Genomic DNA, 57,671 nt, shown 5'->3' with positions numbered 1-57,671 from the left:
GCCAATCCCATCGTTACAAAGGGGTTTGCAGTTGGACTCTTCCAAAACGTCACATTGTCTCCAGTGACGATCTTCGTGACGAGTCCGATTTGGTTTGCTACAAAAATAAATAAGAACAACGTAAATGAGAACAAACTAAAATTTCTGACTTCTTTACGAGGCATGTTGTCACCAACAATGTTCGTTGTAAAATCAATGACCCACTCAATTGCGTTTTGCTTTCCTTTGGGTTTCAATGATAGGTTGCGTGTAAATGCATAGACAAGGAAAAAGACAATTACGCATGTCACAATGATCATTGTCGTTACCGTACCATCAAACCATATGGGACCAATATGGAAAAACCAAGATTTTTCATCCAATCCAGTTCACCTCTCTTCCCAGCGACTCGCGTCAGCTAGTGCCTGCTTAGCGCTGCTCCTCAAAATACTATCGTATGTTACCACCAGAGAAAGAAAATTTCAAAGAATTTTCCTAAAAATTTCCGAATAAGTCGAGGTTAATTTCTCTCACGTTATTTTATTTCTCTTTTTCCTTCTCCAATAGCTGATTTAGCCCACAAAAAGGCTAGTATAGATTGTACCTAATCGTATCAAAATCCATTGTGAAGTAAAGAAATTCTCCCTAAATATGCGAAAAAGAATATTTTGCTAGCGCGAATAGTTTTTCAACGTTCGACTGATTTGACGATCCACGTCTTTACGCTTCAAACTTTCTCGTTTATCATATTGATGTTTTCCCTTGGCAACACCAATCAGAACCTTAGCGTAGCCATCTTTCAAGTACACTTTTAAGGGGACTAGTGTGATACCTGTCGTCTTAAGTTCGCCAGCTAAACGAGCGATTTGTTTTTTATGCATGAGCAGCTTGCGAGTTCGCAAAGGGTCGTGGTTAAAAATATTCCCCTGTTCATATGGACTAATATGAACATTGTATAAGAAAGCTTCCCCATTTCGAATGCGCGCAAAGCCATCTTTTAAATTGATTCGACTATTGCGAATGGCTTTTATTTCAGTTCCTTGTAGAACGATCCCGGCCTCGATCGTATCAATGATCGTATAATCGTGGCGTGCTTTTTTATTTTGTGCGACTAATTTCCCATCACCTTTTGGCATGTTATCCCTTCTTTCTGCCCGGTTTTTTCTTTTTGGCTACAGATTTGTAAAATGGTTTTTTCCCTTTTTTCTTTTTCTTGCCTTTTTCGTTGTTTTTATTCTCAACATTTTTACTATTTTTACTATAGTGCTTTTCGCTAGTTTTATGATTGTTGCGGCCGCCGGTTGGCTTGCGTCGCTTATCACGACGGTTGTTGCTAGGAACCTCTAAAGAAGGAATCTCTTCTGCTTCTAAAAGTTCAAAATCGATCTCTCGTGTTTCTGGATCAGACTTCGTCACCTTTATTCGGACTTTTTGACCGATTTTAAAGGTTTGACGTGTACGCTCACCGACTAACGCCAATTGGTTTTCAATAAAATGGAAGTAATCCTGTTTCAATTCGTTTAGATGGATCATTCCCTCTACCGTATTTGGAAGCTCAATGAAGATACCAAATTTGGTGACTGAACTGATAAGTCCATCAAATTCTTCCCCAACTTTTTCTGCCATATATTCGGCTTTTTTCATGCTGTCGACTTCTCGTTCAGCGTCTACTGCACGTCGTTCCATCTTCGAACTATGATTAGCGATGTCTGGTAATTTTTCTGCCCATTTTTCTTGAGTTGTTTCACTTTGATCTTGGCTATACGTCCGAATCAAGCGATGGACGATCAAATCGGGGTAACGTCGGATCGGCGACGTGAAATGCGTGTAGTATTCCGCTGCCAATCCGTAATGCCCATAATTATCCTCGGAGTAACGTGCTTGCTGCATACTACGCAACAACATCGTATTAATAACTGCTGCTTCCGGTTTATCTCCCACGTCATGGATTACTTGTTGAAGACCCTTCGGGGTGATCGTATTTTTTGTTCCTTTGACTAAAATACCCAGTGCTGCAGCAAAATCAAAGAAACGCTGCATTTTTTCTTCTTTTGGTTGTTCATGAATTCGATAGATGAATGGTACCTTCAATCGATTGAAATGCTCAGCAACGGTTTCATTCGCCGCCAACATGAACGATTCAATCAAGCGTTCGCCAACACCTCGATCTCGCAATTCAATATCCAGCGGGCGTCCTTCAGGATCAACAAGAATTTTAGCTTCTCTGTCCTCAAAGTTAATTGCCCCACGGCGACTACGACGTTCTTCAAGAATTAGATGCAGTTCTTTCATCAAATGAAACATCGGAACTAGGTCACGGTAGCGTTCAGTCGTTTCTGCATCGTCTTCTTCTAAAATTTCATTTACCGCGGAATACGTCATTCGTTCGGTCGTTTGGATCACACTTTGAAAAATCTCATGATGAACAATCGTCCCACTTGGATCAATCTCCATCTCACAGCTCATAGTCAAGCGTGGTACTTGAGGATTCAAGGAGCATATACCATTTGATAAACGTTGCGGGATCATGGGGATTACTCGGTCCGTCAAGTAGACACTCGTTCCACGTTCGAACGCTTCTTTATCCAAGATGCTGTCTTCCGTCACATAGTAGGAAACATCCGCGATGTGTACCCCTAAAAAGTAATTTCCATTATCTAGTTTACGGACCGTCACAGCGTCATCCAAATCTTTTGCATCCGCTCCATCAATCGTTACGATCTGTTGATCCCGTAAATCACGGCGGCCTACTAAATCAGATGCAGCGATTTTATCAGGGACTTCTTCAGAAGCTGATTGAACCTCTTCTGGAAATTGGGTTGGGATTCCTTGAGCAATCACGATCGATAATATATCCATGCCTGGATCATTTTTATGACCAATTACCTTTGTGATCATCCCCTCAAGACTTGTTGCATATCCCTTCTCAGGATAATGAGTGATCTCAACGATCACGACACTGCCATCCACTGGTTGAATGCCTTCCGCCGCAATAAAAACCTTAAATTGCGCACTTTTTTTATCCTTCGGTGTTACATAACCGAATAGATCAGATTCCGCAATTTCATCCACATCAAAAGCTGTAAACTCACCAACAAGTTGCTGAATCTTCCGTTCTTTAATAGAAACAACACGGCCTTCCGCGCCACGATCTGAAAACAGATCCGCCGTTTTTTGGATGTCGATCATGACAATGTCACCATCCATCGCAAAATTAGTCGCTTCTTTCGGGACAAAAATATCCGGTTCCTCTGGATCAATCGTCACGAAACCAAAGCCTCGTTCATTGCGACGAAAAATCCCTTCCACTTCGATTGGCTGAAAAGGCAACTTGATGTGCCCTTTTTTGTTAAATTCTAGTGCTTTCTCTCTTTCAAGCTGCGCCACTGTTTGGACTAATCGCTTATAATCCTCGCTTTTACGCATATCTAAAACTTCTGCTAATTCTTCCATTGAAAGACTTTTTTTGTTGGCTGCCTTCAAGCCAGCTAGTATTTCTGATTTAATTGTTTTTCTCTCCATTATCTTCTCTCCAACCAAGACTGGCTAAAAAATTTACCACGTCTTGTTCTAATTGTCTTCTTTCTGGGCCCACGGTGATCACGTGACTGCTCTCAGGATACCAATTCAAGCTGAATGATGTCTGACGCAATTGGCTTGCTGTTTGAAATACCCCTTCCGCTTCAATCATTTCATCTTGTCCTGCCTGTGCCATAAAGAAAGGCCGAGTGATTGCAGCTAAGTTTTCATAAGCAATTAACGCTTGATCTTCAATGGCCTTTAACTGATCTTCTACCAATGGGCGATAACTGTCAATTTTCTCTCTTGTCGCTTCCTTGCCTGATCGATCCAATACTTGCTTCGCATATAATAGAAAACTTTCAGTCACATTCGTTTTAACTGGGGCAATAGGGGAACAAAAAAAGCCGCCGCCAAGAAAGTTTTCTGGCATCTTACTTAATAAGCGAGTCGCGAAAATCCCTCCCATTGAAAGTCCAAAAACAGCGATTTCCTGATATCCTTTTGACTTCAAGTACGCTACCCCGTTTTGAGTGTCTTCCCACCATTGTTCGGCAGACTTCTCAAGAATATCTAATGGGTCCATAGTTCCGTGTCCACTATATAAGGGTGCATAAACTGTATAATTCCATTTTTCCAAATAACGTGCCATCATACGCACGTCATTTGGACTGCCAGAATACGCGTGCAACAGTAGGACCGCTCGTTTTCCATTCGGCAAAAACAACGACTTTGGCGGTTGAATCATCTTTTTTCACTCTCCACTCATTCAATTTCATACGCAGACACCTCACTATCCGTATTAGGTCCTTTCGCCAGAAAATAATCCGTTGACCCTTGATTGTAAGTGCCGTCTGCCTTTCTCTCTTATCTTAAAGTGTACTTGATTTAATACAAATACAAAATAAAAAAGACCTCTCACGCGAGAGGCCGGTTTTATTTGCTTGATAAAAACATTAATACGAAGAGCAAAACCATCCAGATCACACCTAGAATCGCTGTTGATCGTTGCATCACAGCTTCAAAGCCGCGCGCTTTTTGCTTTCCGAATAATTGATCTGCACCGCCAGTAAAAGCACTCGCAGCACTATTTTGTTTGCTAGGTTGCATCATAATCGTAATAACGATGATTACTGATAAAACTAAGATAACACCCAAAATAAAATTATACAAAAGATGACCCTCCTTATTTCCAAACTACCTCGATTTTACTTTAGCACAATTGAGGTCATTTGACTAGGGACGTGAGATACTTATTTTCTTAAAACATCTGCATATTCTGGTTTTTCATCAAACTCTTTTTTTGCGAATGGGCATAATGGGATGATTTTTTTATCATCTTTCCGTGCTTTTTCAACACCGGCAGCAACTAATTTTTCTGCCAAGCCTTGTCCGCGATATGTTGGATCGACAAATGTATGATCAATGATCATAATTTCTGGACCAGCATTTGACCATGTCATTTCTCCTGCCTCTTCATTTTGATCGTTCAATAAGACAAAGCGTTCTTTTTCTTCTTTGATTTCCATAATGATTCGATTCTCCTTACTCTACTTTATTTGTTTCCCTTACTTCTTCACAACATATTTCAAGGCGCCGCTTGGGCAAGTATCCACGACATAACTAGCATTTTCAACACTGCCATTGTCTGGAATAATCCATGGTCTGCGTCCCACCTCAAAAATTTCTGGATTGCCTCTTACACAGTTCCCAATGTGCGCGCAAATATCCTTGTTATAATAAATATCAATGCCCTCACCATGATACCTGCGATAGCCCTTGGCCAATAAGTCTTCTTCATTGACCGGCTCATGATCAAATTTACTTCCGTCCATTTTTTATCACTTCCTTTAAGTAAGATTATAATGGGAATTAAGAAAAATTTATACTAACTCGTCTTATTAAACCAAAAGTTCAATCAGTGTCTGCATCGCGTGATACGCATCCGTTTGATCGGGAAACGCTAAAATAAAGTGCCGTCCTCCAACTGTTTCAACGATCAGTTCGAATATTCCCTCGTGCTGACGAATAGAAAATGGCTTCAAGCTATCCGTTGTATAATAAATATTTCGCGGCTCTTTTGTTAAATCGTCTTCTTCCAGTACATACAATCCACGACTAGAAAAAATCAGGAAATGGGCTTTCTGATCTTCGTAAATAGCTAATTGATTTAGACCTTCATCAGGAAACAACGCCCGCAACTGTGCCTGCAACAGTAAGAAGCTAGTCTCCTTCATGAACAGCTCCTCTTACTTGGAATGGCGGTATCTCGTTGTTCAAGTATTTTTCTCCTAATTCGTAATAATGCTCCGCATTTTTGCGGTTGCTACTGATTTCTTCCGGTGTCAATTGACGAATCACGCGTGCTGGTGATCCAAATGCTAGCGAGTTCGGCGGAATCACTGTTCCTTCTGTTACTAATGACCCCGCACCGATCAGACTATTTTCGCCAATTTCTGCATGATTCAAAATCGTTGACCCCATCCCGATCAACGCCCCGCTATGGATCGTACACCCGTGAATAATACACGCGTGTCCAATTGTGACATATTCTCCGATCGAAGTAGGAGCATCATGATCCACATGTACAATCGTTCCATCCTGCACATTGCTCATTTCTCCAATAGCGATCGTGTTGCTATCTCCTCTTAAAACGCTTTGAAACCAAATCGTTGCGCCCTTTTCTATGGTTACATCGCCATAAACATCCGCGCTGGATGCGATAAAATTAGCCATTCCTTTTCCTCCAATTCTCTTTCTGCTATCCTTGATCCTTCTCTTATCTAAACTTTTGTTGTCCAAATAAGTATAGCATTTATCCATTGACTCTTCCTTACCTAAGAAGTGTATGAATAAAAGGAAAAAGCCAGATTCTTCTGCATTCTCATCGTTGATGGAAGCAGAAGCACCTGGCTCTCTAGTTCTCTATTGAAATATTCTAGTATCTTTTAAATGAGCCTTCCTTTTATTCCGCTTCTTCCATGAACTGGCTATTGTATAGCTGTTCATAGAATCCCCCTTGGGCCAGAAGTTCATTGTGGGTACCATGCTCAATGATTTGACCATCCTTCATAACTAAAATATGGTCTGCATCACGAATCGTTGATAACCGATGGGCAATTACAAAACTCGTGCGCCCTTGCATGACACGATCCATTGCTTTTTGGATCAATCCTTCTAAACGAGTATCCACCGAGCTTGTTGCTTCATCCAGAATAAGAATCTTAGGATCAGAGATAACTGCTCTAGCAATGGTCAATAATTGTTTTTGTCCAAGAGAGACATTGTCTCCCTCTGAATTGATTTCCATATCATACCCATCAGGCATCGTTCGAATAAAATGATCCACATTTGCTGTTTTAGCCGCATCGACTACTTCATAATCCGTAGCCTCTAAGCGTCCAAAGCGAATATTGTCTCCGATCGTTCCTTCGTATAACCAAGCATCTTGCAATACCATACCAAATAAGGAACGAACATCCGAACGATTCATTTCTTGTGTGTTTACACCATCAATCAAGATGCGTCCACTATTGATATCGTAAAACCGCATCAGCAAATTGATCAACGTCGTCTTACCTGCACCTGTCGGACCAACGATAGCGACTGTTTCCCCTGCTTTGACCTCGAAGCTTAAATCCTCGATCAACGGCTTCTTCGGATCGTAACTGAATCTTACATGATCAAAAACAACATTTCCTTGTACTGGTTCTGGTAAAGGCAGATCCTGCTCGTTTAATTCTTCCTCTGGTTCATCTAATATTTCAAAAACTCGTTTAGCTGAAGCCGATGCACTTTGGATCATTGAAGACAGTTGGGTGATTTCCCCCATCGGCTGACTAACTTGCCAAATGTATTGAATAAAGGCTTGGAGCTGCCCTACTAAAATCACACCGTGAATAACATTCCAACTTCCCAAAATAGCCATCGCGATGTACGTTGCATAAGCGGTCAACTGAACCAACGGCTGCATCAAGCTTGAAACAAAGGCCGCGCGGAAACCATAGCGTCGAAGCTCATGATTGACTTCGCTAAAGCCAGCCAAGGTTTCTTTTTCACGTCCATACAATTTTAAAACGCTAAAGCCAGTCATATTTTCCTGTACATAGCCGTTCAATTCACCCAATGAATTTTGCATTCCTTGGAAATCCTTCTGTGACACTTGAACGATTTTTCGAGAAACAACAATGGATAACGGAATCATGATCAATGATAAGACCGCCATCATGGGATTGATGTAAAACATCATCGCAACTGCTAACAAAATACCTAAGACAGCATTGATAGATTTGATGATGGCTTGCTGCATCGCATTACTCACAGCATCCACATCGTTCGTTACACGTGAGAGAATGTTTCCTTGTTGGTTTCGATCAAAATAGGAAACTGGCAACCGATTAATCTTGGCTTCAATATCTTCACGCAAATCACGCATTGCAGATTGTACAACGTTTGCCATCAGCCAGCCTGTTCCTAATTGCGTACAACTATAGGCAATCCCCACAATCACGATCACGACTAACCATTTAAAGACATAGTCAAAATTTACAGCCTCGCCCTGCATGATGTTTTTACTAACTTCAGTTGTAGGCAGACCTGTCAAATAAGGCATCCAGGTTCCTAGAATCAAGGTTCCAATAGCCAGTATCAAGACCAAAATAAATGATTTTTTGTAAGGATTAATATAGTGCATCAACCGCTTTAAAGAAGAAGTGTATTTTCTCATGCTAATTCCTCCTTCGTCAATTGAGAAGCAGCAATATCATAATAAATTGGACAATTATCTAATAGCTCACGATGAGTACCTATTCCTACAACATCGCCCTCGTTCAACACAACGATCTTATCCGCGTGCATAATCGTACCTACGCGTTGCGCAACTATTAATACCGCGCATTCTGTCGTTTCCTTTTTCAATCGAGCACGCAGTTTTGCATCGGTTTGATAATCCAACGCTGAGAAGCTATCATCAAAAATATAAATCTCCGGTTTGCGGATCACCGCGCGGGCAATCGCTAAACGCTGCTTCTGACCACCAGAGAAATTATTTCCACCCTCCGATAATTCTTCTTGGTAGCCCTCAGGTTTCTGAGCGATGAACTCTGAGGCTTGCGCAATCTCTGCAGCCTGTTCCATCTCGGCTTGTGTCGCATCTTCTTTCCCGTAACGAAGATTATCCGCGATCGTTCCAGTAAATAATTGTGCTTTTTGCGGGATATAACCAATCTTGTTACGTAGATCCTTCAATTGATACTCTCTTACATCCATTCCATCGACTAACACTTGTCCTTCTGTCACATCGTAAAATCGAGGGATCAATTGAATCAAGGTTGATTTCCCAGATCCAGTACTACCGATAAAAGCAACTGTCTCACCTGGATTGGCTGTAAAGCTGACATTTCGAATCACCGGACTTTCTGCATGTCCCGGATATGCAAATGTCACATCACGAAATTCCAAAGAGCTTTTTTCTGTTGGTTCCGCTGTTTTTTCAGGATTATCTTTGATTAATGGGTCCATATCAAAGGCTTCTTGAATACGCAATGCGGATACATTGGCCCGCGGATACATCATGAAGACTGTCGCAAACAGCATGAAAGAAAACAGCGCATGGAAAATGTACTCGATAAAAGCGATCAACGTTCCGACTTCTAAAGAACCCTGGTTGATCTGAACGGTCCCGTTCCAAATAATCAAAACCATGACAATATTAAATAGAAAGAAAAATCCAGGCTGTGCCACTGCCATTAAATGAAATAGACTCTTCGAACTATTCGTGTAGGCATCATTGACGAATTTGAAACGCATTTCTTCAAATTTTTCATTCACAAAAGCGCGTATTACCCGTAAGCCAGAAAGATTCTCACGTAAAATTCCGTTAATATTATCTAAATTATTCTGCTGTTTTGTAGATAAGGGCTCTGAATACTTCGCAATTAAAATAACTGCTAATAACAAGATAGGCAGCGCCAACAAAACATAAATACCCAAACCAGGACTCGTCCGCATGATCAAATACAAGCTCATTCCGAACATCATTGGAGTCATGAAGCCGGTCGTCAGGATATTTTGCATGAAGAGCATGATCTGATACGCGTCATTTGTTGTTCTAGTAATTAACGAAGGAACACCAATCTGCTCATATTCCGAGTGGGAGAAGGTCTGAACTTTCTCAAAAAGGTCGTCCCGAATATCAGCCACCATTCTAGATGTAATCTGAGAACTGAAGTAACGTAATGAAATACTCATGATGATCCCGATCACTGTTATCACAATCATCACGATCCCCATCTTACGTACATAGTCAAAATCGTTATTTCCAATTCCTTTATCAATCATCATGGCTAATATCGTCGGCAACCCCAACTCGATCAAAATAAATCCAAAAACACTGATGAAATCTAACAATAATAGCTTTTTGTAGCGCAAGGTATACCGCAACATCAACTTCATTTTTATTCGCCTCTCTCTATAACGTAATGACTCCAATATAGCATAAAAATATTGCTTCTGCCTGCTCAGTAATACGTTCTTTTTATTTTTATTTTTAAACTTTCTGAAAATTTCTTAGGATTCGTCATTTCAATTCTTAGTTTCTATACTTCTTATATATTCTGTGATAAACTACAAGTAATTGTTGTAAGAACAACCCAAAGAACGGTGAAATTGTTTTTTCAAGCAAGAAGCAAAGACGAGGCTTCTTCTCAACACTTTAGTTCTAGCTAAATTGCTGAGCATAAAAAAATAGGTGGCAACCGCCCCTCATTTTGTCGTGGAAAAAATTGCTATAATGCAAATAAAGGAGATAGATTCATGATTTACAAAGTTTATTATCAAGAAACCAAAGAACGCAACCCAAAACGCGAGCAAACACAATCATTGTATGTGGAAGCGGACAATGAAGAAATGGTACACAATTTATTACGTGATAACACCCCATATAACGTTGAATACATCCAACTTTTAGAAGGCAATCATTTAGAGTATGAAAAAGAAAATGCCGACTTCAAGTTAACGGAGTTCTAATCTATGAAACTCTCGCTAAAAAACAACGAAACTGGTGTCTTTGCCATTGGTGGATTGGGCGAAATCGGAAAAAATATGTATGGGGTTCAATTTCAAGATGAGATCATCATTATAGATGCCGGGATAAAATTTCCTGAAGACGATCTATTAGGAATTGATTATGTCATTCCCGATTTTAGTTACGTTGTCCAAAACATCAATAAGGTTAAAGCATTAGTGATCACCCACGGACATGAAGATCATATCGGTGGTGTTCCCTACCTATTAAAACAAGCAAATATTCCGATCTACGCGGGGGCTCTTGCTCTGGCTCTGATCAAAAACAAATTGGATGAGCATGGATTATTGCGTGACGCAGAATTGCACGAAATCGATGAAGATTCAGTCATTCGTTTCCGCAAAACATCTGTGAGCTTTTTCCGAACGACGCATAGTATTCCAGATCCTCTAGGTGTGGTCGTTAAAACACCTTCTGGGAATATCGTGGAAACTGGTGACTTCAAATTTGACTTCACACCTGTCGGTCAACCAGCCAACTTGCATCGCATGGCTAAGCTCGGTGAGGAAGGCGTGTTGTGTCTTTTATCTGACAGTACGAATGCTGAGGTTCCTACATTTACAAAATCTGAGCAAACTATTGGGCAGTCCATCTTGCGTATTATGGAAAAAATCGAAGGTCGGATCATTTTCGCTACCTTCGCTTCTAATATTTCTCGTTTGCAACAAGCCGCTACTGCTGCTGTTGCTACAGGTAGGAAGATCGCCGTCTTCGGTCGAAGCATGGAGAACGCGATCGTCAATGGACAAAAATTAGGCTATATCACTGTTCCTGATGGTACATTTGTTGATGCTCATGAAATTAATAATTTGCCTGCTAACGAATTAATGATTTTATGTACGGGTTCTCAAGGGGAACCTATGGCAGCTTTGTCTCGTATCGCGAACGGTACACACCGTCAAATCCAGATTCAACCGGACGATACCGTCATTTTCTCAAGTTCACCTATCCCTGGGAATACGACAAGTGTGAATCATTTGATCAACCTGCTTTCTGAAGCAGGTGCAGAAGTGATTCATGGGAAAGTCAATAACATCCACACTTCTGGTCATGGTAGTCAACAAGAACAAAAATTGATGCTTCGCTTAATGAAACCAAAATATTTTGTTCCGATCCACGGCGAATTCAGAATGTTGAAGATCCATACAGGATTAGCTCAAGATACGGGTGTTCCTGAAGAAAATTGTTTCATTATGGAAAATGGCGATATGTTGGCCTTGACTGCGGATAGCGCTAGACGCGCTGGTCATTTTAATGCCAGTGATGTGTACGTGGATGGCAGCGGGATCGGAGATATCGGTAATGTCGTTCTGCGAGATCGCCGTATTCTTTCTGAAGAAGGCTTGGTTCTTGCTGTCGCAACGGTTGATATTGCTAAGAAGGAAATCTTAGCTGGTCCAGATATTTTATCTCGAGGATTTGTGTACATGCGTGAATCCGGCGAGATGATCAATGAAGGGCAACGAATTTTATTCCACGCATTGCGGGAAGCTTTAAACGAAGCAGGATGCACTGAAGCAAAACTGAAAAATGCGATGGTCGCAGCACTGCAACCATTCTTATTTGATCAAACAGAACGTCACCCAATGATTTTACCAATGATTATGACGCCTGATAACTAATTAAACATCTATCTGATTTTCAGATAGATGTTTTTTTAATTTTAGGTCTTTTCAACGAATATTCAAATAACTAGCGCTTTTTTTGCAAAAAAAAATATTATTTTTCTGAAAACACCAAAAAACCAATTGACAAATAACTCTTTTATTTGCACAATGAAGACTAGTTAGAAAGATACAATAACTGCATTTAGTTATTTTATAGTTTCTTGAAATCAGAATAAAGGAAGATTAATTATGGTTAGAACACAACGCATAAAAAGAAGTCACATCATTGATGGTGCGTATCAGTTGATTCTCAATGAAGGCTTCAATAAATTCCATGCCCGTAACATTGCCCAACACATCTCTTGCTCGACTCAACCGATCTATCGCGAGTTTGCCAACTTAGCTGAGCTGAAGTCGGTTTTGACCAATCGTATATTGGTCAAATATACAGATTTTCTAGAAGATCAGGAACCAAAATCTTTGCAAGCATTATCTGCAGCTATCACCAACTATGCTACTGACTATCCAGAGGAATTTTATCGTTTCTTCCTACAAGACTCCGATACGATCCAACTAGTCAAGCAAGCGACCAAAGATATCTTTGCCACGATCAAGCTAGAAAAAAGCAATCCCCTCTTTTTTGAATTTTTCTGGCAATACTGTATTGGCAAGTCCGCACTTGCGACTAATAATTCCAATCATACAGATGGCTTAGAAGAAGACCGCTTTTTCCAATTTTAAATGGAGAGCTAATCCTTTTTTCTTAGCATACAAAAAAAGCCTTAGAGAACATTCTCTAAGGCTTTGTTGTATTATTGCTTATTCACGTTAGCTGCTTGAGGTCCGCGATCGCTTTCTTCAACATCGAAAGTTACTGCTTGTCCTTCTTCTAATGTTTTGAAGCCGTCGCCTTGGATAGCTGAGAAATGTACGAATACATCGCTGCCATCTTCACGAGTGATGAAGCCAAAACCTTTTTCTGCGTTAAACCATTTTACTGTTCCGTTTTCCATGAATAAAATTCCTCCTCGTGCCTAAGCACTTATTGATTGTAACATTGCTGCACTACGAAAAGGAAACATCTGTATACCAGCTCGCAACTCAAACAAAGCTACATTAATAGTTTAACATTCTACTTATTCTTAGCGCAAGGGTTTTCAATCGCTACTTTAAGTACTTTTCTTCACGTAAACTGAAATATTTGGTTTCTCCAACAATAATATGATCTAAAAGCTCGATTCCCATCATTTCACCACACTCTTGCACGCGTTTTGTAAAGTCCAAATCATTGGATGACGGTGTTGGATTTCCTGACGGGTGATTATGGCCTAAAACAACGCGTGCCGCACTGATACGCACCGCTTCCCGAAATATTTCTCGTGGATGCGCGATGGATTGATTCAGTGATCCGATAAAAATAGTTTTCTGTAAAATAATTTCATTTTTTGTATTTAAAAAGAAGGCGACCAAATGCTCTTGTTGATAGTCCTTTAATTCCGTGATCAAAAGCTGACCTAAAGAAAGACTTGATTGGACCCTTCCCATCTTCGGCTGCAGCGCACGATTGATTCGATAGCCAAATTCCATCATGGCTTTTAATTCAATGGCTCGTGTCTCGCCGATTCCTTTAAATTTCTGCAACTCATGCAACGTTGTGTGCTTTAAATTATAAAGGTCCGGGTATTCCCGCAAGATCGTTCCGGCTAATTCCATCACATTTTGCTGACGCGAACCGTTTCGCAAAATGATCGCCAACAGCTCCTGATCCGACAAATGCTTTTCGCCTTCCCGCAACAAACGCTCACGTGGCCATGAACTCTCAGGCAATTCTTGCAACAACAAACTTTTTTCCATAAAAAAACTCCTTTACGCACTTTTCAATAAGGTACGCAAAGGAGCCTGTGTTAAGCTTCTAAAAAGTTGATGACGTCATGCAGTGTTGGTAAAACGGCTGCTGTTTTTTCTTCGAGTTCCGCAGTTGGAGGGATAATATCTGGAACCATGACCACAGGGACACCCGCCCCTTCGGCAGCTAAGATGCCGTTTTTAGAATCCTCCAAAACCAATCCTTCTTCTCGAGCGATCCCTAAACGATCCACCGCGATCTCAAAAATCTCAGGATCAGGTTTCGCATACTTTACATCATCAGCAGAAACAATGTCCGAAAACTTGTCTCGAATGCCTGCATGCTCTAATAGAATTTCAATGACAGGACGTACATTGCTTGATGCAAGAACACGAGGAATGTTTTTTTCTTCTAAATAAGCCAGCAACTCGTGAACTCCCGGCTTCAAATCAACTTCCCCCGTCTTGAACCGATCGTGGGCCATTCCCCAACTTTCGTCAATGAATTTTTGGACCGTTTCTTTTCCGTGATCTGCATACATCTCGTGCAAGGCTTCCCACACTTCTTCATCAGAGATCCCGATAAAACGGTTATACACATCCTTCGTGAAGGGCAGGTCGTACTTTTCAGCTACCACCAAATTTGCTTCACAATAAATTGATTCTGTATCAAACAATAAGCCATCCATGTCGAAAATGATTCCCTTAACTTTTTTCATTCTTACCTCCTAAGTTTAATAATAATTGACGCACTTCAGAAACGAAGTACAGTGATCCAGTAATTAATAGTAGATCGTCAGCTCCCATATCTTCTAGCAATTCGCCTAAGCCAAATTGCCAGAGTGAGACAACGTCAAAACGGCTGTCTGACTTATCGAAGCGGCTAAGATCCAACGCCTTTGGGTACTCAAACGTCGTTAAATAAATATGTGCATTAGGAATTTCTGAAAGCAGCGACAACATTTGGTCCACATCCTTTGTCTCCAATGCAGAGAACAGAATTCGGATAGTGTACCCTCGAAATTCTCGCTTCATATTTTCTGCCAGTCGTTTGATGGCATGTCCATTATGCGCGCCATCCATCACGATCAAGGGTTCGTCACTGATTTTTTCCATACGAGCAGGCCATTGCGCGTTTGCCAATCCTTTTTGTATCGTTCTTTCTTCAAAAGGCAAACCTTGCCCTTCACAATACAGATGATACAACATGATCGCCACCCCCGCATTTTCAACTTGATGACGGCCCAACAGCGGAACTTTCAACGACGTTAGCTTTCCTGCTGAATCTGTAAAACTAAACAACTCGCCCCAGTTCGGATCAGGTCGCAAATAATCTACCTGATATTCTTCCCCGTAACGATAGATCTTTGCTGTTTCAGCGACCGCTTTTTCCACGATTTCAATCAAAGGCCCTTTGGTGATGTTTCCAGTAACGACAGGGACATTTTTTTTGATGATCCCTGCCTTCTGCTGAGCAATCTCATTTAAGGTATCTCCCAAAATCTCCATATGATCATAACTAATCGTCGTAATCGCAGTCAAAATAGGCGACACGACATTCGTGGAATCTAACAAACCGCCCAACCCAACTTCAACGATCGCGACATCTACTGCTTCCTCTGCAAAATAATCCAGCATGATCGCAGTTAAAATCTCGAATTCCGTGATTCCACCAATAGCCGGCTGAACATCCAGGTCAGCAACAATAGGCTGGTATTTTTCTACGTAATGAATCAGGGCAGAATCAGGAATCGGCTGCGCGTCGATCGCGATTCGTTCGTTGAACTCTTCAATATAAGGGGAGGTAAAACTCCCGACCGTCACTCCTGCCTCTATGAAGATACTGCGTAAATAGGCAACTGTAGAACCTTTCCCGTTCGTCCCAGCGATATGAATGACAGGAACTTTTTTTTCTGGGTTCTCTACTTTATCTAGTAAGGCTTGGATACGGTCTAAACCTGGACGTGATCCAAATTTTTTTCGACTGTGAATCCAAGCAATCGCTTCATCTATCGTCAAATTACTCGCCTCATTTTTATCTTTTTTTACATGCTTCTAGTATAGCAAAGATTTTCAAAGAAAGATTGCCAAGCGCTGGTGATTTTTTTTAAAGACTCCTTTCATAGCTGAATTCCTCAATTTCCACTTCAGGTGAATAAAAAAATGAGTACAGCTTTGATTTAGCCGTACTCACTTTTTATTTTTCTTTTTAAGAAATCGTTCGTAAGCTTTCGATCCGATCTTGAACCGCTGCTTGTTTTTCCAAATAATCTTTTTCTTTTTCACGTTCCTCTGCAACGACACTTTCAGGAGCATTTGCCACAAAGCGTTCATTGGCTAATTTTCCTTGCACGCGTTTCACTTCGCCGTTCCATTTGTCTAATTCTTTTTCTAAGCGTTTGATTTCTTCTTCAATATTGATCAATCCAGCTAACGGAAGATAAATCTCAGCACCCGTCAAGACTGCGGACATCGCTAAATCCGGTGCGGTAATGTCGCTTGAGATCACCAATTCCTCTGGATTACAGAAACGTTCGATATAGCTCGTATTTTCAATTAAGAATTCATCCACTTTTGCATCACTGGTTTTGATCAGCAAAGTGATCGGCTTAGAAAGTGGTGTATTTACTTCAGCACGAATATTCCGAACAGAGCGAATCAATTCCTTCAGAACTTCCATTCCTTTTGCTGCAGTTTCGTCATTGTTTTCAGGGTGAACCACTGGATACTCCGCAACAACTAAGGACTCTCCGGTATGAGGGATTTTCGCCCAAATTTCTTCTGTCACGAACGGCATGATTGGGTGTAACAGACGCAATGTTTGATCCAGAACATATACTAAGATACTCTTGGTTGTTTGTTTGGCTTCTTCATCTTCCCCGTAAAGAATTTCTTTACTCATCTCGATATACCAGTCACAGAAGTCATCCCACATGAAGTTGTACAATTGACGACCCGCTTCACCGAATTCAAATTGGTCAAATAAGCTCGTTACTTTTTCGATGGTCTCATTTAAACGCGTCAAGATCCAACGGTCCGCAACGGTTTTTTCACCAGAGAAATCAATGTCTGCCGGTGTGAAGCCTTCAACATTCATAATCACAAAACGAGACGCATTCCAAATCTTGTTGATGAAGTTCCATGCAGCATCCATCTTTTCATAGCTGAAACGTACATCTTGACCCGGCGCTGAGCCAGTAGATAGAAACCAGCGTAAAGCATCGGCACCATATTTTTCAATGACATCCATAGGATCAATCCCGTTGCCTAGGGACTTACTCATTTTGCGTCCTTGTTCGTCACGAATCAATCCGTGAATCAACACATTTTTGAATGGGCGTTCGTCCGTGAATTCCAAGCTTTGGAAAATCATTCGACTCACCCAGAAGAAAATAATGTCGTAGCCTGTCACTAATGTGCTCGTTGGGAAGTAGCGTTTATAATCTTCGCTCTCCTCATCCGGCCACCCCATCGTAGAAAACGGCCACAAGGCAGAGCTGAACCAAGTGTCCAGTACATCTGGATCTTGTTCCCAATTTTCGCTGTCGGAAGGAGCTTCCATCCCAACGTACATTTCACCCGTTTCTTTATGATACCAAGCTGGAATCCGATGTCCCCACCATAATTGACGAGAGATTACCCAATCATGAACGTTTTCCATCCAAGTCATGAAGGTATTGTTGAAGCGCGGCGGGAAGAATTCCACCGCATTCTCTGTGCTTTGATTTTTGACTGCCTGATCAGACAACGGCCCCATCTTCACAAACCATTGTGTAGATAAACGTGGTTCAACAACAACGCCTGTACGCTCAGAATGACCGACACTGTGAACCATTTTTTCAACCTTGATCAAACGACCGATTTCTTTTAGATCAGCCACGATCATTTTACGCGCTTCAAAACGATCCATGCCTGCATATTTACCGGCAAGCTCATTCATGCTGCCATCTGGATTCATAACATTTACCCGTGGCAAGTCATGACGATTACCAACCTCAAAGTCATTTGGGTCATGGGCCGGTGTGATTTTCACAGCTCCCGTTCCAAATTCCCGATCCACATAACTGTCGGCGATAATTGGAATTTCCTTGTCTAATAGTGGTAAAATCGCTTTTTTACCAATCAACGCTTGGTAGCGCTCATCTTCTGGATGAACCGCGATCGCTGTATCACCTAGCATCGTTTCAGGACGAGTCGTTGCGATTTCTAATACGCCGCTGCCATCTGCTAACGGATAAGAAACATGGTAAAAGGCTCCTTCCACGTCCTTGTGGATCACTTCAATATCCGACAAGGCTGTTTTTGCCTGCGGGTCCCAATTGATGATGTATTCGCCACGATAGATCAAGTCTTTTTCATATAAAGAAACAAAGACTTTCCGAACAGCATCAGACAAGCCATCATCTAAAGTAAAGCGTTCGCGACCATAATCAAGGGACAATCCTAATTTTGCCCATTGCTCCCGAATGTGTCCTGCGTATTCCTCTTTCCATTCCCAAACTTGATCAACGAATTTTTCACGACCAAGATCATAACGAGAGATGCCTTGCTCTCTCAATTTTTCTTCTACTTTTGCTTGAGTAGCGATCCCTGCATGGTCCATTCCAGGAAGCCACAAGGTGTCAAAGCCTTGCATCCGTTTTTGTCGGATGATCATATCTTGTAGTGTTGTATCCCAAGCGTGGCCCAAGTGTAATTTTCCAGTTACATTGGGTGGCGGAATAACGATCGAATACGGTTTCGCCTGCTTATCTTCTGATGGCTTGAACAAGTCTTGATCTAGCCATTTTTGATAACGGCCCGCTTCAACCTCTTGAGGATTGAATTTTGTTGGTAAATTTTCAGTCATAGATGTTCCTCCTAAATAATCATTGTTTTGTGGATGATGGATGTTAATCAGCCAAGAAAGAGTCCTTATTCCTATTGGAAAAAGCAAAACTAACAAAAAAAGCCTAGAACACAAGTGTGTTCTAGGACGTAAATTACGCGGTACCACCTAAATTGCAGAATATTCATCTGCCGCTCAAACATGTATAACGGTCATGTGCCGTGCGCTCTTACTTGCTTCAGATCGCAAAACTCCCAAGCTACCTTCCATGAGCCAAAGTGAAAATGTTTCAGCCGAGCATCTTCTCTCTTAACCTTCGTTTCTCATGTACTCCTCTTGATCATCGTAGCATCATTCTACAATGAAGTAGGATTCTTGTAAAGCCCTACTGTCCATCAAAATAAATCAACGTCTGCAATTCCGATGTTAAATCAATGTAATGGACATGAACATTGTCAGGGACGTTTAATGGGTCCGGTGCAAAATTCAAAATGGCAGTAATTCCGTTGTCCACCAATTGATCAATCGCTTTTTGTGCATTTTGGCTAGGCACCGTCGAGATGGCAACAGTGATTTTTTCTTTTGCCAACACCTCGTCCATTTCTTCAATTGAAAAAACAGGATACCCGCAAATCTCTTTTCCAATTTTTTCAGGATCATTGTCAAAGGCACAGACGATCGTCAAATTCTCATTCCGTCGAAAATTATTGTTCAGCAAGGCTTGGCCCAAATTACCACAGCCGATCAAGGCGATCCGCTTCTCTTCCTTGGTCTCCAGCATATCACTGAAAACTTTGATCAAGTCGCTGACATTGTAGCCATAGCCGCTGCGGCCCAGTTCACCAAAATGGGAAAAGTCGCGGCGAATCGTCGCTGAACCGACTTGGATCATTTTACTCAGTTCAGAAGATTTGACGCGGGTAACACCATTTTTTTCCAATCCTTTCAAATAACGCAAATACAAAGATAATCTTTTTGTTGTAGCTTTTGATAATTGTGGTTTTTGAATGATCCGCTCCATGATCGCACTCCTTTTTCGTATGGATGACTGTACTGGTCCTCACTGTTTGTTAAATACTTCACATATAGAATTCTAACATGTCCGAATAGTAATAACAATCTTTTGACAAAAAAAGAGCAAGAAAGTGGCTTTCTTGCTCAACGTACTATAAAAAGTCTGCGAATTCTTTTGCTTTTTCTGTTTTTTCAGGCGTGATTTCTTCGATCTTTATTCCAGCCAAGCAACGCGCCATCAACCCTTCAATATCAAAGCGTTCTTCCAATTCCAAAACCTTATCCAATTTTGGTCGCGTCTTTGGTTGCGGCGGCGCGAAAATCGTACAGCAATCCTCAAAAGGCTGGATGGCAATTTGGAAGGTATCGATCTTTTCTGCTAGCTCGATGATCTCCGTTTTATCCATCGTAACAACCGGACGGATGATTGGTGTAGCCGTCACCTCGTTGATCGCTACCATACTATGCAACGTTTGTGAGGCTACTTGTCCCAAAGACTCCCCGTTAACAATCACTAACCCATGACGCATCTCACGAATGGCGTCTGTTACGCGCAGCATCATCCGGCGTGTCAGAGTCATCCAATAGCCTTGCGGACTATGCTGTTTGATTTCTTCTTGAATCTCTGTGAAGGGCACTTCAATAAACTGAATACAACCAACGTAAGGTGTCAATTTTTCTGTAAGATCCTTCGCTTTTTGCAACGCTTGTTCGCTGGTATATGGCGGGCTCGCAAAATGAACCGCCTCAATTTCGACACCGCGCTTCATAGCTAAATACCCAGCAACAGGAGAATCGATCCCGCCAGACAGCATCAACATTCCTCGACCGCTCGTTCCAACGGGCAGACCACCCGCACCTTTGATCGTTTCATAGGAAAGATAAGCACTGTCACGGCGTATTTCAACACGTAAATTAATATCAGGATGCTTCATCTGTGCGCGAATCTCTGGACAGACATCCATGACTGCATCCCCTAGGTATTGTTGGATCTCGTGACTGTCCAACTCAAAATTGTGGTCGCTGCGTTTTGCCGTAATTTTAAATGTTTCATTTCCGGTATAAATTTCTTGCATGATTTGTTGAGTCATTTGCTTCAAAGCATCCAGGTTTTTGTCTACTTGAATACTTGGTGAAAAAGTTTGAATCCCGAAAACTTTTTCTAATCTTGGTAACACCAAATGGCTATCTTCCCCATTTAGCAAGATATGCATCCGGTCTCTGTCAGCATGAATCTTTAAGTTAGGAAACTCTGCCAATGCCCCCCGAACATTTTGCGCTAAGCGCATAATAAAGCTGCGGCGATTTTTACCTTTCGTTGATAACTCGCCGTAGCGCACCATAATCTCAGTATATTGCACGATCATTCTCCTTCATTTATAAAAGCATATCCGTTAATTGATTTTTGAAAATTTTTCATAGAGATGATTGAATACCACCATGAATTGTTCCGCTTCTGCCATCGTATTCGCTTCATCCAAGCTTACACGAACCGCCGTTGTCGCCGTATCATGGGGAACATTCATCGCATGCAAGGTCGAACTGTCGACTTTTTTCCGACTAGAGCAAGCACTTGTTGTGGATACAAAAATTTGCTTCTCCTCGAGGGCATGCACAAGAACTTCCCCGCGAATCCCCTTGATTCCAAAGGTCAAAATATGAGGCGCAAAATGTTCGTTTCCCGAAAAAACCGTTACTTTCTCATAACTTGAGAGTGCTTCTTTTAAATACTGGCGAATGAGCGCAGTGTGATCCGGTCTCTCTGCCTTTTTCTCAAGATGTAATCGCAAGGCTCGACTCATGGCTACGATCGCAGGAAGATTCTCCGTGGTTGCTCGTTGCCCACTCTCTTGTCCGCCACCATTTAAGAGCGGTGCTAATTTTCGTCCTGATTTCCAGTAAATAAATCCAACACCTCGAGGTCCGTGAAATTTATGTGCCGAAAAAGTAGCAAAATCGACCCGAGGCGTGAACCATTTATTTTCGTCCACTTTTCCGATTGCTTGGACCGCATCTACGTGAAAATGGATGGTGGGATACTTTTCTAATACTTCACTGATGGCTTCGATCGGTTGAATAGCTCCAACCTCGTTGTTGACACCCATAACGGAAACTAGGATTGTTTCTGGACGGATCAATGCAGCAAGCTTATCTACTTGCACAACCCCCTTCTCATCAACAGGTGCAATACTCACCTCGAAGCCGAGTTCTTTTAATTGCCCCGCCGTGCGGCTTACTGCTGGATGCTCCACACTAGAGATAATTAGGTGATTGCCATACTCTTTTTTTGCAATTGCTGTTCCTTTAACTACCCAATTGTCGCCTTCTGTGCCACCGCTTGTAAAGAAAATCTCCTTTGCCTCCACGTGCAGCAGTTCAGCGATTTGATTGCGTGCCTGTTGCAGCAATCGTGTCGCCTGCGTTCCTAAATCATGGAGACTCGACGGATTGCCCATAATACGTTGACTGGTCTTAACATATGTATCAAGTGCCAACGGATAAATGGCCGTCGTTGCACTATTATCAAAATAAATCATTTTCTGACCTTCCTTCAAAAATTCTTTCCTATTATAGCGAGAATGTTGCGAGTCTTCAAGTGTTCCTTGAAAACACGAGTATTTTCCTAAGCATTTAGTGATTCTTCCTCTCATTTTACCTACAAGTTTTCCAACTATTTAAGCGCAAAAAAAAGCTGAGCAAACGCTCAGCTTAAACTAAATCTCGGTTATTGAAATAGAAATCTTCAATTCGTTTAAAAGCACCTGGCTCAACACGTTCAAGTGCTGTTCCGATCTCATCAAGAGCATCTTGATAACGGTACTCTTTATTGAACAATTCCAAACTATTATCGATCGCATTCTTGATTTCAGGGTGCGTATGGCGATAACGGTTTGCGTATTGCATCATTTGTTCGGTCAATGCTGCAGCATCAACTAGATCATAGGTTTTTTGGTCTAATAGTTCCATGTCTTCATCACAAAGACTAACCAATTTATTGATGTCTTGCATATTGATGCGAATTTTATTTAACGCTTTGCTCAACTCTTCAACACGATCTGTTGCAACAAAGAAGAATTCTAGATAATCTCCAGGCAGACCTGGTAAACGTTGTTGTTCAACATACCGTTTTAGATTGCGCAGACGGAATTCGTATTTCTCGATTTTCTCAGAGGCTTCTTTCTCGCCTTTTCTTAAATCGTGCAAATCGTCATCGATTTCAACTTGTTTTGTCTCAATGTCGTCTAATACTTTAAACGCATCTTTGTAGAATACTTGAACCTCTGAATAAGACAATTCATGCTTATCAATTTGTGGTTCCATGTTGCGGTAGCGACGTTCCAATTCTTCGATCTCCGTTTGGAACCCGCGTGCACGACCTAATTCATTGTTGTTCAACGCGTAGCTTTGAGATGTATGATCCAACTCCACCATTAATTGATGATTGTTGCGAGAAGCATGCCCAATGTATTCCCCGATCGTCTTACGATTCGTCAAAACATATTTTTTAGATTCAAATTCTTTTTCTAGCAACGCGTACAGGTCATCGATCAACTCAGCCGTTTCTTTGTTGGCTGTCTCTACAGTCCCCAACTCGATTTTTTCCAAATCTTCCAACGAACGTTCCACGTGTTTCTTCACTTTGTCCAAACGTTCTTCAAAATCGTCTTCTGGTAAAACGAAGTGATCAAGCATCATTTTGTTGTACGTCTTTTCTAACTCATCAATCTGACTTGGGAATGTTTTATCTAAATCTTCATAAATTGCAGGAACTTTCTGCATTGTCTCTTGCACTTCATAGGTGTGCTTTTCAGCATCGTCTAACACTTCGCGGGCCTCAATTGGATCGCCCGATGTATTTAACGTAACGAACTGTGTAAATTCGATTTCAACATTTTTGACCTGTTTTTGAATCTCTGGTAACGCAGGACCAAAGCTGTCTTTCTTTTCCTTTAAATCTTTCTTCAGCTCTTCGAAGACATCTAACGCTTGCTGTACAGCTAACGAATTCCGTTCTTCTGTTTCACGTAATTCCTTTAGCCCAGTACGAATGTTTTCTACTTCTTCTTCCATATCAGTCATCGTACGTTCTGCGCTCTCGATCGCTGATTTGCCCTTCATGAAGCGGAACGTTTCATTTTGACTCTCAACTTCAAAAATTTGACTTTCAAGTTCAGCAAAAGATTTTGTCGAAACATCCGTCCACTTTTGGTTCCATTCACGGAAAGTATTCTGACTTTGACCAACCAAGTGCATTTTCTTTACTTCGTCGACTTCCTCTACAACAGGAAGATCGAATAACGCTTCTTTCCTTTTATCAAGTTCTTTTAAGCGTTCTTGATTTTTTTTCTTCATCAGATAACCAATCAAGTATAAAACGGCAGCCAATATGACTAAGCCGATAACGATCCCTATGATTACATTACTTCCCATGTATGATTTTCCTTTCAACTATCAAGATTCAGTTTATTTAATGGTTCATTATTTTTCTGTTTTTTGGCGAAAACATCTAACGTAGATTATAACACAAAAGACATTTCTCTTCACTAGCTAGTTTTGAATTCATTCAAAAATGTTTATCGCACAGTCACTCCTCATACTAGCATTTTTTAATTACTGCTTCAATTCCTATAAATTTAAGATTGTTGTAATTTTATAAAGTTTTCTGCTCATGAAAGCGTCGAATCCCCTTGAAATTGTTGAACTTTTCAGATAATATTAAAGCCACATTAAAATAAGAGGTGATTAAAGTGAAAGTGATTAAATTTGGCGGAAGCTCTGTAGCTTCAGCTGAACAGCTAAAAAAAGTCTTAACAATCGTTTCTGACGACACTCGTCGTCGTTTCGTTGTGGTTTCTGCTCCAGGAAAGCGAACCAATAAAGACAAAAAGGTCACCGACTTATTGATTCAGTTTTACAATGCTGTAGCCTATAAACAAGAAACAGATGAATTGATCCGTGAAATCGTTGCTCGCTATACAGAAATAGCCTCCGAGTTTCACGTTGATGAGGATATTGAACACCGTTTCACTCACGAATTGCAACAACTGCAGGAAAATTATGATGAAGCAGATCCTTATGCCTTGGACAGCTTTTTAGCTAGTGGAGAAAATCTGAATGCACAATTAATCGCAGCGTGTTTCCGCAAAAGTGGTATGAAGGCGCGCTACATTAATCCAAAGGAACTAGGTATTACTGTTTCTGATGAACCACAAAATGCCCGAATCTTGGAGGAGTCCTACGAAAAGATTTATGAGTGGCGGGAAACGGAAGAAATTTTGATCATTCCCGGCTTTTTTGGGTATACACGTGATGGGCATCTATGTACTTTTTCTCGAGGCGGTTCGGATATCACCGGATCGATCGTTGCTGCCGGTTTGAAGGCTGATTTATATGAAAACTTTACCGATGTTGACGGTATATTTGCTGCTAGTCCAAAATATATCCATGCACCCGAATTGATTCAATGTGCGACGTATCGGGAGATTCGCGAACTCACTTACGCTGGATTTACAGTCTTTCATGATGAGGCCTTAATGCCGGCTTTTAAAGCGCAAATCCCCGTGATCATAAAAAATACGAATAATCCGGAATGCCAAGGAACTTTGATTAAAAAAGACTTCGAGAACGAGAGTCGCAATGAGGTCGTTGGTGTAGCCAGTGACGGCGGCTTTTGCGGGATTACGGTGGGTAAATATTTATTGAATAGAGAAGTCGGGATCGTTCGGCGGATATTGCAAATTCTTGAAGATCTGCATATTGGGTTTGAACACATGCCCTCTGGTATTGACGACATCTCCATTATTTTGCGCGAGCGTCAATTGACACGCGACATCGAAGCAGAATTAATGAAACAGATAGAAGAAAAAATCAAACCCGATCAGTTGTCCATCGAGCATGGCCTTTCAGTAGTCGCCCTTGTTGGTGAAGGAATGCGCGAACGGCCGGGGATTACCTCAGACAGCACCGCAGCACTGGCTCGAAAAAATGTCAATCTGCGAATGATCTCTCAGGGCGCCGATGAACGCAGCATCATCTTTACTATCCGCAGTGAGCACGAACGCCTCGCTGTTCGATCTCTGTACTACACGTTCTTTGATTAGAAGTATATAAAAAAGGAAAAGCCGTTAACTTTCGGCTTTTCCTTTTTGTCCATCTAATTCTTTTTTGATCAAAGGTTCGGGGGCATAGTTTTCCTGCCAATCCTCCGGTTTCATCACTTTATTTGTTACTGGATGGTAACGCGGCTTTCCATCAGGAAAGAGTTTCCCCATATTGGCACGATGAACAATTTCAAAAATCGGCTGAGGGTCTACACCGATCAATGCGAATGATCCATACGTAAAATACAATAGATCTGTTAAGGCGTCGACTTCCGAAATCAATGCATCTTCCACTGGTTCTGCTTTTGCTAGAACCTTTTCTTTTGCTTGATCGACACTTTCATGAAGTTTTTTTACTAAGTCTTCAAACTCTGCTTCATTTCCTTCAGCGACACCATATAAAAACTCAACGATTTCTTCCGCCTTAAAACCTGCCCGAAAACTTCCCCGATCTTTTGTAAATGCTCTTGGGGTCTCCGGCGGTTGTGGGGCAAAAGTCTGGTGGAACTCTCTTGCCATTTGATATGGTTCTTTCATATATAAAACTCCCTATTCCAATTAGCTATATAATTAAGAGAAATGATTTCCCTAAATAATCTCAAAGTGTTTCAATGCTTGATAAATGCCGTCTTTTTCATTTGTAGCAGTAACATAGTCCGCTTGCTCTTTCACTTCAGACAATCCATTGCCCATTGCGACTCCGATCCCAACCTTTTGAATCATCTCAATGTCGTTATAATGATCTCCAAACGCCATTACTTCGTCTAGGTTGATGCCCGCAGCTTTAGTAAATTCTAGAATCCCCTGATATTTTGAGCCATCCTTGGGTACAATATCAACAGAATAGGGATTGGATCGCTGAAAAGAACAATCTGGCAATAACTCTTTCAATCGAGAAGCCTCATTTTCTGCACTGAACAGAACACATTGATAGATCGGTTCTTGCAAGATCGTCAATTTTTTATAACGACCCTTTTCTCGATTGGGACTAAACGATTGCAGCAGCCTTCGCGTCGATCGTACTGGAAACCACTTTGGCATCCAGCCAGCAATTCGTTTCAAGAACGATTTTTGCGACCACTTCATCAAATGACTGCCGTCCACTCGCCGACGTCCACCGAATATGATCTGACGGTGCTCCCTATCAGCGAATGCAACGATACGTTGCAATGTCTCGGGTGAAAATGGACGAAGATAAATTTCTTTTTCTTTTGTATAGACCGCTTGCCCATTGTAGGTAACAAAAACATCCAATGGCAAATAATCGATTCTTTCTTTGATTTTTACTGGCCCTCTTCCTGTTGCGACTCCGCAAAATATCCCTTGCTCTTGTGCTAATCGGATTGCTTCACGTGTGGTATCCAGTACTTTTGAATCACTTGTGATTAATGTTCCGTCAATATCAAAAAAAATGGCTTTTATCATGGCACTCCCTCGTTTAGAATAAATCGATTTGGCTCGGATTCAGTCCCTCATACTCCAAGTTGAGAATCTTTTTTATGTGCATCGCATTGTCCGCCGCGTCACCGCCGGAATTGTTATTAAAAATAACGCCAACTTCCTTCGTATCCTGGGCGACTTGCTGGATTTTCTCACCTAATGATTCCAGTTCAGCCTGATTGTAACGGTACAATGTGCGTTTTTTGCGCCAATCCCCCGTACGATCATTCCAATAGGCTTGGTTCCTTCCATGGAATCGGAACAAGCTGAAGGTGTTGTTTGTCACTGTCGTATCTAATGGTACTGTATCTGGCAATTGCGGCTCATCCACCATCACCAGGCTAAAATTTAGTGATTGCATGAGCTGATGCGTCTTTTCGATAAACTCTTTGGCATACCAGCTGTAGTCTCTCAGCTCGATTGCGACTGGTAAATCTGGAAAGAGCTCCCGCAGCGTTTCTAAGTAGGCAACACTTTCTTTCGTACACTTAAATTGTGCCGGAAATTGCGCTAAAAAGCAAAATAACTTTTTACTTTCGATCATCGGTTGCAGGGTTTCTAAAAAATGCTCCTGCATTGCGGCCATGGAAGGATAACTATCTTGCCATTTACTTTGTCCTGTGAATCCTGAATACAGTTTCACCACAAAACGAAACTCTTCAGGAACTTGAGATAACCAATTTTCGACAGACTTTTTCGTGGCAATGCCGTAATAGTTCGTGTCTAACTCGACCAACGGCAAGTAGCCGGCGTATTCATACAAGGACGAGTTCTTTTTTCCAGTCAAACTAATGTGTTCATTAAAAGAAGTTAATCCAATTCGAATCATACAATCCTAGCCTCCTTCTGTTTCATAGTATACAATAAGCTTAGCAAAAAATTAGCAACAATGCGCTAAAAATGAATGGAGTAATCATAATGAAACGGATTTTGATTTTGCACACAGGCGGAACGATCTCAATGAGCCAAGATGCGGATGGCGCTGTTCGTCCAGATAAAAAAAATCCTTTGTTAGCAGCCGGCCAGGAATTACGTTTGCCTGCTGATATTGAATTAATTGTAGAAGATTTCTCGAACTTGCCTTCTCCTCACATCACTGTTGAGACAATGTTTGAATTGAAAGAACGCATCAAAGCAGCCAAAGAGGAAGGACTCGATAGTGTCGTTATCACTCACGGAACAGACACGTTAGAGGAAACAGCCTATTTTCTAGAAATGACGATTGGCGACCGGATGCCGATCATTTTAACAGGTGCCATGCGCTCGATCAACGAGCTGGGAAGTGACGGGCTTTATAATTTCGAATGCGCCATACGAGTAGCTGCTTCAGAGAACGCTATTGGAAAAGGTGTGCTGGTAGTCATGAACGACGAGGTCCACAGTGCGCGTTATGTTACGAAGACCCATACGACGAATGTCGCGACCTTCAGAACACCTACCTTAGGCCCGATCGGATTAGTCACAAAATCAAAAATTCTTTTCAAGCAAGAATTGCCCGTGACCACACGCTATGACATCGAGAGCTTTGATGCCATGATTCCTATTATTAAAGTCTTTGCCGGGATGCAGGGGGATTTCTTTGAACTATTAGATCAAGGAATTACTGTTGACGGCATCGTTGTGGAGGCTTTAGGGGCTGGAAATTTGCCGCCGCAAACATTACCGCCTTTTTATCATTTATTGGAAAAAGGGCTGCCCATCGTTTTAGTTTCGCGCTGCTTCAATGGCATCGCCGAACCTGTTTATGACTATCATGGCGGCGGTGTGGAATTGGCACAGCATGGTGTGATCTTCTGTAATGGGATCAACAGCCAAAAAGCTAGATTAAAACTACTCATTGCTTTGAACGCGAATCTTTCAAAAAAAGAACTGAAGCGTTTTTTAGAAGAATAACAAAAAAAGAAGCGGGATCGAAAAAATCGATTCAGCTTCTTTTTTGCCATAGAATATTTGCTTCACACGCGAGTTGATCGCCCAAACGGATCTCGTGGCGCGTTTTTACTTCTTCTCCATCGACTATGTCATAATAGCTTTCGATGTCATTGCCGTATAAGACTTCTTTATCGAATTTGACATTCACATAGCTGGCTTCGTGTTGTGTCATAAAATCATATCCAAGAACATCGATCAGCCAATTGAAGTACATGGCATTATTCACGTGATGATTGCTGTCAAGATCGTAATAGCGAACATGGTACAGCTGCTTCTGGTTTCCTTCGACCTTTTCGATTTTTGGCCAGCGATGAATCTTTTTGATTGGTGTAGACTCAAAAGGAGCCATCAATTCTGCATCCACACTGCTCATCTTTCGATTCTCAATGTCCATCAACACAAATGACATGTTGATTTTTACGATTTCTTCTCCTGCTTCGTCATATACGTAGTAGCTCCGATAACAGAAAAATCGATTGAATTCTGTCGGAACTGTCGTTATGTTGATGTGCTCGCCAACTTGAGGCAATCGATCAATCGTTACCTCCGTTTGTGTGATCACCCATGTGATGCCCAAAGTATTGATGTACTCTGTTCCTCGCTGCAACTCATCGCTTTGATCGGACGATGCTTTTATTGCCACACTTAACAACGCTGGAAATGTCATATTTTGATTGATATCGCACTCGTAATAGGCGACTTCATGATTGATGGTGTATCTTTTTCCCAATTACTTTCCTCCTAAAGCTAGAACACGATCTACCGCATTCCCATAACTCTCACCAAAAATATTCAGATGAACGAGTAGATAGTACAGTTGATAAACCGCAAGTCGATCTTGCCAACCTGCACGCATCGGTGAAATTTCCTGATAGCTGTCAATAAACTCCTGGCGAAACCCGCCAAAAAGCTGTGACATGGCTAGATCCATTTCTCGATGACCATAAGATACTGCTGGATCGACAAAGACGGGCTGCCCGTGAATGTCAAAAAAGGTATTGCCGCTCCAGAAATCTCCATGCAGCAGAGTTGGTTCAAAAGACATTGTACCCCATTTTTGATAGACCCACTCTTTAAATAACTGATAATTTTTTTCCCTTTGCGCAGTCCAATGATTTCGCTCGTTCGCTATTTTGATTTGAACCTCTAACCGATTCGCGAAATAAAAGGACCACCAATCTTTTGATTTTGTATTGATCTGAGGCAGAAGCCCCATAAAATTATTTCTTTTATACCCAAAATTGAGGGCCTTTATCCCATGAAGTTTGCTTAATTCAAGGGCCAGATCCTTTTGATCTCCCTCACCAGGCTCGATCCATTCCATTAAAAGAAAGGCCGCGTCCTCATAACTTCCGTGTTGATAGGTCTCAGGTACGCGCACCGCATTCCCCAGTTCCTTCAATCCGTCGACCTCTGCTTGAAAAAAATCAGCTGTCATTTGTGGATGGTATTTCAAAAAATAATCCTGATCGCCGTCTGTGACGCGGTAGGCTTGATTGATATCTCCGCCGCCAATGGGTACAGCTTTTGAATGCAGGTTTAAATAATTTAGCAATGCCTCCATTTTATCCGCTCCTCACAGTAAATAGATTTTTTTCAAATCGTTGATCTCTTGAGTTGATACGCCGATACCGTCATGAATAAATGCTGCTACCGTTCCATACTGCTCCTTGATTTTTTCAAAGCTGGTTTGCAAATAAATTTCTTTCGCTGACATCATATCTTCGATGCCATGCAAAGCTTCCGCAGGTACACCAGCAAGTTCAGCCTTCTCGTACATCTCCTGTACGACTATTTTTAAATAACGATTTGTGGCTAGATAATCTGTCATGATCGTTTCATTATCCACCCCAAAGCTGCTTAATAACAGTGCCGCCGCAAATCCAGTGCGGTCCTTTCCTGCTGTACAATGGAACATCAACCCTTTTTCCGATTCACTATTGTCCAAGGCCAGATCAAAAAATTTACGGTATTGCCCTCGAACATGTGCATCTGTTACAAAATGCGTATACACCTCGATCATTTGTTGGCGCGCATTTTCGCCATTTTGCATTCGATGCATCATTTTTTTCGGCGAAGCAGAGGCCGTTTCTGTTTCTTCAATTGGAAAAATGGGAAGAAAAATATTTTCCGCTTCTGGTATGGCTTGATCCGGCTGTGTCTCGCGTTCTTCTAACGAACGAAAATCAATGACCTTTTTGATCCCATACGCGTTTAAATAATTTTTATCCTGATCATCCAGATGATTGATGCTTGCTGAACGAATCAATTTCCGATACGCTATTTTTTGCCCATCTTTTGTTTCATAGCCGCCCAACTCACGCATATTTTCTGCATGACGAACCGATAGACGTTTAGACATACAACCACTCTCCTCATTAGGTGTGCTCATTCATTACTATAGTAGAACGAACATCCTTTTTGCTAAAAGTATAGCACAGTGAAAAAGAAAACGCTTTTTATAGTAAGAACAAACTCGTTGAAGCCCGTCGTATTCCTCGGGTCCTCTTGTATAGAAAAAATAGAATCGAAAAAGACCTGAAACAAGAATGATTGTTTCAGGTCCTCTTTCGTTACGCCAAAGCGCCCATTGGGTCCCATGGTGCGAGAACAGTTGGTTCTGCTTCAAAAGCAGCGAGTTGTTCAGGTGTTAAGAATTCTTTGCGGACAACGATTTGATAAGTATACTCATCCATCCAGTCATCGCTCATTACAAAGAAGCCCTTATCCCCGACTTTTTCACCCCAGCTGTTTTCAACTTTCCATTTTTTAGATTGATCATTAATGATATCCACACCAGTCAAGACCATGGCATGCGTCATCATGCTTTCCCCGTAATCCAATCGTTCCGCTTTGGTCATGGTCAAATCGACATCAAATAAATCCTCTACATCATATGCGTCCAATGCCATGATGCCGCTGTCCCGAGTGGAGGACTGTCCGACATCACAACCAAACCAGACAGACTCGCCTTGTTCCAATTGTTTTACAGCTAATGCTTTAAAATCAGCCATTTCCAGATTCAAATACTTCACTTCTTTGCCATCGATGACATTTCCCAACATATCCACGGTATAGGATTTCATGAAGGGTTTGTCATCAGTTGGCGCATTGATGATACTTACATAGTCCTCTAAGTTCAGATCAATGTATTTTTCATAAAAGCTTTTAGGAGTTAAGTCCTGATCTAGATGATAATTTTTTTCTTCATCGCGGTATTCAAAATCGAAAGCAGCAGGCGGTGTTCCCAGTGAGATCGCCAAAAGATTATAGACTTCTTGCAGCATCGCTTCTCGATTTGCCTGAATCTCTTCTTCAGTTGCTTTTTCGACTACCATTTGACGCAACAGTACGGCATGTTTACGCAATAATTTATTTAAATAATTATTTAAGTCCCGAGAATTTGAGCTATTGCTGCTTTCAGGCATCACAGCTTTTGGCACGACTCCGTATTTTTGGAAGAGTGACACGATCATGTCCCATTGTCCGCCATCTTGTTGAGGCGTCTGTAATAAAAAGGCGACTTCGCGACTGGTCACATCCTGTTGCGCAGTGTTCAATATATTCTCATAGAAATAATTGGCTTTTTCATATTTATCCCAAAAGAATGTGTAATTTTGTGAAAGTTCAAAGTCTTTCAACTGATATGTCGTCAATAATTTGTGACGGAAGGTATTTAGCGCCGCAAACATCCAGCAACGGCCAGATTGTTTTTGATTGGCGACTTTCCCGGTCGCAAGATCAATGGAAAAGATCGGGGTGTTCTCTACATGTGCTTGCACGTTTTCCGCAGAGGCCCGAATCCCATTTTTTACTACACCTCGTTGTAATGCGATCTGTTTAGAATTCTTTTCAAAAGCCTTACGAAAAGCTTGAGTTCGTTCGTTCGTAATTTTTGTCATAAAAAAACGCCTCCTTGCCTCTCATTTTACGCTTAATGAGGCAAAGAGACAATTAGTTTACAAACTCGGCTGTAAAACCTGCTTTCCTTTTTCGATCCATTGACCGACTCGCTTGCTTGATAACAGGACTGTCACAAGCATACTGAAGATGAACAATACGAGGATCGCCATCGTGTTGGCCTCAATAGTCAGATCCATTGCCCGCAAGCCCTTTACTAAAAAGCCATGGAGCAAATAAACGGTCAGGGTGTTTTTTCCCCATGTAGAGAAAAAATGACGGTTCTTCGGAACTACTAATAAAAAGGCGAGAATACCCACGAGTCCAGCCGCAAAAAAGAGCAGCCGCTGCGGTCCACCAAGAATGGGATGATTCAAATAATCTTCATAGGGTTTAGACCCGAACACCCAATATTTGTTGATCAAATCATTTCCTTGTATGAATAAAAACAATCCTCCGAACAATAAAACAGCGATCCATTTTTTAGGGTAGGTCTTTAGCTTCTCGATCCAAGACTTAGGAAGTGCATAGCCTGCCATAAAGTAAGGGAAAAAAGTCAATGTTCGTTGAAGTGCCAAATAGCGGTCAAAAATCGGAAAATACCCGACCAGCAACGCTACCACTACACTGGCAAGTAAAATGCGCTTCACTGAGAAATAATTTGTCAAATGAAGCAGAACATTCCAACAGAATAGGCTCAATAGAAACCATAATGACCACTGAGGAATCCCCAAATCGAAACTAAAGGAATCCTGTAGGCCGATCAGCGTATAATATCCTGAATACAGCAGTTGAAAAAATAGATACGGCACTAATAATTTTTTAACTAAATTCATAATCGGCTTCGGTCCACTTTTCGTAAAATAGCCTGATATCAAAATAAACGCCGGCATATGGAACGTAAAAATGAAATAGTACAAATCATTGTACAAAGGATGATCATCTGCAAGTGGTTGAAGAAGATGACCAAATACCACTAAGATCATCAAGAAAAGTTTTGCGTTGTCAAAATAGGCATCGCGTTTTTTCATCATATCCCTCCTTCCTCCAGTATAACGAGAATTTTTTTCAGGTTCAAAAGGATTGAACGAGTTTTAAAAAAAGGTCATCTTTTTCTCAATCTTTCCCTCATATTTAACAACTTTATTCATATAAAATTCACTTTTTAGGTGTAAAAAAATAGAGACGATCAAATGATCGTCTCTAAAGACTCCGGCAGTAGGACTCGAACCTACGACATCATGATTAACAGTCATGCGCTACTACCAACTGAGCTATGCCGGAAGAATACTTTTTTATAATAGCAATTTTTGAAGTATCGTGCAATCCTAAATTTTAAAAAAACGCCTCGTATGATACGGACCTTTAAAAAAATAATTTTTCCCATAAAACGGATCTAGGAGAATTTTTATGCCCCGTCGACTGCATCGAAAAAAAAGAAGAAAAACATCTATAAAATTTGGTTTGCTGTTCCTCCTCGCACTCATTCTTGTAGGGAGCGGAATCTACGTTGAACATGTTCCTACAGAGCAGGCAGCCTCAGAAAAAAAGGCGGCGAACGCCCCTGAGACTCTGCCGAAAACTTCAACGACTTTTACCAATCAGCAGTCCATTGAACCTAAAAATACTTTATCCGCAAGTATCGAACAATCCTTAGTAGAAAAAGACTTTAGCGGGACTGTTCTAGTCTTTCACCATGGGCAAGTCATTTTGAATAAAGCCTATGGATGGAAAAACCAATCAAAACGAATACGGAACACGATCAATACCCAATACTGTATTGGTTCGGTTCAAAAAGGCCAAACCGCCTATTTGATCATGCAGGCTATCAAAGCGGGAAAAATCACTATGGATGAAAAACTCAGCGCCTTTTTCCCCGAAATACCCAATAGTGACAACATCTCTATTAAAGACATGTTGAATATGAGTTCCGGTCTGCGCATCGATGAAAAGAAGATCAATGCATTGAATACAACGGATACTAAAGAAATTCTAAATGCCACGGTCCAACAAACAACTGTTGCCCCTACTGCAAGTTACTCCTATCAACCGGTGAATTATGTGCTGCTCGCCGGTGTTTTAGAAAAGGTTTATCAAAGCGACTATGATCACTTATTTGAGAAATTATTGAAGGAACCGATGGGACTTGGTGAGACCAGTTTTTACTCTGCCTCTAACACGGCTCAGGCGCTCTCTTATTCTCAAAATGTTGGGAATCCTATCTATGCACCAACAACGGCTTCCTCCTATGCCGATGAATTAGGAACAGGAAATGTCTTTATGACTTCTAGTGATCTCTATCATTATTTCCGCAACCTTTTTGATCCGCACTTTTTGACGACTGAGGAACGCACAGACCTGTTGTACACGTATCCCGGTGAAAAATATGCGAGTGGATTGTACGATACGAATACGTATTACCATACTCGGGGGGTAAAAGCTCGCTTTGAAGCAGTCGCTAACTTTTCTAAAGATGGCCAAAACGGAATTATACTACTTTCAAATGTATGGAATCAACCAAAAGGCTATAATGATTTCGCGGGTCAATTATATAAAAGAATCGCCGCCTCTGCTTAGGTGGCGATTCTTTTAAAATAATTCAGGTTATCCTTTTCAAAGGCTCTTTTTCTGACTAGGTAGTTGACAAACGACTGTTACTTCGCTATCCTATATCTTGTGTTAAATAACTATGCCGCCTTAGCTCAGCTGGTAGAGCGTTTCCATGGTAAGGAAGAGGTCGTCGGTTCAAGCCCGACAGGTGGCTCTTTTAGAAATCTTGAATATTCAAGGTTTCTTTTTTTTGCAGCTCATTCTTCCGGATTAGGGAACATTTGAATAAAAAAATCGTAACGAAGCAAGAGCCAGAGGAAAATTCCTCTGGCTCTTGTATTCGTTACTCGTCTTCGTCATCGTCGCTGTTGATTCGTTCATTCACATGACAAATATTGCTTGTGGCAGCTTCGACTAATGCGAGTTCTGTTCCAATCAATTCACTATTGATAAAGTCGATTACCATCGGCATGTTCATTCCTGCGTATAGGTCAATCGCTTGGCCTTCTAAAATCATTCGCGAAACGACGTTGCAGGGGGTTCCTCCCATGAGGTCTGCTAAAACGATGAACTCATCCAATTCAGCGATCACTGCTTCAAATTTGGTTTGGAAATCTTCTGCTGATTCTGAAGGGAGCAGCCCGACAGTGTGGATACTTTTCTGTGGTCCCATGATCATTTCCGTACTCTTTTTTAATTCTTCACAAAACAATCCATGGCTGATTAAAACTAGGTCTTTGCTCATACATTCTCTCCTTGTACAGTTATCATTACTTGGAAATTACTCCTAATGCAGATAAAGCAACACAAACGACTAATACGATAAAGATCGCTTTCGTAGACGTCATGTTCTTTTTACCCAGCATCCAATACACACCGCCGACGATTCCTGCGGGTAGTAAGCGCGGCAAGATCATATCCAAGTTATTTTGCATATTCAAGGTAACGTCACCAATACTTGGTGCCCAAGAGAATTTTACATTGATCATTGTAGCAACCAAGGCACCGACCATGAATACCCCTAGCAACGTAGCAGCATCCGTTAAAGCCGTCAAGCGATGCTGCATCGTTGTCACTAAAGAGATTCCTTCTCGGTAAGCAAATTCCAGCTGTTTCCAGCGGAAGATCATCACGGCGATTTGTGCGACGATCCAGATGAATATCCCAGTTGGGTTTCCATTGATCGCCATATTTGCAGCCAATGCCCCGAAGATCGTAGGGATCAAAGCAGCGAAGATTGAATCTCCAATGGCAGCAAATGGCCCCATCAACCCGGCCTTCAACCCTGAAACTGTCTGCTTCCCGCCGATTCCCTCTTTTTCCTCAATCGCTAGATCGATCCCAGTAATGATCGTATTGAAGAAGTTGGACGTGTTAAAAAACTGTGTATGGGTTTTCATTACTTCTTTTAATTCAGGTGTATCATCGCCATAAATTTTCCGTAATTGCGGTAAGATCGTATACAAATATCCTGAGCCCTGCATCCGTTCATAGTTCCAACCTAATTGGAATGTGAACAAGCTTCTGCGATTGATCTGTTTAAAATCTTCCTTCGTCAACTTGTAATTAGATTTCGTCATCTTCGATCTCTCCTTCATCTGAATCATTGGAAGCATCCTCTTTTTTCTGTGCTGGTGCATTCGGGATCATTTGCCCATTTTTATAGCTGATCGCTGCTAAAGCAAACCCGATCAAGGCTACTGCTAACATTGGCAATGAATTGAAGACGCCCTCAAAGTTTTTCACGACACTCGCTACGCCGGTACCCAATACTTGCATATTCGTAAATACAGTCCCCAACAAAGCGGTCAAAGTGAAGCCTAGAATCAAATAAGGAAAATGTTTTTTCACTGGCAAGTAGCGAAGTAAAATAGCAAACCCGACAGCCGGTAACACCGCCCCAGCGACAGATAATCCATCACCCAGCCACTTCAGATCGCCATTTAGAACAGCCACTACTTTTTCGACAAGTCCGCCACCAAAAGCCAACGCTAGGAAAACTGGGATCATCCGAGAGAAAGACCACGGAATCGCACCCATTAGGAAATTCCGTTCAATGCCCTTGTAATTCATATCTTCCACCAATTTGTCGATTCGATGGGCAAAATACGTATTCGCAAAACGCGCCAAGATGTCCAACTGAATCATCAAGCTGGCAACAGGAACAGCGATTGCCGCAATCGCCTGCTCTGGATTCATCCCTAACGCAACTGAGAAAGCCGTTGCCAAGATCGTTCCAGAGTTGGCATCGATTTTAGAAGCTCCGCCAAATGTTCCTACTCCAAGTACGGTCAACTGCATACTACCGCCAATAATAAGTCCAGCTTTCAAGTCCCCCATCACTAACCCGGCGAACAATCCAGCAAAAACAGGTGCACTTAATGAAGAATAAATCTGTAATTCATCCAAAATTTGATACCCTGCATATAATGTTAATAATAAGATCTGCCACCATAAGATATCCATCATTCTTCCTCCTATTTCGCTAAAAGACTCATAAAGTCTTCTGCTTTGTCACTTGGGACCATTTGTGCGATCAAGCGTACACCTTTGGCATTCAACTGGTTGAATACGTCCACGTCTTCATCCACCACATTGATTGATTTCGTGATCGAACGCGTTTCTTCCGTTTGAGACATGTTCCCCACATTGATCTCTTCGATCGGTACGCCCAGCTCCACTAATTTCAATAAACGATCGGGTTTACGCGCGATGATCAATAGACGTTGGGAATCATACTTACCTGCCAAAATATTAGTTGCTGCCTTTTCAATTGGTAACACGCTCAGACGAACGCCGGCTGGTGTAGCTAATTTCAACCCGCTTTTTTCAATGTCGTTTTGTGCGACCTCATCGTCAACCACCATGATGCGCGAAATATTTAATTTCGTCGTCCATAAATTTGCTACCTGTCCGTGAATCAAGCGTCCGTCAATTCGTACTCCGATAATGCTCATACTTATCCCTCTTTCGTGTCTTTATTTCATGTCTTTATTTAGTGGTTCTTTTACTAAACGTATCTCTGGTTCATAGGTGCCTTCTGTTTCAAAGATAACGATTTCATTCATTCCTTCTTTTAAAAATCCTTTAGGAATGTACAGCGACACTGTCGGTCCAACTTCCCAGAAGCGCCCGATATTCACTTGATTCACGAAAACGACCCCTTTGCCGAATTTCTCTAAATCAATGAACGTGTCTTCTAGTTCACCCAACTCGAAGGTGTACCTGTAAAAACTTGGTTGACTGGGTTGCCATTCTCTCGAATAATCGACCGCTTCACAAGAATCCAGCGGCAAACTATAGTGCGTCCAATCGGTTAAAAAGTGCAGATCTGCCATTACACCAGTGCGAATGCCTTTTTTCTGAGTATCCGCGAAGAGTTTGTGTCCATAATTGACTCGGCCCATATTCTCAATCAAGAGATCCAATTGATTGTTTTCCTGAGCCATAGAAACTTGAATGTCTTCCCCGATCTCCGTTTGATATTGCGTCGCCTTCCATTCTCCATTTAAAAACAATTGACTGCGGTCACGTCCATCAATCACTCTCAAGCGTTCTTCTTCTGCATCTTTCTCGATCATCGTTCGATAAAGCAGGTAGCCTGTGTTTTGTCCCAATTGCTCCATTGTTTGGGGATAGGTTGCTTGAACAGGTTCGCTGATCGTATCCAGTGTCGCAAAGAGGCTGACCTTGTTCGCTAATGGAATAGGTCTTTTTTCGATCGTTTGCTTGACCAAGGGTTCCAATTGCTGAATCTCTGGATAGTTTTCATGGATCATTTTTTGCAACGCGTAGTATTTTTCTGTTGGATTTCCCTGTTCGTTAAGCGGAGCTCCGTAATCATAAGAAGTGATTTGCGGGAGATCGATCACACCACGGGCGGAGCATCCATTCATGAAGCCGAAGTTCGTTCCTCCATGGAACATGTACAGGTTGATACTGCCTTGGGCCAGAACCTCTCTCACTGCCTCAGCCAATTCCTGCGGGTCCCGTTGAATGATCGGCTCGTTCCAGCGATTGAACCAGCCATCCCAAAATTCCATACACATCAACGGCCATTTCTTCTCATGTTCTTCAAAAAAGCGCTGCATCGAAGCGAAATTTTCTTTTGCCTTGGAACCAAAATTTCCAGTCACGAGAATGCCTTCTTCGATCATGCTGCCTGCTCTCAAGGTCGCTCGCCACGGCCCATCGGATGTGAAGAAAGGCGCTGTGATCCCTCGTTCGATCATCAACTCTTTGATTGAACGTAAATACGCTTTTTCTTCCCCGTAAGACCCATACTCATTTTCGATTTGGATCATCAAAATATTCCCGCCATTTGACAGCTGATGAGGAACGATCTTGCTCATCAATACGTCGTAATACTCCGCCACATGAGCCAAGTAAGCGGGTTCATTTGTTCGAAGGCGAATGGGTTCGTTTAGCAGCCATGCTGGAAATCCGCCAAATTCCCATTCTGCACAAATATAAGGAGAGGGTCGAACGATCGCATACAGCCCTAACTCTTGAGCAATCGTTAAAAATCGCTCCAAGTCTAGAATTCCATCAAATCGAAAGGCGCCTTTTTTAGGTTCGTGCATATTCCACGGTACATAGGTCTCTACCGTATTGAAGCCCAGAGCCTTCAAGTTATAAAGTGAATGGTACCAATCTGAGGGCTCTACCCGGAAATAATGGATCGCTCCAGATAAAATCTTAAAAGGCTTGCCATCAAGCAAAAAATCTTCTGTAATTTCAAATGTCGTCAAAAACTCACCCCTTAATGAAAGCGTTTTTATTATATTAATATATTAAATTATTTTAAATCCAAAGTCAAATAGTTTCTAATCCTACACGATATGTTAAAATCAACCCATAAAGGGAAATGAAAAGAGTTTAATGAAATGTTTAGTCCCTATTCATTTTTTGGAGGAATCGTATGGCAATCCCAAAATATCAAATCATAAAAGATGAGCTTAAGCAGCAAATTATTTCTGGAAAATTTGAAAATGGCGACAAATTTTATACGGAAGCCGAGTTGGCAGACATGTTCAAAGTCAGCTCGATCACCGTCATCCGTGCGTTGAACGATTTAGTTAAGGACGGATTCATTATTCGTCATCAAGGTCGCGGCTCTTTCGTCTCACGAGCACGGAAGGGAAAATTAGTAGAATTTTCCGATATCGAGCTATTCCCTATCTGCAATGATCACGTTGAGGTCTTATCGATCCAACGTGGGAATGACCCTCGGTTTTTGAGTAAGCTGGAGCTGCCGGATAAGGCCTACTATTACTGTATCGAACGTCTTCGCAATACCGAGGATGTCCCATATATCTATCAGCGGACCTATCTGCCGGAGCAATATGTGAACTCAAATTTTCCAGATTTAAGCTACTACAATTCGATCTATCAACGATTTAAGCTAGATTACAACATCCATATGAATGAAGAAGATTTTACAGAAACAAATGAAATCAAATTCCCCACGCCTCTTGCGGAAGCGGAAAAACTGCACATTTCGACCAATGAACCGACCGTCCTGCAAATCCGAGTAACAAAACGGAAAGACACGCAACAGGTTCTGGAGTACGTCGAGTCCTATAAAAAATGGAATTTCTACAAGATTGAACTTGTTTCTAAAAATCTTTGATCCGTAAGATCGAGCTAGCGCTCGATCTTTTTTACGTTGATGTTGTTAAAATGAGCGGCGACATTGGCTGGGTCCACGTGCCCGGTCTGCTTTTCCTGGGCATTCGCCATGCCAGCGGCCATACTTAGCTTCAACAGGTCTTCGGAGGTCTTTCCTTGGGACAAGCCATAGGCAAAGCCCGCAATGGTGGCATCCCCAGACCCTACAGGATTGACCACTTTTATTTCAGGGATCGTGACGCGGTAATACGCCTCTTGATGCTTTGCGATTGCTCCTGCCTTTCCTAAAGAAACGACGATCCACTCGATACCTTCGAACAATGGCTGTGAAAGGGCGTTTTGGAGTGTCTCCATTTCTGACAAGGAAAACCGTTGTCCCAGCAAAGCCTCTAATTCTTCCAGATTTGGTTTTATCAGGAATGGTTTTGCTGCGCCTTCCAGTACACTGATCAGACTCTCGCCAGAGGTATCCAGCAGGACGTGTGCCTTTTCAGTATGGGCAGCTTGAACCAGTTTTTGGTAAAAATCAGTCGGCAACCCCTTCGCCAGACTACCGGAGATGGTCACGATATCCGCTTGCTGAAGCAGTGCGGTGATTGTTTCTAAAAAGGTGGTCTGTTCTTCACTTGAGACGGTCGGTCCTGATTCTAAGATTTCTGTCTGGTTGCCCTCATGTAAAATCGCAATGGAATCGCGACTTTCCTCTTTGATCGAAGTGAAGGCTTGCTTAATGCCGGCTTTGTTGAGTTCTTCGGAAATATAGGCGCCGTGAAACCCGCCCAGCACACCTGTAGCTACCACATCGCCGCCTAGATCATGGATGACACGCGTCACGTTCAGTCCTTTTCCGCCAGCGGTTTTAGTTACTTGATCCGTACGGTTGACTGTATCGATCGCCAAAGACGATAAAGGATAGGAAATGTCGATCGAGGGATTCATCGTTACCGTTACTATCACGAGACTTCCTCCTATTTCACGAACGCTTCTTCGGCAAGCTGCACTTTGTCATGCCAAGAGCTGGCAGTCTGAGCGAGGACCGTGTTCAGGCTTTCGATATTTTCTCTGCCTTCGGTCTCTAACCATTCCCGCGCTGCTGACTCCCCAGCTTCGATGAACGGCTTGACCCCATTTTTCCAAGTCGCACGTCCGCAAAGTACCCCGTTGAAGGTCGATCCCGCTTCTTTAGCGAAGACTAAGGTCTGCTGGAACAATTCGGTTGATACGCCCGCACTTAAGAAAATAAATGGCAAGTCTGTTGCTTGGCTTTGTTCAAGGAAGTAGTTTGCGGCTTCTTCCTTAGAATAGGCCGTCTCGCCTGTTCCATAGCCTTCAACGTAGTTCATATTAACAGGCACTTCGACTTTCAATACGTCTACCTTGTATTGCGGCTTTGAAAATTCCTTCATCATCTCATTGACTTTATGAGGCTTGATTTTTGCATAAGCCAGTGATCCGGCATCTTCATTTTGTGCGTCATAAGAGACCAATTCTAAGTAAAAAGGTATGTCTTCTTGCGCGCACTCACTGCCTAAGCGTTCAATGAACCGGTGCTTTTGCTGGTTGATGGCTGCGTCTTCATCAATGTCATAGTAAAGCAAAAATTTTATCGCATCGGCCCCTTGCTCTTTCAGCCGTAAAACCGACCAATCTGACAATAAATCCGGTAGACGGCCGGGTGTTTCTGCGTCGTAGCCTGTTTTTTCATAGGCCAGCAGCAAGCCGGCATCTTTATAGCGAGCCTTTGCAGCGGGCAATCCGTATTCAGGATCTAGAAGGATCGAAGACGCATACGGAGTCAGTTCACTGGAAACCAACGCCTTAAATGCTTCAATGTGTGCATCCGTTGGTTCTACGTCTAATGCCTTGATCATCTTCTTTAAAGCGCCTCGTTGGTCGATCGCCAATGCGCTGATTACGCCCTCTTTTGTTGATAAGCGGTCCATTGCCGCCTTTTTTTCTTTGGTCAGTGTAAGCATCGTTTTCCTCCCCGTTCTTCTCTACTTGTATTCATGGATCGTAACGCCTTTTACCACACGATTCACAGTTCCTGTAGGCGATGGTGTATCCGGTTTGTTCGCTACTTTGACAGAGGTCAATAGTGCGACCGTTTGGGCCACCATGATATAGCCTAACGCTAGATACCCATCCGGCAAGCGTTCTGCCGCAGAAGCAAACTCAAATTTGTCACCTGAGAAATTCCGCTCTCCAGGCTGCGTTATGGCTAATACACTGATAGCGATTTCATCTCCGTGTACTTCCTCTAAGACATCCAAGTCATAGTCGCGTGTATAGGGATCATTATTCACAAATCCGAACATCAGCGTCTTTTCATTGATGAAGGATTTTGGTCCATGACGAAAGCCCATGGAAGAATCAAAAACAGTCGCGATTTTCCCAGCTGTCAATTCTAGTATTTTCAACTGCGCTTCGCGGGTCAAACCAGCGAGACTTCCAGAACCAACGTAAACGATTCGATCGAACTCGAGTCCGACAAGGGTCGCGAGCTCCTCTTCACGAGCGATCACTTCGCTCCCCATGTGGCTCAAGGCTTGGACATACGTTTGTTTCTCGGATAATGCGGTTTGGTCAAAGGTCAGCAAGGCGCCAAGGGTCATACAAGAAAAGCTGCCTGTCATGGCGAAGCCGTCATCGTTGGAGCGTTCAGGCATCAAGAATAAGAAGCTGTTCTCTGCTTCTTCGCTGAGCTGAGCCAGCTTTCCTTCTTCGGCACAGGTGATCGCTAAATGATGGATCGTATCGACCACATGATCAGCGATTTCTACAGCCGCCAAGCTTTCAGGGCTGTTCCCGCTTCTGGCAAAGGACACAAGTAACGTCGGCTCTTCTTTGATCAAATATTCCAACGGCTCTGCCACGATATCGGTGGTGCCGATGCTTTCAAAGCTGAAGTCTTGGACATTGCCATGTTTCCGCAGGTATGGAACCACGGTGTCACCGACATATTGGGAAGTCCCTGCACCGGTGAAGATCACTCGTGTTCGTTTCCCTTGAGCGTTCTCTTTTACTGCGGCAAGAAATTCTTCTAACGCGGCTTGCGCCTCCTGATAGAGGTGAAGGGTCTCCTCCCAAAGCTCTGGCTGCTGGCGAATCTCACGTGTCGTGATCTCAGCACCCATCTGTTCCAATTTGTCTTTTTCTACTGTAAACATCGATTCATTCTCTCCTAACTCTTTCGAATATGGCGGATCTGATAATGGAATTGATCCGCACGGGCAACACTCAGTGTGAATTCAATACGTTCATTTTTCATATTGTAGGTCTGTCGGGCTAAATGCAGGACAGGTGCGCCTACAGGGATCATCAATTGTTTCGCATCCTCCTTTGAAGCAAGACTGGCGTACAATTCTTCATCCGCCAGACGGACCGTCTGATCAAAATCTTCTGAAAAAAGATCGTACAAAGGCTTGCTGCGCAAAAGTGAATCGTCTAATGCTAAAAAGAATTTGACTGGTAAATAGGTATCTTCGATCATTAACGGCTCACGGTCTGCGATTCGTAAACGACTTAACTTAAAGACGGCCTCTCCTAAGGAAAGATTGAGATGCTGCGCAATGAACTTATCTGCTTCGATCTTTTCAAAGGATAAGATTCTCGTCTCAGGATTTCTGCCCAAGCTTTTCATCTGTTCCGTAAAGCTGTAGGCGCCCGCTAAGTCGGCTGCGTCTTTTCTGATGTCAGAGACAAAGGTCCCTTTTCCATGACGTCGATAAATAAATCCGGTGCGTTCCAGCTCTTGCAGAGCCAAACGGACCGTCGTCCGACTGACACCGTAGTGTGCTGTCAATTCTCGTTCTGAAGGCAGCTTGTCATGAGGGATCATGCTGGCCTCCATCCGCTCTTTTAATAGATCTACGAGTTGATAGTACAAAGCTTTGTTTTTAAAAGAATTTTCCATGGGATTCTCCTCTTCGCAACTGGTTATAACCACAAACCAATAGTAAGGTGGTTTTTTTAGGTCTGTCAACAATAATAATCGATTTATCATCCATAAAATTAAAAATACCTTTATACCAACGATTAGCAGGGTGCCTATTTTTAGGAATCAATCAATAGAAGCGGCCTCTTTTTTCTGCTTATAGAAATTATGCGAGAAAATCTAATACCAGTTGGTTCGAAATGAAGACCAAAACAAAAAGCCGCTGAACCAACGGCTTTTTGTTTTGACTCGATTTAATTGATGCTTACCTGCTTATTCTTCTGCTTCTAATGGGAAATCAATTCTATACGTATGAGTCGTTTCGTGGTTGTTATCTGTTTTTGCACGGAATGTCACATCCACAGCTTTGATTTCTCTGATTTTTTCTTCGTCTTTGATCTTGAAGTGAATGAAGCCATCTTTGTGGGCATCTGTCGTTGAGAATTCGTCATCGAAAATATCCATAAAGAAATCGGCGCTGACTTTTTTGCCATCTGCTAATTCAACTTCCGCTTTATCAGGCATGATGTATTTGTCCGAGGTATCTTCAATGTCTAATTTATACTTCAAGGAGAGCAAGGTTTTATAGGTATCTCCTTTTTCATCTTTAAAGTCTTTGACCGTGACTATTTTCGCATGGTCGACATCGAAGGTGATCTTGTCCCAATCTGAATTGCTGAACTGAGTATCATAGGACACGATATCCTTTACTTTTGGATCGATCCCTTCTGTTACGACTTGTTTGAAGTAGCCGTCATCTTTTAACGTCTCTTCCCCGACGACTGCCTCGTCACCTGAAGAATCAGTGTAGACTTCCTCTGAGCCGGAACCGCCGACGATCGTGCCACTTTCTTCTGTTCGCCCGCAGGCTCCTAATAATACGATCATTCCTAAAGTTGCTGCTGCTAATCCTAATTGTTTCGTTGCTTTCATGTTAATCATTCTCCTCTATTCATTTTTTTAAATGATATTTTTTGTGGTTACGTGCTTTTTTAATTGGCTGCTTGTTCGTTCTCAGCGCCTTTGATTTTTGTGACATAGATAATGACACCTAGTATGAATACGGCCAACATCACTAATAGAACTTTTAAGTTAAAATTCGTCAATAAATACATTGAGATGACCAAGGCCAAAATAGGAACGACATAGCCGCCCTTTAGGCTGAAGCCATTATTTGGAAATTGTTTCGTCTTCTTGAATTTGATGACCGCTAGAATCGATGGTACATATTGGATAAATGATGCTAACACGATGCAGGATACTAAGAAGATATAGCTGCATTGTGTTGCAAAAATACTGATCACGGATGTTACGATCACTGCCACATAAGGGGCACCGTATTTATTTTTCTTTCCAATAGAACTTGGCAATAAGTGGTGCTCTTCTGCTAATGACGCAGCCAGTGCCGGTGTGCTGAAGGATACAGCGAAGGCGACACCAAAGATCGACAGGATCATCCCTAAGATGATGATGGCATAGGCCCAATGACCGACACCGATCTTCATTGCTTCTGCAATCGGGACATCGTACTTCACGATCGTTGTCCCTAAGATTCCGATAGCGATCGTTTGAACGAGTGTGTACAAGACGGTGACACTCGCCATCACATAAATCAATGCTTTAGGAATATTTTTTTCGGGATTGTTCATTTGTGCTGCTGCAACAGGTATAAATGAAAACCCGCTGAACATATAAAAAACAACACTAAATGCGGACCCGAAATGACCGACAAAGCTTTTCGTATTTGTAACTGTGCTTGGTACGATCGGTGTGAAGTTTGTTTTATGCATGAAAAATGCTCCTAAAACTATGAAGAATAGAACAATAAAAATTTTGAAGACGGATGAGATCCCGTTGATGAATTTGACGAGCGACGTACCAAATAAATTAATGATCGCCAGTATCGTGATCAACGTGACCGGAAACAAAATTTTTACGATCCCATTATCCAATTGCGGAAAGAGATTTTTCAGTGTTCTAAGCAAGGCTACAGATTCCGCGGACAAGGTCAAACAACCTAAGAACCATGAAAACAAGCCGATTTGAAAGCCGGTAAATTTACCGAATGCATTATACGAGTAAAGCCATGCTGCCCCTGAGCCAGAAAATCGGCTGGATAGATCGGCATAACATAAGGCGATCATGCTGACTGTCATTGCCGCACACAGGATGACTAAGACACTCATCACGCCCACTCGTTGGTATATCTCTTGCGGCAAAAGAAATGCTCCTGAGCCAACGATCGCATTGATTCCTAGAAAGTAGATCGACAGAAAAGACAATTTGCTTTTGCTCGTGGCCGCCGCTGTGCCGCTGCTCTTTGCGAGCGGACTATTTGTTGTCGCCATTTTAAATCCTCCAATCTATAAGAACGAGCGCTTTGTGTTTTACAATTTCTAAAGCGCTCATTCTGGCGTTAACTTTTTGTTTCCTTTTGGCTGGAGGGCATTTTCCAGCTTTCTTTCCTGTTTCGATAAATGAACAAAGGAACCATGAAGAAGATGCCCGTAAAGATCACTACAAATACTAGATTCAGCAAGCTATTGTTCATAAACGTGATAACAAGCGCAAAAACAATCGTTGCTAGAAGTAAAAAGGACACCATGTAGGCCAAATGATTGCCTTTTTTCCCGACACGGAAAGGATGGTCTTGATTTTTATCCTGTCGTCTCATGCTGATATAGCCAATCGTCATCAAGCTGTAGGCCAGACAATACAAGACGGTCCCGCTGTTAGTGATAATGATAAAGACTGTATTGATCCCGGGGATCACAGCGTAGGCGACCGACAATAGTGAGATCGCCGCTGCTTGCACGATCAATAGCGACGGACACGCATTGAATTTATTGGTTTTCCAAAATTTCAATTTAGGTGGAAAATCGCCATTCAGCGCACTTTGTGTCATGGTTTTAGAGGCACTGACGAACCAAGTAGACATATTCGTCAACACACTGATGATCGACATTAAGCAGAACAATTGGACGAGAATGTAGGGCAAGCCTAGACGTTCCGCAAAAATTTGTAACGGTTGGACCGTGTTGTTCAACTGGATATCTCCCTTAGGAATCACATTTGCCACAAAGAAGGCGTTACACAATGAGAGAATCGCTAAAAGGACCAGTGCAATGATGACGCCTTTTGCGTATTGACCCGACGGTTTTCTTAACCGCGTAATAAATACAGAGGACATCTCGATCCCTAAAAAGATAAATATAACTCCGCTGAAGTACATTCCTGAGCCGCTAGTCAGCGACTTAGGTACTAACTTAGACGGTTCAAAGCTACCTAAGATACTGTCGGCATTAAAGCCGAATTTGATGAATGTGTACAATCCGAGCCCGAATAGCATGACCACTGGGATGTAAAAACCAAGCCATATGCCGAATTTCCCATTGATTTTTGCCATATCGAATTTTAGATTCAATAGCGTCATGGTCCAAACCAAGACCAAAATGACGCCCAAGGTATAGATCGGGTTTTCGACCAATTCTTTCTTCCCGATCAGCAGAGCAACGGTTGGCGCAAAGCCTGTACCCACCACCAGCATCGCGGGAATCATCGACATCCAGATCAGCCAGGAGGTGACAAAGCCCCATTTAGGACCGAGCGTATTTTTTACCCAAAGCTCTGGGCCCCCTCTTCCAGGGAAGGTCGTTCCAAATTCGCCTGAAATCAGTGCGATAGGAAGGGCAAAGCCGATCGTGGCGATCGCCATGTATAAAAACATATTCCAGCCGGTCGCCGTCAAGGTGGAATAATAAGGCCCCGCGACCAAGGCGAAGGTCAGCCCGATAAACGTCGTCAAAGTAATTTTAGAGAGTGTCTTTTTTCCAGTAGTGCCATCAGAAACGGTCGCATTGGGTGCTGTGGTTCCCTTTTGAATGGCCCCATGATTGTGTTCCATTGCTGTTCAACTCCTTTCTGTCCATTTTAAATGTCCTTCGTAATGTCATAGGTCAATGCCGATAAGCCCAAGCCTTGCTCCACCAACGCACCAATATGATCCAACGCAAGCTGGTTCATTTTTTCCGCATGCTTCTCATTGCACGCAGTCAAAAAGTCTTTGCGTTCTTCGCCGGTATAGTTCTCTGCTTCTTGATCGCTGGCTAAAATCAACTGATGCGCCAGTTCTTTCGCACTCGTTAAATAGCCAAAGTTCAAGAAGGCAAGTTTGTCATAGTCTCTCTCAACTAAAACAGCGAGTAAACGTGCGCGCCAGTAGGCCTGATTGCTGTCAAAGGTCAGACTCGTCTCATTGTAAAGAGATGAGGTATCCTTACTGTTGGCATAAAAAGGAACATAGGGATTAAATGCTGTAGGTCCGCTGTTCAACCAAAACAATGCGGCGAACTCAGGGTCTACGTTGTTTCGAATTTCCAGGATATGAGATTCAGCGGTACGATTCATCGAAATAGGTCGGAAAGCGTGTGCTGCCTGCTCGTCGCCTTTACTGAATGGGTCATAGATCGTTTCATCGAAGTGAGAGCTTAGAACACGACCGACATCATCCACTGTTAATCGATGAGCCGGTTGGAATGTAAATGGCATATCATCGGCTGTCGGACTGGCATTCTCTTTGCCTAAAATTTTCTGTCCATACCACACTCTAGCGGTATTGTACTTGCGATCCTGCAAATTGCTCGTCCCAAAGATCTGTCTGAAATTGAAGGTGCCGTCTTCAGGGTTCAGCGCGTGTGTCTCTACGAAGGTGCGAATGTTTGCTGAATGCATGAAATTCGCCTCGTCTTCAAAATCTACCGTTTCAATGATCGATTGGTTCGCGATGACTGCGCAATGGTCATCAGGGATACGCTGTGCGACCCAATGATGCCCGCAAGGAATCTCCATATACCAGATGTCGTCCTTATCGCTGAAGATGATCCCGTTTCCTTCGTGGGAACCGTGCTTTTCGATGAGTTTCCCGACGTATTCGACGCCTTCTCTTGCGGAAGTGATATAAGGGAGCACCATCGTTAACAGTGCATCTTCTCCTAAGCCTTCCTCTGTAAATGGATCGGCAGCCAATACAAAGGGATTACCGAAAATACTTTCTGTCGAGCTCATGGCAACATTCAATGAATTGATTCCTGCCTCGCCAAAAATGCCTAGCGTTTCTTGTTCAACAAACGGGATCATTTGATAGCCCAGCGCCTGCTCAGGATACGCTTCTGAAAAATGAGTGATCACAGAGTGGAAGGTTCCGCTAGTAACCGCATTTTCCTCTACTTGAACAAACTTCACTGGCTGGATCGGTGCCTCGGTATCGCAATTTCTCGCGATCATTGTTGATCCTGTACGTGATGCTTTTTTTCCTACTAAAACTGTCGTACACATGTGTTTTCCTTCTTTCCTTTATTGAGTATCTTTTTTAGCCCTTTAGGCTGTTCATAAACGAAAACTGCAACGCTCATAATAACTGGCTCCCTCGGTATTCATTTGTCTATCGATTGTTTATCAGTTATTTTAACCTCTCTGTTTTCGTCTATTTATAAGGATGATTTTACAGTTAATCACGTGCCTTGCTTTTTGGATCGTGTCGTTTTATGCGTCATTTTTTTGAATAGCTTCCCTCCACAAAGAAAAAATAGGACGCTTCTTCTCCATGAAAGAAGCGTCCTATTTTGGTCAGCGACAGTTATCTGTTTGCTGGTCTCAAGCCGATCACTTGTTTTTATCCCGCAAAATTCTGAGGGAATAAAACGACTTTAAACTAAAAAAAAGCACCAGAATTTTTTTCTGATGCTTGTTCCTGTTCTATTAGAAAACGACGACAGGAGTCCCTGTCTCCAAAATCGGATAAAGTTCATCCATTTTGGCTGGCGGCGTGTTGATACAACCGTGAGACCCTCGGTATAGCCAGAGGTCTCCGCCATACGCATACTGCCAATCAGAATCATGAATGCCTACGCCTGTCCGGTCGATCGGCATCCAATAGCGTACAGGACTGGCGTACTTGGAGCCGTCCTCATTCAAGCCCCGCAGAACTTGATCCGTTGATTTGCTCGTCACATAATTTACCCCAGGCGGTGTTGGTGTGGATGGCTTCCCGCTGACAATATCTGTTTCCAGCTGGACCTTGCCCTCTTTGTAATACCACATATATTGGTTTTGCAGATCGACTTCTACATACGTATTGCCGATGCCAGCTTGGACTGTTGGTGCATCGCCTGTCACGATCGGCGTGCGATCAAAATTTTTCCCTTTTAAAATCTCCCCGCTCAAGGCTTGGACCTCCGCAGGAATGTCGATAGACCAGCCATAGATTCCCATAGGTACAGAGACCTCACCTCGTTTTGTACTAGTGAAGGGTGTCGGATTCTCCTGGGTATTATAGTCTGCGTTTAGCTTGGTCACAAAACGCGTGACCTTTTCTTGATCGATCTGCACTTCTCCATTCTCGTTCGTGGTCAGCCAGCTGCTGAGTTCCTCATTAGAGAGGGCGATGGCTTTTCCATTGATCCTATAAGACGCTTTCATTTTAGTAAACTGATTTAATTTTTCCTGTTGCTTCTTTAACGTGCCGTCCTTTTTTGTCATGATCGGCCGAGCATAATACTTTTCCGCATCTACTGACGACTGACCTTCTTCCAAGCCGCGTTTTACAGCATTCTGCACAGCATCAATGTCAAAAGTGTTTCCTTGCTCTTCTGGAACAATTTTAAATGCCCCATTCTGCCACTCGATCCTAGCATTTTTCGTCGGAATCCGCGTCACATTTTTTTCTAGAAGCGTCATTCTCAACGCCTCCACTAATTGTTCCACCTGCTCACGGTCAAAGGTGTTCGGCAGCTGGTACTGATGCTTTGCAAATCCGCTCAGGCCCCATGCAAATGGACTTTGCTCCTGTTTCAGCCGTTTGAGCGCCTCTCGATGATCTTTAGACCACCCATAATCGCTGCGCTTAAGTTCCCTCCACAAATGCTTATCTAAACGAATCGCGAAAGGGGCCTCTGTCAGCTCTTTCGTGATTTTTTCATTCGCCTGCTCCACAGTCAGTCCGCCAACATCGATCGCGTTTACTTTTGTCTTAGGCAGCAACCGTTCCGCGTAATACACACTCTTGTAGGAGTAAAAACTGACCACTCCCAATAAAAGCACCAAACCAATAATGATGAGTTTCCTTGTTCCAATCGCAAAAAATACTTCCCCAACCCTTTTCAAAAACGCTCCCCCACTTTTCCATCGTCATTCTTTTCCCCCCATACCCTGAAGGCCAAAAAGAATTCATTTTATCTCCCAATATTCTACCAAAGAATTAACCCATATTGCTTAAAAAATTGAGCTTTTTTTGTTAAAAATAGAGAAATTACAAGAACACCCCCTTATTCGCCGAACTATTTCACTAATATTCGTCTAGTTTTATAGGGAAAGTAATTATTTCATAACAAAAAAGCATTTGCTCTGACGCAAATGCTTCTCTACTCTCATTGCTTATTCTGGGTCAAAGCTTACATGGAACAACCGGTCATCCATTTGGCGATCTGGCTGTTGGATCGCCATTCGAATCTTGTCCGCATAAGCATTTCCTAATTCTTTATAGGGCTGACGGACACTCTTTATTTTTGGCCGAACGATCTGCGTCACTTCTCCGCCATCGAAGCCTACCACCGTAATTTCCTGATCCAACACTCTGCCATTATCAAACACGGCTTGGTAACACCCGATCGCTAACATATCATCGCAGCAGAAGATCGCACTCACCTCTGTCTCCCTCAGCAATTCAGTAGCGCCTTGATACCCGCCTTCGATCGTCAAAGGCATCTGTTTGATGTGTGTTTCTTCTATTATAAGCTGATGATCCTGCAGCGCCTGTCTATATGCGTCAAATCGTTCCGCTAAATGATAGTGCTCTGCATCATCCATCAGAAGGCCGATCCTGCGATGCCCCTCTCCGATCAGCCACTCGAGGGCCCGATAAACTCCTGAAAATTCATCGATCTTTACTGTCCCGTAATAGCCTTCATTGAGTCCCCTATCCGCAAAAACAACTGGGATCTCCTGGTAGCGACCTTTGCGGATTCGTTGATCCTGATCGTATAGATTGGGCGTAAAGAGAATAATTCCCTCCACAGCGATCTTCGCCAACTGCTCCAGCAGCACCTTTTCCTTCTCGAACTCATGATCCGATTCGCAAATGATCAAATAGTACCCTTGCTCTTCCAAGTGTCGTTTGATCTCTCTGACGATCGCCGAAGCAAATTGTTCTGAAAAATCAGGAACGATCACACCGATCGTCTTTGATTTTTTTGCAATGATATTTGAAGCAAAATAATTTGGCGAATAGTTTTGCTCTTCGATCACCGTTAAGACCCGCTGTTTGGTTGCTTCGCTGAAGCGTCCCCCCTTCTGATTAAGGATCTGAGAGACCGTCGTCACGGAGACACCCGCCAGACGGGCAATTTCTTTTATCGTAATGGCCATGTTTCACCTCAATTTGTCTTTCATTTACCTTTTCTTAAGAAATAATCCGTCGTTTTTCCGAGGTTTTCGCCCCTACAATCGTCTGATTCTTTACAACGGGGTGTCAACATTGCAACTTTTATCAGCGCTTACATCTATTTCCCCTGAGAAACACCTCGCAAATCCCTTGTCCCTCATAGGGATTCAGACATTCTTAATAGAGATTAAGTATTTCAAAAGGCCCCTTTTCTCCATGTTTTGTTACATTTCTACATTTCCTTGTAACCTCTTGTCACTGGTTTATAACCCACGACATGAAGAAGGATGGTAAAGTAAGTCTCGTAGTCGAAATGACTGATGACATTAAAAACTTTTTTGGAGGAATTTACATAATGAAATTTGGAAAAACTCTTGTACTTACAACTTTACTAACAGCCGGTGCAGTATTTGCACTAGGAACAAACGATGCACATGCAGCTGAAAATTACACTGTTCAATCAGGTGATACGTTATCAAAAATCTCAATCAAATTTGCAGGCGATAACAGCTTGGTTCATTCAATTGCTAGTGAAAACAACATCTCTAACGTTGATATGATCTTTGAAGGACAAAACTTGACGATCGACACAGATGCAAAAGGCAATACTACTGTTGCACCTGTTCAAGAACAAGCAGCTCCTGCTCCTGCACAACAAGCACCTGTTCAAGAAGCGCCAGCACAACCAGCGGCTGCTCCTGTACAACAAGCACAACAACCAGCGGCTCCTGCTGCAGAAGCTTCAGCTCCAGCAAGCACAAGCTCAGCAAAAGAATGGATCGCACAACGCGAATCTAGCGGTTCTTACACTGCAACAAACGGTCAATACATTGGACGTTACCAATTATCTGCTTCATACTTAAATGGTGACTACTCTGCTGCAAACCAAGAACGTGTTGCGGATCAATATGTCACTTCTCGCTATGGTTCATGGGAAGGCGCACAAGCATTCTGGCAAGCAAACGGCTGGTACTAAGTCGAATAATTGATCAAAAAATCCCTCGCTTGAGGGATTTTTTTTGTTTTCAACGTCCTTTTTCTGTAGAAGTTGCTTAAAACAATCTTTGAAGGGCGAGAGGAATCTCCAACGCCTTCTCTACAAGAAGATCCGCCCCTGCTTCCGCTAATTCCTGCCGATCCCCGAAGCCATACAGCACACCGATGCTCTTCAACTGATTGTCCTTGGCACCTAAAATATCAAATTTCCGATCCCCGACCATCACCGCCGTATCTCCTTCTAATTGCTCTAATGCGTACGTGATCACGTCGGCTTTTTTTGAACGGTCACCCGCCAGGTCTGCGCCAAAAATCCCGGTGAAATATTTCGTCAATCCCGTGTTCTCGATCACCTGTTCAGCAAAAAATTCAGGCTTTGACGTCGCGATCGCTAAAGAATAGTCTTCTGACAAATCCGTCAGCATCTTTTCCACACCAGGATACACCGTCAATTGTTTGATTCCCTGATCAGCATAATACTCACGGTAGCTTTCAACAGCTTCTTGCGCTTCAGCTTCTGAAATGCCGTAAAGCGCCTTCAATGAATCGGCCAAAGGAGGGCCAATAAAGCTGCGCAGTGTCTCCGTGTCAGAAATAGCCAAGCCCTTTTTCTCCAACATGTAGCGAATGCTGTTCAAAATGCCTTCACTTGAATCGGTCAACGTGCCATCTAAATCAAATAATACAATTTTTTTCATCGTCTACCTCCTGTTTCTATCCTACTGATTCCTTGGAAAATTATCAAGTCGAGGCATTATTCTTGCTAAAAAATCAGCTTTCCAATAAACTTACTTTTAGTAAGAGTTTAGGAGGAATAAATTATGGATACACAAATTCGCGGATTACACCACGTAACAGCAATGACTTCCAGCGCCGAAAAAAATTATCGCTTTTTTACAGATATTTTAGGCTTGCGCATGATTAAAAAAACAGTCAATCAAGACGACATCGAAACCTATCACCTTTATTTTACAGATGATTCTGGTGCGCCCGGGACGGATATGACCTTCTTTGATTTCCCACAAATTCCAAAGGGAAGCAAAGGGACGAATAGTATTTCACGGACTGGTTTCCGTGTGCCGACCGACGCTTCATTGACATTCTGGGCTCAACGCTTCTCAGAAAAAGAAGTTGCTCATGGCGAGATCAACGAACGTTTTGGAAAGAAATATTTAGAATTCCAAGACTACGACGATCAATGGTTCCAATTAGTATCAGACGAAAAAAATAACGGCGTTGCCGGCGGGACACCATGGAAGAATTCAAATGTTCCTGCTGAACACGCGATCTTCGGCTTAGGCCCAACCATTGTTACCGTGGCAAAATTTGAACACCTAAAACTGGTTTTAGAAAACCTATTAGGCTTTAAAGAAACTGCTGCTGAAGAAAGCCTGCATCAATTTGAAGTTGGTGAAGGCGGAAATGGTGCGACGATCCTTGTAGATGATCAGCCAGATATGATCCCAGCACAGGAAGGCTATGGGAATGTCCATCACTTGGCCTTACGTGTTGCTGATGATGACGCGCTTCGTGACTGGATCGAAAAGATCAATGCCCTAGAATTTCCAAATTCAGGATTCGTCGACCGCTTCTACTTCCAATCAGAATACTTCCTGGCAGCACCAAATGTCTTATTTGAACTAGCTACCGATGGCCCTGGTTTCTTGCAAGATGAGACCTACGATCACGCAGGTGAAATCTTGTCATTGCCTCCTCATTTGCAATCAAAACGAGAAGAGATCGAAGAGTATGTTCGCCCCTTTGACACTTCTGACGCAAATAAGAAACGAAAATAAGGAGCGCGCTATGTACTTCTACTCTGCAAAGGATCTAACGACAAAACAAAATTATAAGTTTCTGACAGGCAGCGTTATTCCGCGACCGATCGCTTGGATCACTACGATCGATGACACAACGAATGTCGTGAATGCCGCTCCCTTCAGCTATTTCAATGTTGTAGCGAAGGACCTACCGTTAGTCAGTCTTTCTATCAATCGCAAAGAGCATCAGATGAAGGACACTGCACGAAATCTTTTTCAACAAAAAGAAGGCGTGATCCATATGGTGAACGACTCGGTTCTATCCGAAATGAACCACTCCTCAGCTTCTCTGCCTGCTGAGGAAAGTGAATTAGCCGAGAGCGGACTTACACTTGTAGACAGCAAAGAAGTCGCTGTACCAGCGATCCAGGAAGCCCCTATCCGCTTTGAAGTTCGGCTTCATCAATATGTTCCTGTAAGCGACCATGAAGGAACCGTGATCAGTGATTTGTTCATTCTGGAAGTTTTGAACTATTCGTTTGAAGAAGCTGTTTTTGATGCGGAAAAAGAGTATATCGATCCGATCTCCCTTGATCCAGCAGCACGTCTTGCTGGCGCTACTTACAGCCATATCGCTAATACGATTGATTTAGAAAGACCAAATTAAATAAGGAGTGGGCCATTTAGGCTCACTCCTTATTTTTGCGTAAATCAATGATTTGGACATTTCCATCAATCATACCACTAGGGCTTTTCAGTTTGATCAATGACATCCGTGGATCAAAAACCAAGGACATGTCGTCTTCCAAGTACAATTTTGAATGTTCTTTGATTGGAATTTCCCCAATTGGGCTTTCAACGTTCACTGTATAGTCTGAGTAATCTTGGTCTTTGTCTAAGATCAATAAGCGGAAGCTGATGTTCAATGCGCAGCTTCCCATCTTGGAGTACATCCCTACACCATCATCTAAGTCCAAAAGGATTCGACTGTCTTTGTATTTCCCTAGTCGCTCTACCAATTCATCTGAAATTTTCATATACATAGTTATCCTCACCTCACCTTGAGGATAGCACTATTCCCTTAATCCATTAAACAATTTGCTCAAACATA

At 42.5% G+C, this 57,671-nt stretch carries 55 protein-coding genes, 2 tRNA genes and 1 other annotated feature (1 of these 58 only partly in view); of the genes, 11 read left to right on the top strand and 46 right to left on the bottom strand.

What is annotated here, in order from left to right; all coding sequences use genetic code 11:
• The 11 genes from atpB to IGI66_RS03525 all read right to left on the bottom strand — a co-directional run.
• Positions 1-362 carry the 5' portion of a F0F1 ATP synthase subunit A gene (gene atpB / locus IGI66_RS03575; RefSeq protein ID WP_010781593.1) on the bottom strand. Its footprint begins 352 nt before the window's first position, so 362 of the gene's 714 nt are visible here — the first part of the coding sequence; its start codon is at positions 360-362; its stop codon lies off the left edge, out of view.
• Between the two features lie 288 nt (positions 363-650).
• On the bottom strand, positions 651-1,115 hold the full coding sequence (smpB, locus tag IGI66_RS03570; RefSeq protein WP_010781594.1) for an SsrA-binding protein SmpB: 465 nt from the start codon (positions 1,113-1,115) through the stop codon (positions 651-653).
• Position 1,116: 1 nt separating this feature from the next.
• The gene (gene rnr / locus IGI66_RS03565) at positions 1,117-3,501 is read right to left on the bottom strand and encodes a ribonuclease R (RefSeq protein WP_438847621.1); all 2,385 of its coding nucleotides are present in this window, start codon (positions 3,499-3,501) and stop codon (positions 1,117-1,119) included.
• The gene (locus tag IGI66_RS03560; protein WP_431380738.1) at positions 3,482-4,246 is read right to left on the bottom strand and encodes an alpha/beta hydrolase; all 765 of its coding nucleotides are present in this window, start codon (positions 4,244-4,246) and stop codon (positions 3,482-3,484) included. The genes rnr and IGI66_RS03560 overlap by 20 nt, the downstream gene beginning before the upstream one ends.
• Positions 4,247-4,434: 188 nt before the next feature.
• Positions 4,435-4,671, bottom strand: a complete 237-nt coding sequence (gene secG, locus IGI66_RS03555) for a preprotein translocase subunit SecG (RefSeq protein ID WP_010781597.1) — start codon at positions 4,669-4,671, stop codon at positions 4,435-4,437.
• 80 nt (positions 4,672-4,751) lie between these two features.
• Positions 4,752-5,027, bottom strand: coding sequence for a GNAT family N-acetyltransferase (locus IGI66_RS03550; protein WP_010781598.1), 276 nt, complete (start codon positions 5,025-5,027; stop codon positions 4,752-4,754).
• A 39-nt stretch (positions 5,028-5,066) separates the two neighbouring features.
• The gene (locus IGI66_RS03545) at positions 5,067-5,333 is read right to left on the bottom strand and encodes a (4Fe-4S)-binding protein (protein WP_431380739.1); all 267 of its coding nucleotides are present in this window, start codon (positions 5,331-5,333) and stop codon (positions 5,067-5,069) included.
• Between the two features lie 66 nt (positions 5,334-5,399).
• Positions 5,400-5,735: a hypothetical protein gene (locus tag IGI66_RS03540; RefSeq protein WP_086305500.1), complete on the bottom strand. Its 336-nt coding sequence runs from the start codon at positions 5,733-5,735 to the stop codon at positions 5,400-5,402.
• Positions 5,722-6,234, bottom strand: a complete 513-nt coding sequence (locus IGI66_RS03535) for a gamma carbonic anhydrase family protein (RefSeq protein ID WP_086305499.1) — start codon at positions 6,232-6,234, stop codon at positions 5,722-5,724. The genes IGI66_RS03540 and IGI66_RS03535 overlap by 14 nt, the downstream gene beginning before the upstream one ends.
• 229 nt (positions 6,235-6,463) lie before the next feature.
• Positions 6,464-8,224: an ABC transporter ATP-binding protein gene (locus tag IGI66_RS03530; RefSeq protein ID WP_010781602.1), complete on the bottom strand. Its 1,761-nt coding sequence runs from the start codon at positions 8,222-8,224 to the stop codon at positions 6,464-6,466.
• Positions 8,221-9,951 (bottom strand): ABC transporter ATP-binding protein, encoded by a 1,731-nt coding sequence (locus IGI66_RS03525; RefSeq protein WP_438847616.1) that lies wholly within the window; start codon positions 9,949-9,951, stop codon positions 8,221-8,223. Before IGI66_RS03525 ends, IGI66_RS03530 begins: the two co-directional genes overlap by 4 nt.
• A 360-nt stretch (positions 9,952-10,311) precedes the next feature.
• Here IGI66_RS03525 and IGI66_RS03520 point away from each other — a divergent pair, with 360 nt between their 5' ends.
• From IGI66_RS03520 to IGI66_RS03510, 3 genes are all read left to right on the top strand, one after another.
• Positions 10,312-10,524, top strand: a complete 213-nt coding sequence (locus tag IGI66_RS03520; RefSeq protein WP_010781604.1) for a DNA-directed RNA polymerase subunit epsilon — start codon at positions 10,312-10,314, stop codon at positions 10,522-10,524.
• Positions 10,525-10,527: 3 nt separating this feature from the next.
• Entirely contained in the window at positions 10,528-12,204 is a 1,677-nt protein-coding gene (rnjA, locus tag IGI66_RS03515; RefSeq protein ID WP_010781605.1) for a ribonuclease J1, read from the top strand.
• A 234-nt stretch (positions 12,205-12,438) separates the two neighbouring features.
• Positions 12,439-12,930, top strand: coding sequence for a TetR/AcrR family transcriptional regulator (locus tag IGI66_RS03510; RefSeq protein ID WP_010781606.1), 492 nt, complete (start codon positions 12,439-12,441; stop codon positions 12,928-12,930).
• Positions 12,931-13,001: 71 nt separating this feature from the next.
• Here IGI66_RS03510 and IGI66_RS03505 read toward each other — a convergent pair whose 3' ends face one another.
• From IGI66_RS03505 to IGI66_RS03465, 9 genes are all read right to left on the bottom strand, one after another.
• On the bottom strand, positions 13,002-13,202 hold the full coding sequence (locus IGI66_RS03505) for a cold-shock protein (protein WP_010781607.1): 201 nt from the start codon (positions 13,200-13,202) through the stop codon (positions 13,002-13,004).
• 151 nt (positions 13,203-13,353) lie between these two features.
• Positions 13,354-14,043, bottom strand: a complete 690-nt coding sequence (radC, locus tag IGI66_RS03500; protein ID WP_010781608.1) for a RadC family protein — start codon at positions 14,041-14,043, stop codon at positions 13,354-13,356.
• 50 nt (positions 14,044-14,093) lie between these two features.
• The gene (locus tag IGI66_RS03495; RefSeq protein WP_086305497.1) at positions 14,094-14,753 is read right to left on the bottom strand and encodes an HAD family hydrolase; all 660 of its coding nucleotides are present in this window, start codon (positions 14,751-14,753) and stop codon (positions 14,094-14,096) included.
• Positions 14,740-16,053 carry a bifunctional folylpolyglutamate synthase/dihydrofolate synthase gene (locus IGI66_RS03490; RefSeq protein WP_438847612.1) on the bottom strand — a complete coding sequence of 438 codons (1,314 nt, stop codon included), beginning with the start codon at positions 16,051-16,053 and terminating at the stop codon, positions 14,740-14,742. Before IGI66_RS03490 ends, IGI66_RS03495 begins: the two co-directional genes overlap by 14 nt.
• A gap of 190 nt (positions 16,054-16,243) precedes the next feature.
• A complete protein-coding gene (locus IGI66_RS03485) occupies positions 16,244-18,883 on the bottom strand; it encodes a valine--tRNA ligase (protein WP_314581554.1) in 2,640 nt (879 codons plus the stop codon).
• Positions 18,884-19,002: 119 nt separating this feature from the next.
• Positions 19,003-19,215 (bottom strand) — a binding site (T-box leader).
• Positions 19,216-19,247: 32 nt separating this feature from the next.
• A complete protein-coding gene (locus tag IGI66_RS03480) occupies positions 19,248-19,883 on the bottom strand; it encodes a redox-sensing transcriptional repressor Rex (protein ID WP_010781612.1) in 636 nt (211 codons plus the stop codon).
• 145 nt (positions 19,884-20,028) lie between these two features.
• A complete protein-coding gene (thiI, locus tag IGI66_RS03475) occupies positions 20,029-21,237 on the bottom strand; it encodes a tRNA uracil 4-sulfurtransferase ThiI (protein ID WP_438847609.1) in 1,209 nt (402 codons plus the stop codon).
• 33 nt (positions 21,238-21,270) lie between these two features.
• On the bottom strand, positions 21,271-22,413 hold the full coding sequence (locus IGI66_RS03470) for a cysteine desulfurase family protein (RefSeq protein WP_431380742.1): 1,143 nt from the start codon (positions 22,411-22,413) through the stop codon (positions 21,271-21,273).
• Positions 22,414-22,585: 172 nt separating this feature from the next.
• A complete protein-coding gene (locus IGI66_RS03465) occupies positions 22,586-24,307 on the bottom strand; it encodes a septation ring formation regulator EzrA (RefSeq protein ID WP_431380743.1) in 1,722 nt (573 codons plus the stop codon).
• A 317-nt stretch (positions 24,308-24,624) separates the two neighbouring features.
• Between IGI66_RS03465 and IGI66_RS03460 the strand changes: the two genes are divergently transcribed.
• On the top strand, positions 24,625-25,977 hold the full coding sequence (locus IGI66_RS03460) for an aspartate kinase (RefSeq protein WP_010781616.1): 1,353 nt from the start codon (positions 24,625-24,627) through the stop codon (positions 25,975-25,977).
• 24 nt (positions 25,978-26,001) lie between these two features.
• Here the strand turns inward: IGI66_RS03460 and IGI66_RS03455 are convergent, their stop codons facing one another.
• From IGI66_RS03455 to IGI66_RS03445, 3 genes are read right to left on the bottom strand one after another with little or no spacing between them, the layout of a single operon-like run.
• Entirely contained in the window at positions 26,002-26,514 is a 513-nt protein-coding gene (locus IGI66_RS03455; protein ID WP_438847606.1) for an HAD family hydrolase, read from the bottom strand.
• 51 nt (positions 26,515-26,565) lie between these two features.
• Positions 26,566-27,402 carry a Cof-type HAD-IIB family hydrolase gene (locus IGI66_RS03450; protein ID WP_086305492.1) on the bottom strand — a complete coding sequence of 279 codons (837 nt, stop codon included), beginning with the start codon at positions 27,400-27,402 and terminating at the stop codon, positions 26,566-26,568.
• A gap of 13 nt (positions 27,403-27,415) precedes the next feature.
• A complete protein-coding gene (locus tag IGI66_RS03445) occupies positions 27,416-28,246 on the bottom strand; it encodes a DUF72 domain-containing protein (protein WP_316407523.1) in 831 nt (276 codons plus the stop codon).
• A gap of 89 nt (positions 28,247-28,335) precedes the next feature.
• Between IGI66_RS03445 and IGI66_RS03440 the strand changes: the two genes are divergently transcribed.
• The gene (locus IGI66_RS03440; RefSeq protein ID WP_438847603.1) at positions 28,336-29,310 is read left to right on the top strand and encodes an asparaginase; all 975 of its coding nucleotides are present in this window, start codon (positions 28,336-28,338) and stop codon (positions 29,308-29,310) included.
• A gap of 31 nt (positions 29,311-29,341) precedes the next feature.
• On the opposite strand, the gene IGI66_RS03435 is transcribed toward IGI66_RS03440, so the two are convergent.
• The 6 genes from IGI66_RS03435 to IGI66_RS03410 form a co-directional block, all read right to left on the bottom strand.
• The gene (locus IGI66_RS03435) at positions 29,342-30,079 is read right to left on the bottom strand and encodes an acyl-[acyl-carrier-protein] thioesterase (RefSeq protein ID WP_367377649.1); all 738 of its coding nucleotides are present in this window, start codon (positions 30,077-30,079) and stop codon (positions 29,342-29,344) included.
• The gene (locus IGI66_RS03430; protein WP_438847601.1) at positions 30,080-30,913 is read right to left on the bottom strand and encodes a fructosamine kinase family protein; all 834 of its coding nucleotides are present in this window, start codon (positions 30,911-30,913) and stop codon (positions 30,080-30,082) included.
• 12 nt (positions 30,914-30,925) lie between these two features.
• Positions 30,926-31,711, bottom strand: coding sequence for a tyrosine-protein phosphatase (locus tag IGI66_RS03425; RefSeq protein ID WP_438847599.1), 786 nt, complete (start codon positions 31,709-31,711; stop codon positions 30,926-30,928).
• 211 nt (positions 31,712-31,922) lie between these two features.
• Positions 31,923-33,251 (bottom strand): aminopeptidase C, encoded by a 1,329-nt coding sequence (locus tag IGI66_RS03420; RefSeq protein ID WP_438847597.1) that lies wholly within the window; start codon positions 33,249-33,251, stop codon positions 31,923-31,925.
• Between the two features lie 57 nt (positions 33,252-33,308).
• Positions 33,309-34,283: an acyltransferase family protein gene (locus tag IGI66_RS03415; RefSeq protein WP_438847595.1), complete on the bottom strand. Its 975-nt coding sequence runs from the start codon at positions 34,281-34,283 to the stop codon at positions 33,309-33,311.
• A 176-nt stretch (positions 34,284-34,459) separates the two neighbouring features.
• Positions 34,460-34,533, bottom strand: a tRNA-Asn gene (locus IGI66_RS03410).
• Positions 34,534-34,659: 126 nt separating this feature from the next.
• Here IGI66_RS03410 and IGI66_RS03405 point away from each other — a divergent pair.
• Together IGI66_RS03405 and IGI66_RS03400 are read left to right on the top strand one after the other, a co-directional pair.
• Entirely contained in the window at positions 34,660-35,826 is a 1,167-nt protein-coding gene (locus IGI66_RS03405) for a serine hydrolase domain-containing protein (protein WP_438847594.1), read from the top strand.
• A gap of 114 nt (positions 35,827-35,940) precedes the next feature.
• Positions 35,941-36,013, top strand: a tRNA-Thr gene (locus tag IGI66_RS03400).
• Positions 36,014-36,142: 129 nt separating this feature from the next.
• On the opposite strand, the gene IGI66_RS03395 is transcribed toward IGI66_RS03400, so the two are convergent.
• The 5 genes from IGI66_RS03395 to IGI66_RS03375 are packed head-to-tail and all read right to left on the bottom strand — an operon-like array spanning position 36,143 to position 40,550.
• A complete protein-coding gene (locus tag IGI66_RS03395) occupies positions 36,143-36,544 on the bottom strand; it encodes a PTS sugar transporter subunit IIA (RefSeq protein WP_314581586.1) in 402 nt (133 codons plus the stop codon).
• Between the two features lie 25 nt (positions 36,545-36,569).
• Positions 36,570-37,379 carry a PTS system mannose/fructose/sorbose family transporter subunit IID gene (locus IGI66_RS03390; RefSeq protein WP_010781628.1) on the bottom strand — a complete coding sequence of 270 codons (810 nt, stop codon included), beginning with the start codon at positions 37,377-37,379 and terminating at the stop codon, positions 36,570-36,572.
• Positions 37,366-38,265, bottom strand: a complete 900-nt coding sequence (locus IGI66_RS03385) for a PTS mannose/fructose/sorbose/N-acetylgalactosamine transporter subunit IIC (protein WP_010781629.1) — start codon at positions 38,263-38,265, stop codon at positions 37,366-37,368. Before IGI66_RS03385 ends, IGI66_RS03390 begins: the two co-directional genes overlap by 14 nt.
• Positions 38,266-38,276: 11 nt before the next feature.
• Positions 38,277-38,756, bottom strand: coding sequence for a PTS system mannose/fructose/N-acetylgalactosamine-transporter subunit IIB (locus IGI66_RS03380; protein WP_438847591.1), 480 nt, complete (start codon positions 38,754-38,756; stop codon positions 38,277-38,279).
• A gap of 21 nt (positions 38,757-38,777) precedes the next feature.
• Positions 38,778-40,550 (bottom strand): glycoside hydrolase family 35 protein, encoded by a 1,773-nt coding sequence (locus IGI66_RS03375; protein WP_438847589.1) that lies wholly within the window; start codon positions 40,548-40,550, stop codon positions 38,778-38,780.
• A gap of 170 nt (positions 40,551-40,720) precedes the next feature.
• On the opposite strand from IGI66_RS03375, the gene IGI66_RS03370 reads away from it, so the two are divergent.
• On the top strand, positions 40,721-41,431 hold the full coding sequence (locus IGI66_RS03370; protein WP_010781632.1) for a GntR family transcriptional regulator: 711 nt from the start codon (positions 40,721-40,723) through the stop codon (positions 41,429-41,431).
• A 14-nt stretch (positions 41,432-41,445) separates the two neighbouring features.
• On the opposite strand, the gene IGI66_RS03365 is transcribed toward IGI66_RS03370, so the two are convergent.
• The 10 genes from IGI66_RS03365 to IGI66_RS03320 all read right to left on the bottom strand — a co-directional run bounded on the left by IGI66_RS03365 (position 41,446) and on the right by IGI66_RS03320 (position 53,788).
• Positions 41,446-42,387, bottom strand: coding sequence for a hexose kinase (locus tag IGI66_RS03365; protein WP_438847586.1), 942 nt, complete (start codon positions 42,385-42,387; stop codon positions 41,446-41,448).
• Positions 42,388-42,398: 11 nt separating this feature from the next.
• Complete coding sequence (gene lacD, locus IGI66_RS03360) at positions 42,399-43,406, bottom strand: tagatose-bisphosphate aldolase (RefSeq protein ID WP_438847584.1); 1,008 nt, start codon at positions 43,404-43,406, stop codon at positions 42,399-42,401.
• Between the two features lie 21 nt (positions 43,407-43,427).
• Positions 43,428-44,600: an SIS domain-containing protein gene (locus tag IGI66_RS03355; protein ID WP_438847582.1), complete on the bottom strand. Its 1,173-nt coding sequence runs from the start codon at positions 44,598-44,600 to the stop codon at positions 43,428-43,430.
• A 14-nt stretch (positions 44,601-44,614) separates the two neighbouring features.
• Positions 44,615-45,346, bottom strand: a complete 732-nt coding sequence (locus IGI66_RS03350) for a GntR family transcriptional regulator (RefSeq protein ID WP_010781636.1) — start codon at positions 45,344-45,346, stop codon at positions 44,615-44,617.
• Between the two features lie 294 nt (positions 45,347-45,640).
• Positions 45,641-46,300, bottom strand: a complete 660-nt coding sequence (locus IGI66_RS03345) for a hypothetical protein (protein WP_438847580.1) — start codon at positions 46,298-46,300, stop codon at positions 45,641-45,643.
• A gap of 59 nt (positions 46,301-46,359) precedes the next feature.
• Entirely contained in the window at positions 46,360-47,715 is a 1,356-nt protein-coding gene (locus IGI66_RS03340; protein ID WP_010781638.1) for an APC family permease, read from the bottom strand.
• A 68-nt stretch (positions 47,716-47,783) separates the two neighbouring features.
• A complete protein-coding gene (locus tag IGI66_RS03335; protein WP_010781639.1) occupies positions 47,784-49,271 on the bottom strand; it encodes an amino acid permease in 1,488 nt (495 codons plus the stop codon).
• A gap of 26 nt (positions 49,272-49,297) precedes the next feature.
• Positions 49,298-50,701, bottom strand: coding sequence for a C69 family dipeptidase (locus IGI66_RS03330; protein WP_438847577.1), 1,404 nt, complete (start codon positions 50,699-50,701; stop codon positions 49,298-49,300).
• A 423-nt stretch (positions 50,702-51,124) separates the two neighbouring features.
• Positions 51,125-52,528, bottom strand: coding sequence for a L,D-transpeptidase family protein (locus tag IGI66_RS03325; protein ID WP_438847575.1), 1,404 nt, complete (start codon positions 52,526-52,528; stop codon positions 51,125-51,127).
• Positions 52,529-52,798: 270 nt separating this feature from the next.
• Positions 52,799-53,788: a LacI family DNA-binding transcriptional regulator gene (locus IGI66_RS03320; protein ID WP_438847573.1), complete on the bottom strand. Its 990-nt coding sequence runs from the start codon at positions 53,786-53,788 to the stop codon at positions 52,799-52,801.
• 371 nt (positions 53,789-54,159) lie between these two features.
• Between IGI66_RS03320 and IGI66_RS03315 the strand changes: the two genes are divergently transcribed.
• Entirely contained in the window at positions 54,160-54,780 is a 621-nt protein-coding gene (locus tag IGI66_RS03315; protein WP_010781643.1) for a LysM peptidoglycan-binding domain-containing protein, read from the top strand.
• Positions 54,781-54,856: 76 nt separating this feature from the next.
• On the opposite strand, the gene IGI66_RS03310 is transcribed toward IGI66_RS03315, so the two are convergent.
• The gene (locus IGI66_RS03310; RefSeq protein ID WP_288227622.1) at positions 54,857-55,498 is read right to left on the bottom strand and encodes an HAD-IA family hydrolase; all 642 of its coding nucleotides are present in this window, start codon (positions 55,496-55,498) and stop codon (positions 54,857-54,859) included.
• 123 nt (positions 55,499-55,621) lie between these two features.
• Between IGI66_RS03310 and IGI66_RS03305 the strand changes: the two genes are divergently transcribed.
• Both IGI66_RS03305 and IGI66_RS03300 read left to right on the top strand, forming a co-directional pair.
• A complete protein-coding gene (locus IGI66_RS03305; RefSeq protein WP_438847571.1) occupies positions 55,622-56,596 on the top strand; it encodes a ring-cleaving dioxygenase in 975 nt (324 codons plus the stop codon).
• A gap of 10 nt (positions 56,597-56,606) precedes the next feature.
• Positions 56,607-57,227: a flavin reductase family protein gene (locus IGI66_RS03300; RefSeq protein ID WP_438847569.1), complete on the top strand. Its 621-nt coding sequence runs from the start codon at positions 56,607-56,609 to the stop codon at positions 57,225-57,227.
• A gap of 22 nt (positions 57,228-57,249) precedes the next feature.
• Here the strand turns inward: IGI66_RS03300 and IGI66_RS03295 are convergent, their stop codons facing one another.
• Positions 57,250-57,603 (bottom strand): iron-sulfur cluster biosynthesis family protein, encoded by a 354-nt coding sequence (locus IGI66_RS03295; RefSeq protein ID WP_010781647.1) that lies wholly within the window; start codon positions 57,601-57,603, stop codon positions 57,250-57,252.
• Between the last annotated feature and the right edge of the window lie 68 nt (positions 57,604-57,671).

The sequence above is a fragment of the Enterococcus sp. AZ048 genome (assembly GCF_051715125.1).
GTDB lineage: Bacteria > Bacillota > Bacilli > Lactobacillales > Enterococcaceae > Enterococcus_A > Enterococcus_A gilvus.
This window is presented reverse-complemented; position numbering and strand designations above follow the sequence as displayed.

Coding starts and splice junctions, on each gene's coding strand:
- IGI66_RS03560 (WP_431380738.1), bottom strand. CDS start 4,246: ATGATTCAACCGCCAAAGTCGTTGTTTTTGCCGAATGGAAAACGAGCG.
- IGI66_RS03425 (WP_438847599.1), bottom strand. CDS start 31,711: ATGTCTAAACGTCTATCGGTTCGTCATGCAGAAAATATGCGTGAGTTG.
- IGI66_RS03385 (WP_010781629.1), bottom strand. CDS start 38,265: ATGGATATCTTATGGTGGCAGATCTTATTATTAACATTATATGCAGGG.
- rnr (WP_438847621.1), bottom strand. CDS start 3,501: ATGGAGAGAAAAACAATTAAATCAGAAATACTAGCTGGCTTGAAGGCA.
- IGI66_RS03395 (WP_314581586.1), bottom strand. CDS start 36,544: ATGAGCAAAGACCTAGTTTTAATCAGCCATGGATTGTTTTGTGAAGAA.
- IGI66_RS03550 (WP_010781598.1), bottom strand. CDS start 5,027: ATGGAAATCAAAGAAGAAAAAGAACGCTTTGTCTTATTGAACGATCAA.
- IGI66_RS03535 (WP_086305499.1), bottom strand. CDS start 6,234: ATGGCTAATTTTATCGCATCCAGCGCGGATGTTTATGGCGATGTAACC.
- IGI66_RS03405 (WP_438847594.1), top strand. CDS start 34,660: ATGCCCCGTCGACTGCATCGAAAAAAAAGAAGAAAAACATCTATAAAA.
- IGI66_RS03350 (WP_010781636.1), bottom strand. CDS start 45,346: ATGGAAAATTCTTTTAAAAACAAAGCTTTGTACTATCAACTCGTAGAT.
- IGI66_RS03335 (WP_010781639.1), bottom strand. CDS start 49,271: ATGGAACACAATCATGGGGCCATTCAAAAGGGAACCACAGCACCCAAT.
- IGI66_RS03430 (WP_438847601.1), bottom strand. CDS start 30,913: ATGGAGGCATTGCTAAATTATTTAAACCTGCATTCAAAAGCTGTACCC.
- IGI66_RS03355 (WP_438847582.1), bottom strand. CDS start 44,600: ATGTTTACAGTAGAAAAAGACAAATTGGAACAGATGGGTGCTGAGATC.
- IGI66_RS03415 (WP_438847595.1), bottom strand. CDS start 34,283: ATGATGAAAAAACGCGATGCCTATTTTGACAACGCAAAACTTTTCTTG.
- IGI66_RS03470 (WP_431380742.1), bottom strand. CDS start 22,413: ATGATTTATTTTGATAATAGTGCAACGACGGCCATTTATCCGTTGGCA.
- IGI66_RS03540 (WP_086305500.1), bottom strand. CDS start 5,735: ATGAAGGAGACTAGCTTCTTACTGTTGCAGGCACAGTTGCGGGCGTTG.
- IGI66_RS03320 (WP_438847573.1), bottom strand. CDS start 53,788: ATGGCCATTACGATAAAAGAAATTGCCCGTCTGGCGGGTGTCTCCGTG.
- lacD (WP_438847584.1), bottom strand. CDS start 43,406: ATGCTTACACTGACCAAAGAAAAAAAGGCGGCAATGGACCGCTTATCA.
- IGI66_RS03480 (WP_010781612.1), bottom strand. CDS start 19,883: ATGGAGCGGATCATTCAAAAACCACAATTATCAAAAGCTACAACAAAA.
- IGI66_RS03300 (WP_438847569.1), top strand. CDS start 56,607: ATGTACTTCTACTCTGCAAAGGATCTAACGACAAAACAAAATTATAAG.
- IGI66_RS03485 (WP_314581554.1), bottom strand. CDS start 18,883: ATGACTGAAAATTTACCAACAAAATTCAATCCTCAAGAGGTTGAAGCG.
- IGI66_RS03445 (WP_316407523.1), bottom strand. CDS start 28,246: ATGATTCGAATTGGATTAACTTCTTTTAATGAACACATTAGTTTGACT.
- IGI66_RS03520 (WP_010781604.1), top strand. CDS start 10,312: ATGATTTACAAAGTTTATTATCAAGAAACCAAAGAACGCAACCCAAAA.
- IGI66_RS03505 (WP_010781607.1), bottom strand. CDS start 13,202: ATGGAAAACGGAACAGTAAAATGGTTTAACGCAGAAAAAGGTTTTGGC.
- IGI66_RS03510 (WP_010781606.1), top strand. CDS start 12,439: ATGGTTAGAACACAACGCATAAAAAGAAGTCACATCATTGATGGTGCG.
- smpB (WP_010781594.1), bottom strand. CDS start 1,115: ATGCCAAAAGGTGATGGGAAATTAGTCGCACAAAATAAAAAAGCACGC.
- IGI66_RS03495 (WP_086305497.1), bottom strand. CDS start 14,753: ATGAAAAAAGTTAAGGGAATCATTTTCGACATGGATGGCTTATTGTTT.
- IGI66_RS03345 (WP_438847580.1), bottom strand. CDS start 46,300: ATGAAAGCAACGAAACAATTAGGATTAGCAGCAGCAACTTTAGGAATG.
- IGI66_RS03455 (WP_438847606.1), bottom strand. CDS start 26,514: ATGAAAGAACCATATCAAATGGCAAGAGAGTTCCACCAGACTTTTGCC.
- IGI66_RS03380 (WP_438847591.1), bottom strand. CDS start 38,756: ATGAGCATTATCGGAGTACGAATTGACGGACGCTTGATTCACGGACAG.
- IGI66_RS03525 (WP_438847616.1), bottom strand. CDS start 9,951: ATGAAGTTGATGTTGCGGTATACCTTGCGCTACAAAAAGCTATTATTG.
- IGI66_RS03295 (WP_010781647.1), bottom strand. CDS start 57,603: ATGTATATGAAAATTTCAGATGAATTGGTAGAGCGACTAGGGAAATAC.
- IGI66_RS03310 (WP_288227622.1), bottom strand. CDS start 55,498: ATGAAAAAAATTGTATTATTTGATTTAGATGGCACGTTGACCGATTCA.
- radC (WP_010781608.1), bottom strand. CDS start 14,043: ATGGAAAAAAGTTTGTTGTTGCAAGAATTGCCTGAGAGTTCATGGCCA.
- IGI66_RS03305 (WP_438847571.1), top strand. CDS start 55,622: ATGGATACACAAATTCGCGGATTACACCACGTAACAGCAATGACTTCC.
- IGI66_RS03420 (WP_438847597.1), bottom strand. CDS start 33,251: ATGACAAAAATTACGAACGAACGAACTCAAGCTTTTCGTAAGGCTTTT.
- IGI66_RS03530 (WP_010781602.1), bottom strand. CDS start 8,224: ATGAGAAAATACACTTCTTCTTTAAAGCGGTTGATGCACTATATTAAT.
- IGI66_RS03440 (WP_438847603.1), top strand. CDS start 28,336: ATGAAACGGATTTTGATTTTGCACACAGGCGGAACGATCTCAATGAGC.
- IGI66_RS03450 (WP_086305492.1), bottom strand. CDS start 27,402: ATGATAAAAGCCATTTTTTTTGATATTGACGGAACATTAATCACAAGT.
- IGI66_RS03330 (WP_438847577.1), bottom strand. CDS start 50,701: ATGTGTACGACAGTTTTAGTAGGAAAAAAAGCATCACGTACAGGATCA.
- IGI66_RS03465 (WP_431380743.1), bottom strand. CDS start 24,307: ATGGGAAGTAATGTAATCATAGGGATCGTTATCGGCTTAGTCATATTG.
- IGI66_RS03545 (WP_431380739.1), bottom strand. CDS start 5,333: ATGGACGGAAGTAAATTTGATCATGAGCCGGTCAATGAAGAAGACTTA.
- IGI66_RS03390 (WP_010781628.1), bottom strand. CDS start 37,379: ATGACGAAATCTAATTACAAGTTGACGAAGGAAGATTTTAAACAGATC.
- rnjA (WP_010781605.1), top strand. CDS start 10,528: ATGAAACTCTCGCTAAAAAACAACGAAACTGGTGTCTTTGCCATTGGT.
- IGI66_RS03370 (WP_010781632.1), top strand. CDS start 40,721: ATGGCAATCCCAAAATATCAAATCATAAAAGATGAGCTTAAGCAGCAA.
- IGI66_RS03315 (WP_010781643.1), top strand. CDS start 54,160: ATGAAATTTGGAAAAACTCTTGTACTTACAACTTTACTAACAGCCGGT.
- IGI66_RS03340 (WP_010781638.1), bottom strand. CDS start 47,715: ATGGCGACAACAAATAGTCCGCTCGCAAAGAGCAGCGGCACAGCGGCG.